The sequence below is a fragment of the Fibrobacterota bacterium genome (assembly GCA_019509785.1).
Classification (GTDB): domain Bacteria; phylum Fibrobacterota; class Fibrobacteria; order UBA11236; family UBA11236; genus Chersky-265.
The window spans coordinates 1-57,054 of the sequence record JAEKLQ010000030.1; the positions used below are offsets into that span (position 1 = coordinate 1).

At 62.7% G+C, this 57,054-nt stretch carries 55 protein-coding genes; 32 read left to right on the plus strand and 23 right to left on the minus strand.

The window, feature by feature from the left end:
* The 4 genes from JF616_07090 to JF616_07105 all read left to right on the plus strand — a co-directional run.
* The coding region (locus tag JF616_07090) for a polysaccharide biosynthesis C-terminal domain-containing protein (protein MBW8887508.1) at positions 1–522 on the plus strand (522 nt) is incomplete at its 5' end.
* Positions 523–667: 145 nt separating this feature from the next.
* Entirely contained in the window at positions 668–1,888 is a 1,221-nt protein-coding gene (locus JF616_07095) for a c-type cytochrome (protein ID MBW8887509.1), read from the plus strand.
* 71 nt (positions 1,889–1,959) lie between these two features.
* Positions 1,960–4,341, plus strand: a complete 2,382-nt coding sequence (locus tag JF616_07100; protein MBW8887510.1) for a PAS domain-containing protein — start codon at positions 1,960–1,962, stop codon at positions 4,339–4,341.
* Between the two features lie 25 nt (positions 4,342–4,366).
* Complete coding sequence (locus tag JF616_07105; protein MBW8887511.1) at positions 4,367–4,972, plus strand: peptide chain release factor-like protein; 606 nt, start codon at positions 4,367–4,369, stop codon at positions 4,970–4,972.
* Between the two features lie 10 nt (positions 4,973–4,982).
* On the opposite strand, the gene JF616_07110 is transcribed toward JF616_07105, so the two are convergent.
* The gene (locus tag JF616_07110; protein MBW8887512.1) at positions 4,983–6,188 is read right to left on the minus strand and encodes a glycosyltransferase family 4 protein; all 1,206 of its coding nucleotides are present in this window, start codon (positions 6,186–6,188) and stop codon (positions 4,983–4,985) included.
* A gap of 143 nt (positions 6,189–6,331) precedes the next feature.
* Between JF616_07110 and JF616_07115 the strand changes: the two genes are divergently transcribed.
* From JF616_07115 to ubiG, 3 genes are all read left to right on the plus strand, one after another.
* Complete coding sequence (locus JF616_07115) at positions 6,332–7,288, plus strand: hypothetical protein (GenBank protein MBW8887513.1); 957 nt, start codon at positions 6,332–6,334, stop codon at positions 7,286–7,288.
* Between the two features lie 276 nt (positions 7,289–7,564).
* Positions 7,565–8,851: a hypothetical protein gene (locus JF616_07120; protein ID MBW8887514.1), complete on the plus strand. Its 1,287-nt coding sequence runs from the start codon at positions 7,565–7,567 to the stop codon at positions 8,849–8,851.
* Positions 8,852–8,899: 48 nt separating this feature from the next.
* On the plus strand, positions 8,900–10,219 hold the full coding sequence (ubiG, locus tag JF616_07125) for a 3-demethylubiquinone-9 3-O-methyltransferase (protein ID MBW8887515.1): 1,320 nt from the start codon (positions 8,900–8,902) through the stop codon (positions 10,217–10,219).
* A 3-nt stretch (positions 10,220–10,222) separates the two neighbouring features.
* Here ubiG and JF616_07130 read toward each other — a convergent pair whose 3' ends face one another.
* From JF616_07130 to JF616_07150, 5 genes are all read right to left on the minus strand, one after another.
* Positions 10,223–11,521: a hypothetical protein gene (locus JF616_07130; protein MBW8887516.1), complete on the minus strand. Its 1,299-nt coding sequence runs from the start codon at positions 11,519–11,521 to the stop codon at positions 10,223–10,225.
* A 20-nt stretch (positions 11,522–11,541) separates the two neighbouring features.
* On the minus strand, positions 11,542–12,234 hold the full coding sequence (locus JF616_07135; protein ID MBW8887517.1) for a pseudouridine synthase: 693 nt from the start codon (positions 12,232–12,234) through the stop codon (positions 11,542–11,544).
* Complete coding sequence (locus tag JF616_07140; protein ID MBW8887518.1) at positions 12,231–13,415, minus strand: iron-containing alcohol dehydrogenase; 1,185 nt, start codon at positions 13,413–13,415, stop codon at positions 12,231–12,233. The genes JF616_07135 and JF616_07140 overlap by 4 nt, the downstream gene beginning before the upstream one ends.
* Positions 13,409–13,717, minus strand: coding sequence for an antibiotic biosynthesis monooxygenase (locus JF616_07145; GenBank protein MBW8887519.1), 309 nt, complete (start codon positions 13,715–13,717; stop codon positions 13,409–13,411). The genes JF616_07140 and JF616_07145 overlap by 7 nt, the downstream gene beginning before the upstream one ends.
* Before the next feature lie 197 nt (positions 13,718–13,914).
* Positions 13,915–14,574, minus strand: coding sequence for a response regulator transcription factor (locus JF616_07150; protein ID MBW8887520.1), 660 nt, complete (start codon positions 14,572–14,574; stop codon positions 13,915–13,917).
* 162 nt (positions 14,575–14,736) lie between these two features.
* Between JF616_07150 and JF616_07155 the strand changes: the two genes are divergently transcribed.
* Both JF616_07155 and JF616_07160 read left to right on the plus strand, forming a co-directional pair.
* Positions 14,737–16,041, plus strand: coding sequence for a HAMP domain-containing histidine kinase (locus JF616_07155; GenBank protein ID MBW8887521.1), 1,305 nt, complete (start codon positions 14,737–14,739; stop codon positions 16,039–16,041).
* Positions 16,038–17,765 (plus strand): HAMP domain-containing histidine kinase, encoded by a 1,728-nt coding sequence (locus JF616_07160; GenBank protein ID MBW8887522.1) that lies wholly within the window; start codon positions 16,038–16,040, stop codon positions 17,763–17,765. Before JF616_07155 ends, JF616_07160 begins: the two co-directional genes overlap by 4 nt.
* A 24-nt stretch (positions 17,766–17,789) precedes the next feature.
* Here JF616_07160 and JF616_07165 read toward each other — a convergent pair whose 3' ends face one another.
* Positions 17,790–18,518 (minus strand): CPBP family intramembrane metalloprotease, encoded by a 729-nt coding sequence (locus JF616_07165; GenBank protein ID MBW8887523.1) that lies wholly within the window; start codon positions 18,516–18,518, stop codon positions 17,790–17,792.
* 57 nt (positions 18,519–18,575) lie between these two features.
* On the opposite strand from JF616_07165, the gene JF616_07170 reads away from it, so the two are divergent.
* Positions 18,576–19,895, plus strand: a complete 1,320-nt coding sequence (locus JF616_07170) for a hypothetical protein (GenBank protein ID MBW8887524.1) — start codon at positions 18,576–18,578, stop codon at positions 19,893–19,895.
* 190 nt (positions 19,896–20,085) lie between these two features.
* Complete coding sequence (locus JF616_07175) at positions 20,086–21,870, plus strand: GHKL domain-containing protein (GenBank protein ID MBW8887525.1); 1,785 nt, start codon at positions 20,086–20,088, stop codon at positions 21,868–21,870.
* Between the two features lie 16 nt (positions 21,871–21,886).
* On the opposite strand, the gene JF616_07180 is transcribed toward JF616_07175, so the two are convergent.
* On the minus strand, positions 21,887–22,771 hold the full coding sequence (locus tag JF616_07180; GenBank protein ID MBW8887526.1) for a UbiA family prenyltransferase: 885 nt from the start codon (positions 22,769–22,771) through the stop codon (positions 21,887–21,889).
* 301 nt (positions 22,772–23,072) lie between these two features.
* Complete coding sequence (locus JF616_07185) at positions 23,073–23,657, minus strand: hypothetical protein (GenBank protein ID MBW8887527.1); 585 nt, start codon at positions 23,655–23,657, stop codon at positions 23,073–23,075.
* Between the two features lie 154 nt (positions 23,658–23,811).
* Between JF616_07185 and JF616_07190 the strand changes: the two genes are divergently transcribed.
* From JF616_07190 to JF616_07215, 6 genes are all read left to right on the plus strand, one after another.
* Positions 23,812–24,519 carry an MgtC/SapB family protein gene (locus JF616_07190; protein MBW8887528.1) on the plus strand — a complete coding sequence of 236 codons (708 nt, stop codon included), beginning with the start codon at positions 23,812–23,814 and terminating at the stop codon, positions 24,517–24,519.
* A gap of 40 nt (positions 24,520–24,559) precedes the next feature.
* Complete coding sequence (gene rnhA, locus JF616_07195; protein MBW8887529.1) at positions 24,560–25,024, plus strand: ribonuclease HI; 465 nt, start codon at positions 24,560–24,562, stop codon at positions 25,022–25,024.
* Between the two features lie 48 nt (positions 25,025–25,072).
* Positions 25,073–25,777 (plus strand): queuosine precursor transporter, encoded by a 705-nt coding sequence (locus JF616_07200; GenBank protein MBW8887530.1) that lies wholly within the window; start codon positions 25,073–25,075, stop codon positions 25,775–25,777.
* Positions 25,778–25,816: 39 nt separating this feature from the next.
* A complete protein-coding gene (locus JF616_07205; GenBank protein ID MBW8887531.1) occupies positions 25,817–26,764 on the plus strand; it encodes a flippase-like domain-containing protein in 948 nt (315 codons plus the stop codon).
* Positions 26,765–26,861: 97 nt separating this feature from the next.
* A complete protein-coding gene (locus JF616_07210) occupies positions 26,862–27,869 on the plus strand; it encodes a glycosyltransferase family 2 protein (GenBank protein ID MBW8887532.1) in 1,008 nt (335 codons plus the stop codon).
* Positions 27,870–27,995: 126 nt separating this feature from the next.
* Positions 27,996–28,763, plus strand: a complete 768-nt coding sequence (locus tag JF616_07215; protein ID MBW8887533.1) for a class I SAM-dependent methyltransferase — start codon at positions 27,996–27,998, stop codon at positions 28,761–28,763.
* A gap of 28 nt (positions 28,764–28,791) precedes the next feature.
* Here the strand turns inward: JF616_07215 and JF616_07220 are convergent, their stop codons facing one another.
* The 4 genes from JF616_07220 to rfbF form a co-directional block, all read right to left on the minus strand.
* Positions 28,792–29,718 (minus strand): NAD(P)-dependent oxidoreductase, encoded by a 927-nt coding sequence (locus tag JF616_07220; GenBank protein ID MBW8887534.1) that lies wholly within the window; start codon positions 29,716–29,718, stop codon positions 28,792–28,794.
* Between the two features lie 3 nt (positions 29,719–29,721).
* Positions 29,722–30,267, minus strand: a complete 546-nt coding sequence (rfbC, locus tag JF616_07225) for a dTDP-4-dehydrorhamnose 3,5-epimerase (protein MBW8887535.1) — start codon at positions 30,265–30,267, stop codon at positions 29,722–29,724.
* A 63-nt stretch (positions 30,268–30,330) separates the two neighbouring features.
* On the minus strand, positions 30,331–31,422 hold the full coding sequence (gene rfbG / locus JF616_07230; GenBank protein MBW8887536.1) for a CDP-glucose 4,6-dehydratase: 1,092 nt from the start codon (positions 31,420–31,422) through the stop codon (positions 30,331–30,333).
* A complete protein-coding gene (gene rfbF, locus JF616_07235; GenBank protein ID MBW8887537.1) occupies positions 31,407–32,174 on the minus strand; it encodes a glucose-1-phosphate cytidylyltransferase in 768 nt (255 codons plus the stop codon). The genes rfbG and rfbF overlap by 16 nt, the downstream gene beginning before the upstream one ends.
* Positions 32,175–32,264: 90 nt before the next feature.
* Between rfbF and rlmN the strand changes: the two genes are divergently transcribed.
* Both rlmN and JF616_07245 read left to right on the plus strand, forming a co-directional pair.
* Positions 32,265–33,353: a 23S rRNA (adenine(2503)-C(2))-methyltransferase RlmN gene (gene rlmN / locus JF616_07240; GenBank protein ID MBW8887538.1), complete on the plus strand. Its 1,089-nt coding sequence runs from the start codon at positions 32,265–32,267 to the stop codon at positions 33,351–33,353.
* Complete coding sequence (locus tag JF616_07245) at positions 33,350–33,904, plus strand: ferritin-like domain-containing protein (protein ID MBW8887539.1); 555 nt, start codon at positions 33,350–33,352, stop codon at positions 33,902–33,904. The genes rlmN and JF616_07245 overlap by 4 nt, the downstream gene beginning before the upstream one ends.
* A gap of 38 nt (positions 33,905–33,942) precedes the next feature.
* Here JF616_07245 and JF616_07250 read toward each other — a convergent pair whose 3' ends face one another.
* Entirely contained in the window at positions 33,943–34,824 is an 882-nt protein-coding gene (locus tag JF616_07250; GenBank protein ID MBW8887540.1) for a prolipoprotein diacylglyceryl transferase, read from the minus strand.
* Between the two features lie 84 nt (positions 34,825–34,908).
* On the opposite strand from JF616_07250, the gene hemF reads away from it, so the two are divergent.
* From hemF to JF616_07275, 5 genes are all read left to right on the plus strand, one after another.
* Complete coding sequence (hemF, locus tag JF616_07255; GenBank protein ID MBW8887541.1) at positions 34,909–35,796, plus strand: oxygen-dependent coproporphyrinogen oxidase; 888 nt, start codon at positions 34,909–34,911, stop codon at positions 35,794–35,796.
* Between the two features lie 129 nt (positions 35,797–35,925).
* Complete coding sequence (locus tag JF616_07260) at positions 35,926–36,420, plus strand: hypothetical protein (protein ID MBW8887542.1); 495 nt, start codon at positions 35,926–35,928, stop codon at positions 36,418–36,420.
* 10 nt (positions 36,421–36,430) lie between these two features.
* Positions 36,431–37,096 (plus strand): NUDIX hydrolase, encoded by a 666-nt coding sequence (locus JF616_07265; GenBank protein MBW8887543.1) that lies wholly within the window; start codon positions 36,431–36,433, stop codon positions 37,094–37,096.
* Positions 37,066–37,941, plus strand: a complete 876-nt coding sequence (locus JF616_07270; protein MBW8887544.1) for an FkbM family methyltransferase — start codon at positions 37,066–37,068, stop codon at positions 37,939–37,941. The genes JF616_07265 and JF616_07270 overlap by 31 nt, the downstream gene beginning before the upstream one ends.
* Positions 37,942–37,970: 29 nt before the next feature.
* On the plus strand, positions 37,971–39,182 hold the full coding sequence (locus tag JF616_07275) for an aminotransferase class I/II-fold pyridoxal phosphate-dependent enzyme (GenBank protein MBW8887545.1): 1,212 nt from the start codon (positions 37,971–37,973) through the stop codon (positions 39,180–39,182).
* A 36-nt stretch (positions 39,183–39,218) separates the two neighbouring features.
* Here JF616_07275 and JF616_07280 read toward each other — a convergent pair whose 3' ends face one another.
* On the minus strand, positions 39,219–40,682 hold the full coding sequence (locus JF616_07280; protein ID MBW8887546.1) for a methyltransferase domain-containing protein: 1,464 nt from the start codon (positions 40,680–40,682) through the stop codon (positions 39,219–39,221).
* A gap of 45 nt (positions 40,683–40,727) precedes the next feature.
* Between JF616_07280 and JF616_07285 the strand changes: the two genes are divergently transcribed.
* The gene (locus JF616_07285; GenBank protein ID MBW8887547.1) at positions 40,728–41,462 is read left to right on the plus strand and encodes a cob(I)yrinic acid a,c-diamide adenosyltransferase; all 735 of its coding nucleotides are present in this window, start codon (positions 40,728–40,730) and stop codon (positions 41,460–41,462) included.
* On the opposite strand, the gene JF616_07290 is transcribed toward JF616_07285, so the two are convergent.
* From JF616_07290 to JF616_07300, 3 genes are read right to left on the minus strand one after another with little or no spacing between them, the layout of a single operon-like run.
* A complete protein-coding gene (locus JF616_07290) occupies positions 41,440–41,838 on the minus strand; it encodes a response regulator (GenBank protein MBW8887548.1) in 399 nt (132 codons plus the stop codon). The two genes, JF616_07285 and JF616_07290, sit on opposite strands and share 23 nt — an antisense overlap.
* Before the next feature lie 24 nt (positions 41,839–41,862).
* Entirely contained in the window at positions 41,863–42,309 is a 447-nt protein-coding gene (locus JF616_07295) for an SRPBCC domain-containing protein (GenBank protein MBW8887549.1), read from the minus strand.
* 30 nt (positions 42,310–42,339) lie between these two features.
* Positions 42,340–43,248, minus strand: coding sequence for a carbon-nitrogen family hydrolase (locus tag JF616_07300; GenBank protein MBW8887550.1), 909 nt, complete (start codon positions 43,246–43,248; stop codon positions 42,340–42,342).
* 40 nt (positions 43,249–43,288) lie between these two features.
* Between JF616_07300 and JF616_07305 the strand changes: the two genes are divergently transcribed.
* Positions 43,289–45,781: an NAD(P)-binding domain-containing protein gene (locus tag JF616_07305; protein ID MBW8887551.1), complete on the plus strand. Its 2,493-nt coding sequence runs from the start codon at positions 43,289–43,291 to the stop codon at positions 45,779–45,781.
* A 99-nt stretch (positions 45,782–45,880) separates the two neighbouring features.
* On the plus strand, positions 45,881–46,582 hold the full coding sequence (locus tag JF616_07310; protein ID MBW8887552.1) for a TVP38/TMEM64 family protein: 702 nt from the start codon (positions 45,881–45,883) through the stop codon (positions 46,580–46,582).
* Positions 46,583–46,666: 84 nt separating this feature from the next.
* On the opposite strand, the gene JF616_07315 is transcribed toward JF616_07310, so the two are convergent.
* Complete coding sequence (locus JF616_07315) at positions 46,667–48,250, minus strand: DUF1501 domain-containing protein (protein ID MBW8887553.1); 1,584 nt, start codon at positions 48,248–48,250, stop codon at positions 46,667–46,669.
* Positions 48,244–49,941 carry a DUF1800 domain-containing protein gene (locus JF616_07320; GenBank protein ID MBW8887554.1) on the minus strand — a complete coding sequence of 566 codons (1,698 nt, stop codon included), beginning with the start codon at positions 49,939–49,941 and terminating at the stop codon, positions 48,244–48,246. Before JF616_07320 ends, JF616_07315 begins: the two co-directional genes overlap by 7 nt.
* 316 nt (positions 49,942–50,257) lie before the next feature.
* Here JF616_07320 and JF616_07325 point away from each other — a divergent pair, with 316 nt between their 5' ends.
* From JF616_07325 to JF616_07345, 5 genes are all read left to right on the plus strand, one after another.
* A complete protein-coding gene (locus tag JF616_07325) occupies positions 50,258–50,812 on the plus strand; it encodes an RNA polymerase sigma factor (GenBank protein MBW8887555.1) in 555 nt (184 codons plus the stop codon).
* Positions 50,796–51,176: a hypothetical protein gene (locus JF616_07330; GenBank protein ID MBW8887556.1), complete on the plus strand. Its 381-nt coding sequence runs from the start codon at positions 50,796–50,798 to the stop codon at positions 51,174–51,176. The genes JF616_07325 and JF616_07330 overlap by 17 nt, the downstream gene beginning before the upstream one ends.
* The gene (locus JF616_07335) at positions 51,173–51,742 is read left to right on the plus strand and encodes a hypothetical protein (protein ID MBW8887557.1); all 570 of its coding nucleotides are present in this window, start codon (positions 51,173–51,175) and stop codon (positions 51,740–51,742) included. The genes JF616_07330 and JF616_07335 overlap by 4 nt, the downstream gene beginning before the upstream one ends.
* Positions 51,743–51,829: 87 nt before the next feature.
* Positions 51,830–52,735, plus strand: a complete 906-nt coding sequence (locus JF616_07340; protein MBW8887558.1) for a hypothetical protein — start codon at positions 51,830–51,832, stop codon at positions 52,733–52,735.
* Positions 52,736–52,815: 80 nt separating this feature from the next.
* Complete coding sequence (locus JF616_07345; GenBank protein MBW8887559.1) at positions 52,816–53,190, plus strand: hypothetical protein; 375 nt, start codon at positions 52,816–52,818, stop codon at positions 53,188–53,190.
* A gap of 129 nt (positions 53,191–53,319) precedes the next feature.
* On the opposite strand, the gene JF616_07350 is transcribed toward JF616_07345, so the two are convergent.
* The 3 genes from JF616_07350 to JF616_07360 are packed head-to-tail and all read right to left on the minus strand — an operon-like array spanning position 53,320 to position 56,921.
* Complete coding sequence (locus JF616_07350; protein MBW8887560.1) at positions 53,320–54,864, minus strand: VCBS repeat-containing protein; 1,545 nt, start codon at positions 54,862–54,864, stop codon at positions 53,320–53,322.
* A gap of 12 nt (positions 54,865–54,876) precedes the next feature.
* Positions 54,877–55,812: a DUF1080 domain-containing protein gene (locus JF616_07355; protein ID MBW8887561.1), complete on the minus strand. Its 936-nt coding sequence runs from the start codon at positions 55,810–55,812 to the stop codon at positions 54,877–54,879.
* Between the two features lie 17 nt (positions 55,813–55,829).
* Positions 55,830–56,921, minus strand: coding sequence for an SMP-30/gluconolactonase/LRE family protein (locus tag JF616_07360; protein MBW8887562.1), 1,092 nt, complete (start codon positions 56,919–56,921; stop codon positions 55,830–55,832).
* Positions 56,922–57,054 lie beyond the last annotated feature (133 nt).

Genomic DNA, 57,054 nt, shown 5'->3' on the forward strand with positions numbered 1-57,054 from the left:
CCCGGCCTGCAAATCGTCCCGGGCGTGCTGCTTTCCTATGCCTTGCAGGCCTGGGTGGTCCACTTCACCCTGGGACTGTACCTGGCCAAGCAGACCAAGCAGTTGATGTGGATCAACGGCGCCGGGGCGGTGGTGACCCTGGTCGGCAACTGGTTCCTAATCCCCATCCTGGGCCTTTGGGGAGCCACCCTCTCGGCGGTGGCCTGCTATCTCGTGATCGCCGTGATGATTACCTTGAGAAGCCAGGCCCTCTTCCCGATCGCCATCCGCTGGCAGCGCATGTTGCCGTTGCTGGCCTGGTTGGCCGCCGGGTGGATCTTCGGGACCGTGGTGCAGGCCTCTCCGGGCTCCATCGGTTGGGGCCCGCGCCTGGGAACGCTCCTGGTCTTCTGGTCTTTGCCCTTCGCCTTAGGGCTGTTGCGTCCGGCGGAGTTCCGGGCCTTGCTGCCGGCCTTCCGGGGACGGCGCGCCGCGCCCGCGGCCCTGGGAAGCGATGGAGGTTCTCCGGGGCCCCGCCCATGACGGCCGCATCAACTCCGGCTTCATGGGGCTGAAGCAGCAAATCGGTGCCGGACCCGCCCCGGCGCATGTATAATTTCCGGCACATCCGGATGATCGGCATCCCTCGCGGGGGCGGCCGGCTTCCTTGAACAGTGGAGACATGCGCATGAAAATGTTCTTCAAGATCCTGGGCGGCCTCGTCTTGTTGTTGGTGGTCGGCGTGGGCGGATTCCTCGCATTCATCGCCATCGACGGCATCCCCCATTATAAAACCGAGCCGCCCGACTTGAAGGTGGAGGTGACGCCCGAGCGCGTGGCCCGCGGCAAGCTCATCTCCCACATCCTCTGCAGCGAATGCCATCTGGACACCAAGACCGGCCACCTGACCGGCCACCGACTTCCCGATCTACCGCCCCAGTTCGGCGTCGCCTATTCCAAGAACCTCACCCATGACAAGAACGTGGGCATCGGCGGCTGGACGGACGGGGAGATCGCTTTCTTACTGCGCACCGGCATCCGTCGGGACGGGAAATATACGCCGCCGTGGATGCCCAAGCTCAACCGCATCGCCGACGAGGACATCTACTCCATCATCGCCTTCCTGCGCTCGGACGATTCGCTGGTGCAGTCCGATCCTTCCCCGGACAAGGAGTCCGAACCCTCCTTCCTGGTCAAGTTCCTCACCCACGTCGCTTTCAAACCGTTCCGTTATCCGGATCACAAGATCGTCCCGCCCGACTCCAACGATAAGGTGGCTTTCGGCAAGTACCTGGCCCTGGACGCCTTCGATTGCTTCGCCTGCCACTCCGGCGATTTCAAGAAGCTGAACGATCGCGAGCCCGAGAAGTCCTTCCAATTCTTCGGGGGCGGGAATGAAATGCCGGATTTGGGCGGCAGGGTCATCGTCACCGCCAACCTCACGCCGGACGGCGAGAACGGGATCGGGGATTGGACCGAAGCGGAGTTCGTCAAAGCCGTGCGCGAAGGCATCCGGCCGGACGGCAGGATGCTGCGCTATCCGATGACCAAGGTGAGCGAATTGACCGAGAAAGAGGTGGGCGCGATTTACGCCTATCTGCGGACCGTGCCCCCCTTGAACCATCATATCGTGCGCAATTTCGACGATTACGGCGGCGCGCCGCTGACCGAGGGCAAGGCGATCTACAACAAGTACGGTTGTATAGCTTGTCACGGCGAGACGGGAGTGGGCGTGGGCGATCTCACCTTGGCCAAGCGAGACTTCCCGGCCGATTCATCTTTGCGGAGCTGGATCCGGAATCCGCCGTCCTTCAAGCCTTTGACGAAGATGCCGTCCTTTCAGGGCCTGATCAAGGATGAAGAATTCGCCCCGCTCATCGCTTACGTACGCGAACTCGGAAATCGCTAAGAAGCGCGACGTATTCGACGGAATAAAAACGTCTTGCGGAAAGGGGGTGGAAAAAACTTATTTCCTTCCCCATGAATCCAGAGCGAGACCTGCCGTCCCCCGATGCGCATTCCTCCGAAAGCCTGGAGGAGTTGCGCGCCAAGAGCCACATGCTCGATCTTCTGCTCGAGAACCTGCCCGTCATCGCATGCCGCATGGACCTCCATGGGCGCGTGGTGGAAGCCCGCGGGGCCGAGGCGCGCGAACGGCCGCGGGGGCAAACCTGCGATTGGCCGGACGGGAGCCTGTTCCTGGAGCGGGTCCGGCGCGGCGAAACGGTGCATATCGAATTCGAATCGGGAGCGGAAACGGGCAAACGCATCCGGGAGATATGGCTGACTCCCAATCCCGCCGACGGCGGCATCATCGCCCTGGGTGTGGACGTAACCGATCGCAAGCGCGCCGAGGAGGAGTTGTCGAAAAGCGAGGCCCTCAGCCGCCGCATCATCGAGAGCAGCCGCGACAGCATCATGGTGCTGGACGCGCAAGGGTTGCTGCAATCCATCAGCAATAGCGGCCGCCGCCTGCTGGAAATCGAAGAGCCGGAGTCGTATGTGGGGCGCTCTTGGCTGGAGTTCTGGCGCGGGGAAGATCGCGAAGCGGCGGAAGAGGCTTTCCGCGCGGCCGCGCATTCCGGGCACGGGAAGTTCCAGGGATATTGCCCCACCTTTTCGGGCCGGCCCAAATGGTGGGACGTGGTGCTTACCCCTATCCTGAACACAGCCTGGGAGCCCGAGCGCTTCGTCGCCATTTGCCGGGACATCACCGAGCAAAAACGTTTCGAGGAATCGTTACGGAGATCGAAAGATCAGATCGAGGCCGTTTTGCGCACCGTCACCGACGCGCTGGTGGTGGCCGACGCCTCGGGACGGGTGGTCTATGCCACCGACGCGGCCGCGCGGATCTTCGGCTTCGCTACCGCCGAGGACCTTCTGCATGCCGCCCTGGATGAATTGTCCCAATCCTTGCACGCGCAGGACGAATCCGGGCATGAGTCGCCGTGGCCGCGGCCCCTGCCGGGCCACCATGGCCAAGGCCATGTCCTATGCCTGCGTCCCAAGGGGGCTCGGCGTTCCAGCGCGCTCGGGACCCATGAGCAGGAGCGTTGGGTGGTGGCCAATACCGCCAAACTGACGGACGGCGAAGGCCGCATGCACCTGATGATCGCGTCGGCATACGATTTTACCGAGCGCAAGCGCGCCGAGATGGCCCTCAAGCAAAGCGAATTGCACCTGCGGCAGTCGCAGAAGATGGAAGCGGTGGGCCGGCTCGCGGGCGGCGTGGCCCACGACTTCAACAACCTGCTCACCGCCATCAACGGCTATTCCGAGTTATTGTCGAAGTCGTTGGACGAAACGGATCCCATGCAGGAAACGGTGTTCGAGATCCGGCGCGCCGGCGAGCGGGCCGCCTCGTTGACGCGGCAACTGCTCACCTTCAGCCGGCGGCAATTGCCCGCCAATCGCATGCTCGATCTGAACGAGGTGGTGGCGGAAATCCGCCAAATGCTGGGACGGCTCATCGGCGAAGACATCCTATTGCGCACGGGGCTGGAAGCCGTCGGGCGCATCCATGCGGACCCCGGGCAGATGGAGCAGTTGCTCCTGAACCTGGCCCTGAACGCCCGCGACGCCATGCCCACGGGCGGCATCATGACCATCTGCACCGCCACCGTTTTCCTGGAACAAGAGTCGGAGGGCGCGCTCTTTCCGGTCGTCCCCGGGCGCTACCTCAAGCTTTCCGTTTCGGACACCGGCATCGGGATGGACGAGGAGGTCAAGGCGCACCTGTTCGAGCCCTTCTTCACGACCAAGCCGGCGGGCCAAGGCACGGGCCTGGGGCTATCCACCGTTTACGGGATCGTGAAGGCCGCGGGGGGCAACCTTTCGGTGACCAGCAATCCCGGCCAGGGGTCTTCCTTCTCCATCTACCTGCCGGTGGCGGATCAGCCGCGCGCCCTCGCCGAGGAGGATGGCGTGGAGACGGCCGGCGGCCATTTCCATTCCGAGCCGGGACGGGAGACCATTTTGCTGGTGGAGGACGAAGACATGGTCCGGCGGCTGGTCGGCCAGGTGCTTACGTCGCAAGGCTACCACGTGGTCCAGGCGGCCTCCGGATCGGAGGCCTTGGATGCGGCCGCGCGCCATCAAGGCCGCATCGATTTGCTCCTCACCGACGTGGTGATGGGGGGCATGAGCGGGCGCGAGCTGGCGGAAAAGCTGATGGCCTTGCTGCCCGATCTCAAGGTGGTTTACATGTCCGGCTACACCGACGATGCCATCCTGCGCCACGGCGTGTCCCACAAGGGCGAGGCCTTCCTGGGCAAGCCCTTCAGCCCCGGCGCGCTGGTGCGTAAGTTGCGCGACGTATTGCGTCCCGCCGCCGGCCCGGCCTTGAGCGCGGCCGCCGTCTAGGCGCCGTTGCTATATTCCGCGTCGCATGGGGAAGACCGGGGAATCGTCCGGGACCGCGCCTGCCGTCGCCGTCGCGGCGGCCTGGGCCTGGCTCTCCTTGCCGTCCGAGTCCCTCCTCAAGCAATGCCTCCAGGCGAGATTCCAGGGCTCGGGCCCCGGCGGGCAAAAGCGGAACCGCGTCTATAGCGGCGTGCGCCTGACCCACCCGGCTTCGGGCCTATCGGCGGAAAGCGTGGATTCGCGCGCTTCGGCCCGCAACCTCGGCGAGGCCTTGTCCCGCCTGCGCCTGGCCATCGCCCTGGCCGCCGCGCCGGCCGACCCGGCGGAGGCGGGAAACGATCCGGAAAAGGATCCGGGTAACGCCGCGGTTACGAAAGCCCCCGGCCACCCGGCCGATCCGGCCCCGGCGACGCCCTTCCGGGCCGGAGCCAATCCGTCCCATCCCGACTACGCGCGCGGCGCCCTGCGCGCCCTATCCTTGCTGCGATTCCATGCGGGCCAACTGGCGCCGGCCGCCGCCGCCTTGGGCTGCACGCCGTCGGCCTTGACCCGTTACCTCAAGGAGGAAAAAGCGGTATGGGCGCGGGCGCGGGAAATCCGGATCGGAAAGGGCCTGCATCCTTTGAAATAGCGGGAGGGCCCTATCGCGCGGCGGTCTCGGCGTAGAAGGCGTCCCATTGCGCGAGCACGTGTTCCCAGGAGAATTCCCGTTCCACCAATTCCCGCCCCTGCCGACCCAGCTTTTCCGCGCGTTCCGGATCCTTCAGGAGTTCCAGGATCACGCGCGCCAAGGCTTCCGGATCCTTCTGGGGGCAAAGCAGCCCGGTTTGGCCATGCCGGATGATGTCGGGAATGCCGCCCACGTCGGAGGCGGCCACGGGGCGCGCATAGGTCAGGGCTTCCAGCAGCACCACTCCCAGCCCTTCCGTCTCTCCCTGCGAATCGACGATGGCGGGCAGGCAGAATACGTCGCAGTCGCGGTACCAACGGATCAATTCGTCTTCTGGAACCTTGCCGGCGAAAACGACCCGCTCCCCCAGGCGTAACTCCTCGGTTACCCTCCGCAGGTCCGCTTCCACCTTGGGATCCCCTTTGCCCACGATGGCGATCTTGGCGTCCACTTCGGCGGCGATGAGGGGAAGGGCGCGCAGCAGATAGACGATGCCTTTGCGTTCCACCACGCGGCCCACGGTGAGGATGAGCTTTACGGGGTGCCGCGGCGCAGGCAGGGGATCTCCCTTGAGCGGCGATCCGAAAGCGATCACGCGCTGAGGGAAGGGCAGGGGCATGAGCTTTTCGACCAGGCCCGCGGTGAAACTCGAATTGGAAACCACGCCTTGGGCCCGCCGGAGGCAAAAGCGGATCAGCGGGGCGATGGGCTTGAACTTGGCGGCCAGCAGCAGGCATGCCCCGTGGAAGTGAAGCACCAGGGCGGGACGATTGCGCGCGGCCCGGCAGGCGGCCCAGCCCATCAGGCCGTGCGGAAAGGGCCAATGGCAATGGATGAAATCGTACTCGCGTTTGCGCGCCAGGCGCATGGCCGCCAGGGCGCCGAAGAAGAGGTAAGGGAAGAAGAGCAGCTTGAAAAGCACGCTGCCGCGGATCTTGTTGGGGGCGCCCTGATCATGGGTCAAGGTCTCGCGGGAGGCGAAGAAGTAGCGGAAGCGGAAGACCGTGACCCCGCCGACGACATGGCTGCGCAGGCCCTTGTAAGAAGGGGCCAAGACCTCCACCTCGTAGCCTGCCGCCTGCAAGTGGCGGATGGTGTCGATCATCCAGGGATTCTGGTTATCGCGCTCGTCCCGGCTGTAAGTGGAAGAGATATACAGGACGCGGGGCTTTTTCACCGAGCCCCCCCTGCTCTAGGGGTCAAAGAGAGCAAAAACATGCAGAAAAGCTACTAATAGCGGGAAACAGGGTATGCGGGCCGGGGGAATTCAGATAAATTGTAGTGACCCGGGATGACTGCCATCCGGGCAAAGGGGTTTGCATGCGCTTTCGCGATTTCGGTCTCTCAATGGCGGCGTTGGTTATCGCACCGGCCATCGTCATGGCGGCGCTTTGCGATGACACTTACAACCTGCAATCGGTGGCGCAGACCTCCCTCGAAGGGACCGATGCCGGCGCGCTCGCGCGCACAGGGACGAAGAGCGTTTCGGCGAGCCTCTCGGACTTGAAGGTGTTGGACAACCTGATGGAGTACGGTATCATTACCCGCTTCGAAGGGTCCTGCGCCAAAGCGGCAAAGCCGGTTACGATGAAGGTGAAGCCGCGTAACGCTAGCGTCTTCGCCGATACCGTGGACATTGGATATTCTATCCAGATGTTCGATAGCAACAGCATAATTGGATCCAAGAAGTTCGACTATTGGTTCGGCTTCTTCAAACCGGCGGATACGCTGCGCATCTATCTCGGCCGCACCAACGCGGCAGGGAGCGCATTCGTGAATTGGTATGCCGGGGTTTTCTATACCGATTCCACCAGGGACACGAGCGGCCTTTGGACCGTCCGCAGCCACTTTTACGACTTGAGCGGGCCGGACGATTCGATCACCTTGGAACGGCAGTTTTTGGATCAAACCATCCGCAAGCAGCCGGCGAATGGGCCCACCTACAAAGCGCATTATAGCGTGCAATTCCTGAAAGTCAGTTATGAGAACAAGCCGGCCCCCAACCGCATCGCCGCGCCCATGCGCAGCCTCTTGCCCAGCGGATTCTTAGCCAGCCAAACGGGCAATCTCGTGCTGATCCAGCCCGGGGATAAATCAATCAATGGCCAGGCCCTGTCCTTGTATGGAATGCTTGGGAACCGGATTACCACCCTCTATCCCACCGGATTCCTGTACCAGTGGAACGGGAAGACCGCTGTCGGCGCCGATGCCCCTACCGGGGTCTATTTCGTCCAAGCGGGGAGCCGGGTCTTGGGCAAGTTCTTCTATTCCCGCTAGCGATCCGCCGCGGCGCGTGCACGGCAACCCGTAACTCGGCCGTTACCCTCTCTATCAGGGCGGATCTACGGCCCTTGGGAGCATATTCGTCACTTCGGGCCCAAAGCGTTTTTCTCCCGAATTCCGAAGCGGACGAACTCCCCCTTGTCTCGCTACCCTTAGTCGCCCGAAACGCGGATCATGTTGCAAGACTGGCGTACGCAAATGGCTGGTTCCCTTCCGGGCTAATATTTAACTTCCCCGATGTTGTCCGGCCCCGGCCGGAAGGGGGCCTCCATGACCGTCGAATGCCTTATCGGGGATTTCCGCATCCTGCGTCCTAAGCATCTCGGAGGGCATGCGGAAGCGGTCCGCTGGCTGGCCTCCGCGCATGCGCGCGCCGAAGCGTCGCGAACGACGGGCGAATTCGATGAGAGCGGATTCCGGACCCGCATGGAGCGCTTGGTCTCCCGTTACGGATGCAATCCCGAAAGCCTGGCCAACCGCGGCTTCGATATGGACGACTTCATCAGCTCGGATTGGCCCGGCATGCGCGTGTTCAACGTGGAGCGCGATCCCAATGGCGCGGGCATGGAGGTGCGGATGGAGGCCTACCAGGAGGTGGCGCAACGCGCCTTCGCCGCATTCTATCCCGAACCGGACGCCCGGCCCTCGGTACGCGCCCAGACCGCGGACGGGACACCGGCGGCCTGGGGCCCGCAAGAGCCGCCCGCGGAACTGATCCATGTCTCATGCACCGGATACGTCGCTCCCAGCGCACCACAATTACTGGTCGCAAGGCGGGGGTGGCGCGGCCGCACCGGCGTCATCCATGCCTACCATATGGGGTGCTATGCCTCTATGCCCGCGCTGCGCATGGCTTCCGCCTTCCTGGCTTCGCCGCGCGCGCGCGCGGACGGCGAAGGCAATGGGCCCGGATGGGCGCGACGCGATTCGGGACGCGGCGAAGCCGGGGCCTCGGCCTTGCGCGAAGGCGGCCGGGTCGATATCGTCCACACCGAATTCTGCTCCTTGCATCTGAATCCCAGCGAGCATATGCCCGAGCAATTGGTGGCCCAGAGCCTGTTCGCCGACGGGCATATCCGCTATAGCGTGCGTCCGGCGGATGGGGAAGCGGGTTTCCGGTTCCTGGGCGTGCATGAAGAGATCGTGCCGGATACGGAGGCTTCCATCGGCTGGCGCTTGGGCGATCACGGCATGCGCATCGGCCTGTCCCGGGACGTGCCCGATCTGATCGCCGGGGCCCTGGGGGATTTCCTCGATAGCCTGTTCGCCCGGTCCGGGACGGACCCGCGCGAGGCCATGGAGCGCGGCCTTTTCGCCGTGCATCCCGGCGGCCCGCGCATCATCGACAAGGTCGCAAGCCTGCTGGGGCTGCGCCCGGAGCAAGTAGGCCATAGCCGCGCGGTGCTGAAGGCCTGCGGCAACATGTCCTCCGCGACCTTGCCCCACGTCTGGGCCGGCATGCTGGCCGATGCCCAGGTGCCATCGGGCACGCTGGTAACCAGCCTCGCCTTCGGTCCCGGCTTGACCCTCTACGGCACCATGCTGCGCAAGGCCTGAGCGATGTGGCTCCTGGCCGCCCTTCCCTTCCTGCTCCAGGGAGGGCTCATGATCGTCGATGAGGGCTTCCATTTGCGCCGCGGCCTTCCCGCTTGGGAACGCTGGGGACATCCCCTGGATACCTTGGTGGTGGTGGCCTGTTTCGCGTTGGCTTTGCGCGCGCCGGCCGCGCCCGCCGGCGTGGTCCTCTATGTCTTAGCCGCGGTGCTCGCTTGCCTCGTCGTGACCAAGGACGAATGGGTGCATGCGCGCCATTGCGGGGGCACGGAAGCCTGGCTGCATGCCTGCCTTTTCCTGTTGCATCCCGTGATCTTGGGCATCGCGGGGGCCTGGGCGTTCGGCGGCCTTGTGGGCGGCGCTTCCGCCTGGGGGCACGGTTCCGGGCATGAGGAATTCGGCGTCTTCCTGGCCGTCCAAACCGCCCTCACGGCCCTGTTCGGCGTTTGGCAGGCGACCTATTGGAATGGTCCTTGGGGCCGGATGCGGCCGGTCCTGGCCCGCGTGGGCGGCACCTTCGGAATGACCCGGACGCAGCCGGCAAAGCCGAGGACAGACGTCGCGGGGGAAAGCCCGGAACGGGCGTCGGCGCGTGGCGATCGCGCCATCATCGATAACGGGTTTTACGATGGCTTGGGGGACGGATGGCATGACGCTTGGGATCATCCCGTGGCCCTGCTGCGCGCCGAAGGGGCGCTCAAGAATCCTTGGGTGGCGGAACGGATTCGCTCCTTGTCGCCCACGCGGCCGGCCCGGGTCCTCGACCTCGGATGCGGGGCCGGCTTCTTGATATCCGCCTTGGCCGCCGAAGGCCATCGCGCGATAGGATTAGATGCGTCCTTGGGCAGCCTGAAAGCGGCGCGGAAGAATAGGGGTTCCTCGGGCGGCCCGGCGGCCGACCCAAGGGCCGTCCCCGCGGCCTACCTCTGCGGCGACGCCTATCGCCTGCCTTTTCCCGACGCCGCCTTCGACGCGGTTTGCGCCATGGATTTCCTGGAGCATGTGAGCGCGCCCGCGCAGGTGATCGCCGAGATGGCGCGGGTGCTGCGGCCGGGCGGGCTATTCTTCTTCCATACCTTCAACCGCAACCTGCTCACCTGGCTCATCGTCATCAAGGGAGTGGAGTTGTTCGTTCGCGGTACGCCCCGCGGCATGCATGTACTGCCTCTCTTCATCAAGCCCGCGGAGCTCGCGTCCATGTGCGCCCGCGCCGGACTGAACGTGCAGGCGATGCAAGGGATGGGCCCGGCCCTGGGGGCGCCTTTCTGGAGGCTCTTGGCGACCCGGCGCGTTCCGCGCGACTTCCGTTTCCGCTTTACGCGGTCGCTGGCGCTCGGCTATATAGGGAGCGCGATCAAGTCCGCGACTTAAGGATTAAAAGCTGATCCGCCACATCACGTCCAGGGAATGGATGATGCGGTCCTGGGACGAATCCTTGGTGATCGGTTGCAGCAGCCCGTAATCGGCCAAGACGCTGATGGACGGCGTGAAGAAATAATTGCAGCCCGCGGTGTAACGGAACTTGCCGTCATTGGGTTTGCCGGAACCGGTCTTCCAGCCGAAATCGGGATCCAGTCCTTCCATCTTCAACACCAGCTCGCTGGCGCTCCCGCCGCGGTAGTCCTCGTGCCATGCGCCCGTGGCGTAGAAGGCGAAGAATTCGGATGAGCCCGAGATGATGAGCGAATCCTTGCCCTGGTGGTTGTCCCCCGTTGAGACCTCCCCCAACAGGCGCAAATGCCCCAGCGTTAGATCGGCGCCGATTTCATAAGCGGTGTTGACCGCGTAGATGAAGTTCCTTTTGTCGGATTTATCCTCGGCGGCCTTGGTGGATACGGCCGCTTCCAGCTTTAGAGCCCGGATCGGCGAGACCGTAAGCCGCGCGGCCAGGTCCTTGGCGAAAAAGCCCGCGTCGGTCTTCACGTCCTGCTGGACTGCGTATCCGTTCTCGCTTTGCTTGCCGTTGAACACGCCGACTTCGTAGCCCACCTTTACGCCATCATCCGCGAAGCCGCCGTAGGCCAAGAGACCCAGATCGTAATAGGCATACCCCGTGGTGTTGGCGAGGAAATTATGGTACAGCTCCCCGCGCTCCACCGTATATAGCGAGCTGGAGGATTGCAGGGCCTCTTGGGAGAAGGGGCGTTTCAGCTTTCCGCCCTTGACTCCGACGATATCGTTCGCGCGCCACCACAGGTAGGCGTCGTCGGTGCCGAAGGCTTGGTTGGCCCCGTCCATCAGGAATTCGCCCCGGAAGCCGACATGCTCGGTCACCGCGCCTTCGAGGCCCAATTTGAAGCGGCGCAATTGCAGGGACAAGCGCTTGTCGGAATCCTGGTCGGATGCGAAGTCGTGGTAGAACGCCTTCAGTTGCACGGTGCCGAAAAGGGCCAGCCTTTCCAGGATCGGATTGCGAAGCTCGACCACGCCGGCCGAAGGGGCGGCGGATGACTCGGTCGCGACCGCGGCGACGGAAGGGGCTGCGGCCGCGCTGGCCGTGTCCGGCTTCGCCGTCGGGGCATTCACGGCAGCCGGCACAGGAGCGGCAGGCGTACCCGACGAATCGGCGGCGATGGAGGGCGCAGGGACCGGCGCGGATGCGGGCGCAGGGGCGGGATCGGCGGCGCGGGAAAGCCCCGCGCATATTAACAACGTGGATAGGATGAACCGCATGGGAAAACCTCCTCGCAGGATCATGTTCGGGAACGGCCGGGAAAGGTAGGTAATTCCCCCGACGCTTCGTCGCCCGACGCTTCGTCGCCCGACGCTTCGTCGCCCGATACGCCCGCCATCGCCTGGTCCGGGGACATCTCCTTCCACCGCCCGGGTTCCAGCCCGTCGAGGGTGAAGGGGCCGATGGCGTAGCGGATCAGCCGCAAGGTGGGATGGCCCACCGCCGCCGTCATCTTCCGCACTTGGCGGTTACGGCCTTCGGTCAGGGTGATCCGCAACCACGAGGCGGGTATGCTTTTGCGTTCGCGGATGGGGACGCTGCGCGGCGGCAACGCCTCGCCTTGGGGAAAGCGCTCGGCGCCCGCGGGGCGGGTGCGTACGCCCTCGATGACTACGCCCTTGCGTAGCGACGCGAGGGCGGCCTCGGAAGGGATGCCCTCCACTTGCGCCCAATACACCTTCGGTAGTTTGGCGCGCGGCGCCGCGATGCGTTCGATGAAAGGGCCGTCGTCGGTGAGCAAGAGCAAGCCTTCGCTGTCCCAATCCAGGCGGCCCGCGGGATACACTCCGGGCACCTCTATGAAGTCCTTGAGGCAGGCCTTGCCGCCCTCGGAAGTGAACTGGGAGAGGACGCCGTAGGGCTTGTGGAAGAGCAGGTAGCGCGCGGGGCGCCCTTCGCTTTCCCGCTTCGATATGCCGGAAGGCTTTTTCACAGGCGCCGGGCGAGCAGGCCGCGGATGGCTTCGGGAGACAGCTTCACCGGGTTCTGCCGGTTGCCCGTCTTCGCCACGATGCGATCGAGATCGCCCTCGCCGATCCCGTAGGCCGAGAGGCGGGGCAGACGCAAGGCTTCCGTGAGCGCATGCAAGCGTTCGACCAGGAAGTCGCAATTCCAGGCTTCGCCCTTGCCGGCATCACCGCCGAACAATACCCCGACCTTGGCGTACTTGGATAAGCCCGCTCCCGGGTTCCCGCCTTGCCTGCGCAAGGCTGCGATGTTGGCCGCCGTGGTTTCCGCCACCAAGGTCCCGCAGACGACCCCGTGCGGGATCTCGAAAAATCCCCCGATGGGCGAAGCCAGACCATGCACCAGGCCGAGCCCGGCATTGGCCAGGGCCGCTCCGGAAAGCATCGAGGCGTAGGCCATGCCCGCCCGGACTTCCAGATCGCCGCCGCGGCCGGTGGCCGCCGCCACCATGTTCTCGCGCGCCTTTTCCAGGCCGCTCCAAGCCAAGGCGTCGCTGAGCGGCGATGCCAAGGGCGATAGGTAGGGTTCCAGCAATTGGGTGAAGGCGTCCATGCCGCAAGCGGCGGTGACATGCGGAGGGCAACTGAGCATCAATTCGGGATCCACGATCACCGCATCGGGGATCAGGTTGTCGTGGCGGAGGGATTTCTTGTAGCCTTCCGGCCCCACCATGCTGAGGACGGCGTTCTTGGTCATCTCCCCGCCGGTTCCCGATGTCGTGGGCACCGCCACGTAGGGCACCTTCACTCCGCTATGCGGAAGGTTCGCCCCCACGTCCTCCAAGTGATCGAGCACGGAATTACGGTGGGGCAGCATGGCCGAAAGCGCCTTGGCCCCGTCGATGACGCTCCCTCCGCCGATGCCGATCACCACGTCGATGGGCGCGCCGGCCGATCGCAGTTCGGCGCAGGTCCGATCAATGAATGCGGTCGAGGGTTCGGCGGCGATGATGACGCGCCTGACTCCGAGGCCGGCCGCTTTGAGGCCGTCCAATACCTGTTCCAAGCGGCCGCCGGATTCCAACGAGGCTTTGCCGGTGACGAGCAGGGCTTCGCTTCCGAAGGCGCGGGCCAGGCCCGGCAGGACGGAAAGCTTGCCCGGTCCGAAATGGACCGGAGGCATGCGGGCGAAGGTGAAGTTTACCATTCGAGAAGATCGAGCGGGTCGACCACCAGATGGGCGCGGCCCTCACGGGGCTTGGCCATCCAGTTTTCCGCCTGCGCTCGCCAAGCCAGGTAATGCGGGGTTCGGCGATGGTCTTCCAGGGCCTCCTGCGAAACGAATACCTCGTAGAAGAGGAAGCGGGATGGGTCGTCCGCGGCCCTAAGGATGTCGAAGCGGAGGTTGCCGGGTTCCGTACGGGAACCAGCCCGATTGGCGCGGGTCGCCGCGAGGAATTCCTGCAGATGTTCCGGCTTGACGTATACGGTTACGACGTTGGCGATCATGGAGATAGGTTAATCGAAAACCGGCGAAAATCCAATGGAAAGGGGGAGTCCGGCGCCCAGGCACCACTCCGCATGGTGTTTCCGGCCGCCCGAGCCACAGCTAATTTAAGGACTCGGAAGGGGAAAGGCGCTTGGACGGACCTTTCGGCCCCCCAAAGGACGGCCAACAAATCCCTCGTTGGGCCGCATTACCCGCGTTAGGCCCGCTCTGACCCGAGTACCTTTCCGAATCTCGTAAGCAAGGTTTTCACCGTGGGCTCGCCCGCCTTTTCCAGCATGTTCTGGATGTGCCGGCGCACCGTGAAGAAGGAAATGCCCAGCTTATCGGCGATGGCCTCGCGTTTCATGCTGGCGTTCAACAGGCGCAAAATCTCCTTTTCCCGATCTGAGAACCGATCCAGCTCCGCCGACTTCTTCCAAAGCTCGGCGGCGGCGGCGACTTGCTTAACGTAGAGCTCGCCCACCTCGGAAGGGATGATGAGATGTCCCTGAGCCACCTGCAGGAGAGTGTCGCAGAGGATCTCCAGATGGGTCTTGAGGACGTAACCGCGCGCGCCTGATTGGTACGCCTCCAGCACATCCCCTTGGTTGACCGTCATGATCACGGGCTTTACCACCGGATAATGCATGCGCAGCCAGACCAGCAATTCCAAACCCGCCCGCGGGGTATCCAGGTGGATGTCGATAAGGGCCAGCTCGGGCAAATGGGCCGCCGTCTTTTCGCGGAAACCCTGGCTGTCGTGGGCGATGCCGGCCAGTTTCAGGCGCGGTTCCGCCTGGAGGAAGTCCTCCACGGTTTGGGCCAAGTCGAGATTGTCCTCGACCATGACGAGGGAAATTGGATTACCGGTGCTCATAATGATTGGACCTTGCCGGATGATTTCATCGGCCTCGGCGTGCTACTCGGATGTCAGACGGCTCAACGTCCGGGAAAGGTAAAAAAATACTACTATCCAAGTCCCCCTCCGGGCCCCGAGCGAAGCCGGCCGGATGTCCGGAAAGGAGGGATCCGAAACATCATGCCCGCCTGGCTTGCACAGCTCGCCCTCGGTTCATCGCTAGCCTTGGGCGTCCATTTTTTGTTCGTCGGCGTTCGCGTCAAACCCTTGCGGGGCCAGGCCTGGCTGGGTCTGGTTCTGGCCGGCCTCGCCTTGGCCTTCCTGTTCACCGGGACCCGCTCCGTTACCCTTCCGGTTTGGCTCGGGCTGACCCTGGGAGGCGCAGCGGGCGTCATCTACCTCACCCATCGCTTCCTGGCCTTGTACATGGCCGACCGCAAAGCCATGCAGGCGCTTTCCCGGGCCTATGCCGATCTGCAGGCATCCGCCCATATGCGGGAGCTGGGGATGTCGGCCGCTTCCATCAGCCATGAGATCCGCAACTATGCCGCGTCCCTGAAAGGCAATGCCGTCCTTTTGAATCGCGAATTGGATCGCGAAACGGATCGCGAATCGGACCCGGCGGGCCAGAAGGGGGAATTGGAACGGATCCGGACGGCGGCGGATCGGATGGAAGCGATCTCCCGCGACATTTCCGTTTTCGCCGGCGCGGCGCGCTCTCCGCGCCTGGAACCCTTGGATTTGGAGCGGGTGATCGGCGATTGCCTGGAGAACCGTTTTCCCGGGAAGCGCGCGAGCGTCCGATGCCGCGGAGGCGCCAGGATGCAAGGCGATGCCGCGCGCCTGGAACAGGCTTTCATGAATTTGTTCCGCAATGCTTGGGAAGCGGGCGCCTCGGGAGTGGAGGTCCGTCTCACTGCCTGGCACGGTAAGCTGGTGGTGGCCGTCGAAGACGATGGCCGCGGATGTTCTCCCGGGGATTTGGAGCGCATCGCCATGCCGTTCTTTTCGCGTAAAGGCGACCGGGGCACGGGCCTCGGATGCTCCATCGCGGAATCCATCCTGCGCGCCCATGGCGCCACGCTCCGCGCCTACAGCAAGAACGTCCTGGGCAAGGGACGCAGCGGCTTGCTGCTGAACCTGGTGTTCCCCTCGGACCGGGCCCGAACCGGGGATCCCGGCGGGGAACTGACGGTGGCGGCGGGCCTTGGCCCGGCGCGGGAGAACCTCGTGCGTCCCATGCTGCATCTGGGCTTACGGCCGCGTTTCCTGGATCTCGGCACGGGTCCGCTCCATCCCTCGCGATCCGGCGGCGGTCCGCTTTTCCTGGATAGCGAAGCCGCGGATCGATTGGTCGGCCCGTCCGGGAACCTGGCCATAGTCGTAGGGTCGAACCGGGAAGCCGTACGGCGGCCGGGCGGGGGCGCCTTCCTGTTCTCGGAAGAGGAATTGATCGGCGTCTTGCGAACGGCCGAACGGCCATGATACTGGACCTGGAACACTTGGTCTGGTCGGGCTTGGCGGCCCTCGCCGTGCTTTTCGTTTCCATCGCCGTGAGACTAAGAGAGGATCGCGAATTCGCCTTGTTGGGAAGCGGGCTGGCGCTGCTGTGCCTGGTGGTCGCCACCGACGTGTGGATCTTCTGCGATCCGGCGCCCAAGGCGGCCTTGGGATCCGCTTGGCTAGCGGCATTGCAGAATGCCCAGCAAATCGCCGCCTGCGCTTACGTGTGGGTGGCGCTGCGTTTTACCAACTCCCTTACCGGCCGCCCGGGCCTACCGGCTTTGCGCGCGCATGCGGCGATCCTGACGGCGCTGTGCCTGGGATTCTACGTCGATATACTGAGCCCGGCGGACCTCTTCGTGGCCGAGTCCCCCGCGGGATTCTTCACGGTGACGTGGGCCTTCGATTTCATCTATTCGCCCTACCTGATCTCGTTGTTCGCCTGGAACGTCGTCCTTACCCTACGCGGGTGGCGCGCTGCCAACGGCGAGGCGCGCCGCACCTTGGGGGCCCTCGCCATCGCCTATACCTTGCTGCTCTTAGGGGGTTGCCTCGATTTCATGGGCGCTTGGCGGCCGTACCTCCGCGTTCTCCCCAGCTCGACCATGCTGGCCGCCCTTTCCATGGGCGGCATCGGAACCTACCTCTTCACCGCCCGGCTCATCCGCCTCTACCAGAACCAGCGCGAGGCCATCCTGAAGATAGCCGCCATCCATGGCGACCTCGAGACCCATCGATCGCTGGGGGACTTGGGGCAATCGGCCGCCCACATCAGCGAGTCCATCCGGGACTTCGTGTCCGAAATGAAAACCGATGCCGAATCGCTGCGCCGCGATCCGGCGACGGCGGCCCGGGCCGAACCCGCGCGTATCGAGAACGCCAGGAGCCGGCTGGAGTCCTTCACCGGCGCCATCTTGGAATTTTCCCGCAGCGCGCGGATAGGGGAGCGTAGGCTCCTCTCGCCTTCCGCTTGGGTGGCCGAGTGCCTGGCCGCCATGCCGCCGGAAGAGCGAGACCTGGTCCGCGTGCTCGGCACGGTTTCCCGTCCCATCTCCGGGGATCCCGCCATGCTCCGTAAGGCCATGCGGGAGTTGATCCGCAATGCCTTGCAAGCGGGCGCCAGCCACGTCGAAGTCCGTCTCGCCGAGGGACTGGGCCGCTTATCGGTGGCCGTCCAGGACGATGGCTCCGGTTTCCCCTTCGATCAACTCGGCCGCATCGCGAGCCCCTTCTTCACCACGCGCAAGGCGGAAGGCGCCTGCGGATTGGGCGCATCCATCGCCCAGGGGATTTTCCGATCCCACGGCGGAAGCCTCTCGTATTATCCGGCCCTCACGCCATCATTCCCGGGCCTGCTTGCCAATGCGACCCTCCCCCAACACTTCGGCTCCCAGGCCGGATGGCGCGGGGCATCCGGCTGGATCCTGATCTGCGACGTCGCCGCGCGCATCGACAGGTTCCTGGAGACCTGCGCCAACGTCGGGATCACGCCCACGGTGCGCGGGTCCGCCGAACCGGATACGGGGTCCGGGACCTCGTTTGCCATCGTGGACGCGGCCGCCGGAACGGTCGCTAGCCTGCCTTCGCGTTGGAAGCGGTTCCGGCTCGCGGGCGATATCGTGGACGGCGATCCCTATGGCGGAGGGAATTGGCTTCGCGAAGAAACCTTGATCGCCTGGGCGGCATCCGCGCCCCTGGCCGGCTAATCAGGAATTATTTTTCGGGGCGAATTATTTTTCGGCGCTCCGGCGGGCGAAGGCGGAGGCGGCGACCCATGCCAGATTCGTCGCGAGATGCATCGCCATGACCGGATAGAGGGATCGGGATATGCGGAAAGCCAAAGCCAATAGGATCCCCGAGAGGACGCTGGTCCCGGCGAAAGCGAGGCCGGCGGCCCGGCCGGTCCCGCCGGTTCTTCCGCCAAGGTAAAGCCAATGATGAATCCCGAACAGAACCGATGCCGCGCAAGCGGCCGGCCAGAATCCCCATCCGCCGGCGAGCGAGGGGAGCAGGTACCCCCAGAAAAACAAATCCTCGCCCAGAGGAGCCCAGAGCACGGCGTAGGCCGCGAACAATCCGGATACGGCGCGAACGGAAAGGCCCAACCGTCGGGAGGCGGTAAGCAAGGCGGCCTCCAGCGCCGCCGCCGGCGAAACCCGGGGGTCGCCCGCATATCCCCGCCGGCGCAGCCAAGACTCGTAGGCCAGCCCCGCCAAGCCGAGCTCCCAGATAGGCAAGGCGAATGCGCAGAGCATCCAAGCCATCGGAGCGGCGGTGAGGGCGGCCAACGGATTTCCCTTAGGCCAGCTTCCCGCGTATAGCGGCAAGGCGATCGCGAGGACGGCATGGAACAGGAAGAAGGGCGCCCAACGGGATCGACGGGTTTCCCACCCCAACCCCAAGGTAAGCGCGAGGGCGATGAGAAGGGCGGCAGCGGGGGAGCGCAAGACCTCGCTCATTCGCCATCCCCTTCCGATCCGGCTGGGCGCGATCCCGGCGCTGCCGCCGCGGAGGCATTGGTCGAGCGCTTCGCGCGGCAAGGCACCTTCGGGAATTGGACCTCCCTGGTTCCCGGGCGCGACTCCCGCTTCGCCTTCCCCGATTTCCTGAGGATGTTCATTTCGGTGCCGCGCCTCCGCAAGGATCTCGCTTTGGGCCTCATCTACAATTGGACCGCGGGCCGGGCGCGGCGTCCTGAGGGCTACAGCCAACGGCTCATCCCGGACCGCGCCGCGTCGGGCGGCAAATATACGTTTTTCCACTCCTCCTTCTGCGACCTGGTGGTTTGGGAAGCGCTGTTGGCGCATGCCCGGGCGCAGGGGGACATCCCCGCGCGCTACCGGCAAGGGGCCCTCGCGGCGGTCGACTTCGCCTTGGAAAACGGCCGCGCCATCCCTTTCGAAGAATCCTCCCTGACGGTGTTCTCCTACTATCCCAGCCGCGGCCATCTGGTGCCTCCTGAGCATCCTGCCTATAAGCATTTCCTTTCCTGGGATGCCGGCGTTCCCGACAATGATTCGACATGCATCGTATTGGGATCGCTACTGCGCCTCCTGATCGATTTGGGGGAACCGATGGAACGGCTGATGCGGCCGGCAGGCGTCATGCGGCAGCACTTGCGCTTGCTAAAAGCCCATGTCCATCGGGAGGGCCGATACGGCGATGGATTCCTCAGCTATGCCAGCGGGGTGGCGCCGGGCGACCGCGGGATTCTCACCTGGATATTCGATCGCCATAACGAATTGGATCCCACCAGCAATATCAACGTGCTGAACTTCCTGTCGCTTTTGCTCGCGGCCGGATTCCGCGATCTCGGCGCGGAGATAGCCGAGCTTGCGGGAGGCATCCTCGGGTTCCTGCGCCATCATGCCAGGGCGGGAAACCTATTCCATCCCCGGCTGCAGCAATACTATCCGCCGGCGTCCAGCCTGCTCTTCTGGTACCGCTTCCTGCGAAACCTCGATTTGCTGGACGCGGAGTCGAGAAAACTATTCGATCCCGGCGATGCCATCGGGGAAATCGATGCGGCCATCCGAAGCCATTCCGTTTTCCTGTTTTCCGGATCGGGGAATGTCCCTAATCCATCCGATGCCGCGCTGGCCTCGCCCTACCTGCAGCGCGCGGGGATCGGAATCGGCGATTTCTCCGCTCCCTGGAATGCGCCACAAACAACCCTGGAACACTTCGGGACAAATTTTTACGAAGTCTTTCATCTACTCTATCCGGTGCAAGTCATTTGCGTAACCGAAGCTCTGCCCATCGCCGCTTACTTGCTTTTCGAAACCGAAAGAAAACGACAATCCGATAAGAAACGTGCGGCTCAAATTCAGTGTTAGTGCAACTTTCCCGATTCTTGAGATTATTAGGGTTGGATTAATTGTGGATAGGTTGTTCGGCTACTGTGGATTCGTTGTTAAATTCTTGTTGGCTTTATGTTAACAGCTTGAATGGCTTGGTTTTTTGTTGATATACTCGGCCTTGTATTGTTGAAAACCTAAATGCAAAGACCATAGGCCCCATCGGAACATGATCATCCTCCTCCAGGTTATCTGCTCCTTCCTTTTCGCAACCGGCTGCTTGTTTTCCCTCATCGATATGCGGACGAAATGGGATCGTAGCTTCAAGTATTTCGGTATATCGCTCATCCTTCTCTCCTTGATGGCGGCCATCGATTTGTGGGTCCGTCCCAGCCACGCCAGCCTGGCCGACAAATTGTTTTGGGAACGAATGCTGCACGTGCTCGCGTGTTTCTTCTTCCCCTTCTCATTGGGCTACCACCTGATGATCACGCGCTGGCCGACGATCACCCCGCTGAAAATCCTGATAGGCATGGGCGCCCTCTGCCTGCCGCTGGTCTTCACCGATCCCATGATCAACTCCCGGAATGGCTCCGTCATGGGAGGGCCGCTTTACTACGCCTTGTTCTTCCCCTTCGCGCTTTTCTACATCGGCTGCGCCAATTACGTCGTCATCCGCCGTCTGAAGACGGCAGTCGGGCATGAACGGAAAATCCTCTGGTTCCACCTGGCCGGTTTCATCCTGCTCGCCGGGTTCGGCTTGATCGATATGACGGGGGTCGCCAATCCGGCCACGAGAATCATCCCCAGCTTCAAGATCATCGGCATACTCGTCTACGGCGTCATGGCGTCGCTCATCTTCGCGGAACGGTTCCTCATGATCTTGCGGGACAACCAGGCCACCTTCGCCAAGCTGGAAACCGCTTACCGGGATTTGGAACAGGTGAACGCGCTCAAGCAATTGGGGGAGTCGACCGCCATCATCAACCACGAGATCAAGAATTACATGTTCATGATCGGCGGCAACGCCCAGCTGCTCCGGGAAGCGGTCCCGCTTTCGGAGAAGGGCAGCCAGATCGTCGACAACATCATTACCTCGGTGGAGCGCCTGACCGAGTTCAGCGATGATATCCTGAAACTTTCCCGCACGGAAGTGGTGCGCGAGAAGCATCCCGTCAATCTCTCCCAGGTAATCCACGGCACCATCGAAAAGCATTTCCCCGGCCGCAAAGCCTGCTTCCAACTTTCCGGCCTCGAACGGGAACGCTTCATGTTCGGCGATTGGAGCAAGCTCGAACAGGTCTTCGTGAACATCTTCAACAACAGTTTCGAAGCCAGCGGCGGGCAGCCGGTGGAGATCAAGGTCAAGGCGAACGCCACGGACACCACCCTGGTCGTGAGCGTGGAAGACGACGGCGTGGGTTGCGATGAAATGCAAATCGACTGCCTCTTCAAGGCATTCTATACGACCAAAAAGCGGCAGGGCGGGACCGGGTTGGGCATGTCCATCACGCGTACCATCGTGGAAAGCCACGGGGGCCGCATCAGCGCCTATTCGAAAAACCTCGCGCGCAAAGGCGAGCACGGCCTCAAGCTGGTCATGACCTTCCCCTTCTACGCGAGCAAGCTGGCCGAGGAGGCGGGCCGCAAGCACCCGATCGCCTTGGTGAAAGAAGGCATGGACAACTTCGGCGATATCATCCGCGTTTTCGGGAACCTCAAGGTGAATCCCTACGTCGTCGCGGACGTGGGCGATCTGTCCGGACTGGATGTCCCTCCCGAGTCCCTAACCGTGATCGTGAGCGCCAAGGCCATGGCGGATAATTTCACCCGCCTCGCCGATTATCCGCAATTGTGCCTGGTTTCCCGCCATAAGCACAATCTCTACATCCTCGATCAGGGCCGTGGCAGCCGGCCCGAGATCTTCAGCGAGGAATACGTCGCTTCCAGCATGCTCCGCAGCCCGCGATCGCGCACCCGCTTCCGGGAACGGCAGCACCAGTTGGTGCCGTAAGCCCTCACCGCTGCCCTCACCGCTGCGCAAGCCAGCACATCCCGAGCGCGAAAAAAACCAGGTCCGCTTCCGCGAGCCACCCCGCCGCCCTTTTCCGGATTCCGCCCCCCAGATTCAGGCATAGGTAAAGGAAGGGGTAGAGGCCCAGGAACGCCAGGAAGGCCCCATGCATCCCATCCAATCGGCGCTGCGCAGTCAGTACGGCGATCAAGGCGATCCAGACGGCATCGAGGATCATCAATAGGAATTGGGATCGGCGGGCCCCCCAAGTAGTCGGCAAGGTCCTGATCCCCGCGGCCCGGTCCCCGGGTTCGTCCAGGATATCGTCGAAGAGGGTGTTGTTGAGGGTGCTGATGAAAAAGCCGGCCGCGAGCATCCAAACCGGAAATGCGCCCGCGAGTTCGCGTCCCGCCCCGAGAATGGGGACCACGAACACCGAAGCGCCCCATAGGAACGATACGCATAGGTTTTTCATGAAGATCATTTCCTTGATGCGGACCAGATGGAAACCTCTGCCCGGGGCGAACCAAGGGATGACGCGGTAGGAATAGCCGGACCCCATGGTCAGGAGCAGCATGTGCATCCAATTCAGTTTTCTTTCCGCGACCAGGGTCCCTACGCTGCCCATCAAGGCGAGGATCCCGAGATAGAAGAAGATGCGCTTACCTTGGAAGAAAAGGAAGCGGCCCAAATCGTTGGCGAAATCCTCGACCGAATCGGTAAAACGGTTCAAGGTGTAGACGCCGAAGATAATCCCCATGAAGCTCAGGGAACTGGCCGCGTCGAACGGAAAGCCAAGGTAGCGTTGAACGGAATAGACGCAGAGCAATCCCGCGGAGGAGAGGTACACCAGCGAGAAGGCGGGTTTCATTTCGGCGAATTTGATTTTTAACGCATGCATACAATACCTTTGAATTCATCCGCGGCGACGGCCATCGCCTCCGCGATTATGAACGCAAATATGTTTAATCATGCGGTCGCGACAAGGGCTAGCGTGATTTAAGTCATATCGTTACGAAGTTGAAAACGGAGAATTGATCGCCCATAGTTGGGGCAAAAAAAAGTAAACCCGGTACCGACGGGTTTTTTTACAGTGAGATAAAGGCGAAGGAGATCATTACACGGAAGTTAACAGGGAAGAAGCGGAAACAAAATACAGACTCCGCCCATCCCCCTTCTTGTCAGCAATTGGAAAGCACTAACTATGATGGATCGACCACGGTGATCCGGGCTTGATCCGGAATCGGCATTCCGGATTCGGTCGGAATGCCGGGCACGGGCGAAATACCGTCGTGGTCCGTCTCGGCGACGCCGTTCGCCGTCTTATGGACGGGGTCCATCGCCCCATGCGAAGCGGGCCCGCGACGGCGCTCATGCCTTTGCATCAAGCGGTACACGTAGGCGACCGAAACGTTCTGGCCCACCGCCTCCAGCACCTCGGGCAACAATTCCTTGGCCTTCTTGGCCTGGCCCCGGGAGACTTGCGATTGCAGGCGCTCCACCAAGGCGCGCTCCTGATCGAGGGAAAGGTACGCGCGACGGCGTCCGCCGCGTCCCTTGCGGTCGAGGCTGTCGGGCCCGCCTTGGTTGTATTGCTTGATCCAAAGCCACACCGCCTGCTTGGAAACTTGCAGGAGATCGGAGACCCGGTGGGCATGGAACGGCCCGCGTCGGGTCAGCCAGATCGCGAGGCGCTTCTTGTAGGCGTCCTGGCTGGGGGCTTCCCGCACCCATTTCGCCAGATCGTCATCGCTTAACCACGGATGGATTTGGGCTGGCATCTTCATGGGGGAATCTCCTCCGGCCCATTGTACCATAACCCTATTTTTGCTTCGCAAGCCCAAAGCCGGATTTTTTCGGAAATTTTTTATCGGCGCCCGGTCCGATTCGCTTGTTTTCGGATCCGGGGAGGCATAAAATCGAGGTTACCATGAGGGCAGAATGTCGATTTTGAATCCGGACCCGGCCTTGGACCTTAAAACGGTGCTCATCCGTATTGCTTTCGCCATGGCGGCAGGCCTGATCCTGGGGCTGGAACGGGAAAGCCATGGCCGCGCGGCGGGGCTCAAGACCACCACCCTGGCATGCGTGGCTTCGTGCCTGGCCATGATCCTTTCCGAGGACTTCTACCGGGAGTCAGTCCTGGGCGCGACCTCCGCCTTCCGGCCCGACCGCGCGCGCTTGGCGGCGGGCATCCTGACCGGCATCGGCTTCCTCGGGGCGGGGGCAATCATCCGGCAAGGGACGCTCGTGCGCGGGGTAACTACTGCGGCGGTGCTTTGGTTCATCACCATACTTGGGCTCGCTTTCGGCAGCGGCCATATCACCGTCGGCATGCTCGGCACGGGAATCGCCTTCTTCGCCCTTTATGCGTTGCCGCACATGGAGACGCGCATCAAGAAGGATTTCTATTGCAGCGTTTCCGTGGTGCTCGGCCTCGACGGGATGACGGATGACGAGATCCGCGATCGCCTGGAGGTAACGGGCGTGAAGGTGCAACGCGTTTCCTACGACTACGACCTGGCCGGGCAAAAGCGCACCCTCCAATGCGAAATCAAGCTGCGGCGGAACGACGTCACCGCGCTCTCGCGCAAGGTGGTGGCGGGCCTGACCGCCTGCCCCGGCGTCGTCCGCGTGACATGGGGTTGACGCTAGCGTGGCTTGGGGCTGACTTAGCTATGTTTGCGTCGTGGACGATAACGTCATCATTTACGCCGACGGCGCTTGCCTGGGCAATCCCGGCCCCGGGGGGTACGGAACCGTTCTCCTCTTCCAGGACAAGCGCAAGGAATTGAGCGGTGGCTACCGCCGCACCACCAACAATCGCATGGAATTGATGGCCGCCATCGTAGGCCTGGAGGCATTGAAAGCCCCCAGCAAGGTCGTGCTGTACTCGGACTCGAAGTACGTGGTAGACGCGGTGGAGAAGGGCTGGGCCCGCGGCTGGCGCCGCAACGGCTGGCGCAAGGCCGATAAGCAGCTGGCCATGAACCCGGACCTGTGGGAGCGGCTGCTTACCCTCTGCGCGCGCCACAGCGTGCGTTTCGAATGGGTGAAGGGCCATGCCGGCAACGTGGAGAACGAGCGTTGCGACGCCCTGGCCAATGCGGCGGCCTTGCTGGAGGAACTCCAGCCCGATCCGGGGTACGGTTGATCGCGAGCTCGCGTGCTGTTTGTGCCGTCCTCAACCGAGCAAGGAAACATGGAAAAGAAAACCTATAAGTACTACGACCTGGTGATGGCGGCCTTCGTGACCGTGCTCTTGTGTTCGAACTTCATCGGCGCAGCCAAACAGGCCGTGTTGACCTTGCCGATCCTGGGTAAGGTCACCTTCGGGGCGGGGGTGTTGTTCTTCCCCATCTCCTATATCTTCGGCGACGTGCTGACCGAGGTGTACGGTTACGCGCGGGACCGCCGGGTGGTCTGGGCCGGGTTCGGCGCGCTGGCCTTCGCCTCCTTGATGGCCTGGGTGGTGGTCCATTTGCCCGCGGCCGATAGCGAATGGATGAAGACCTATCAGGGCCAGTTGGAAGGCGTTTTCGGCAATGCCTGGCGCATCGCGGCGGGATCGATGATCGCCTTCTGGTCGGGCAGCTTCGCGAATAGCTTCGTCTTGGCTAAAATGAAAATCGTGACGGAAGGCAAATGGCTTTGGATGCGCACCATCGGTTCGACCTTGGTAGGGGAATTGGTGGACTCCTCCCTATTCTATTTCATCGCCTTCGGCGGGCTATGGGCCACGGGCGACGTGCTCAAGGTGGCGCTGACCCAGTACGTGTTGAAGACGGGTTGGGAAGTGGTGATGACGCCGGTGACCTACCGCGTGGTGGGGTTCTTGAAGCGGACGGAGCATGAGGATTATTACGATCGGCATACCCGCTTCACGCCGTTTACCTTGGATACTTAAGGGTGAGGCGGGTGCTGTCCGCGCGCGGCAGGGAATAAGATGAATCGTAAATTCTGGATCTCGTGCCTGAAGTGGGCGCTCACCTTATTCGCCGTATTCATGATCGCGAGGAAGATCGACTTCCATGCGATCGGGCCTCTCCTGAAGCAATGCCGATGGGGATATCTGGTCCTTTCCGCGATGGCCCTGGTGGCGGGAAGCCTGCTCGTGACTTACCGCTGGAAAATATTGTGGAATCGCCCGGAGTTGGCGTTCCGCAAGTATTTGTTTTTCGTCTACATGGGGTATTTTTTCAACTCCTTCCTGCCTTCGGCCGCGGTATCGGATGCGATCCGCGTGCTCGCTTTCGGCCAAAAATACGGAAGCCTGCAACAGAACATCGGCGTGAACCTATTCGCCCGGGGAATCGGGTTCGCGATCCAAATGGGCCTATCCGTGTTAAGCCTTATTTATTTCCGCCGGGATCTGGAGAAGTTGGATTTCTTCCGCAAAGTGAAAGTGAACTCCCTGGGCATCGTCTTGGCCGTGGCTTTCCTGATCGCCGCACTCGGGATCGTTTATTTTTTCCGCGCCCGGCTTTTCCGGCAAGCATGGGTCGTGGAAATCGTGAGGCTGCTGAAAAACCGCCGCTTGCTTTTCCTGACGACCGTCCTCAGCGCCTTGCTCCAGTTTTCCGGCATCCTCAGTACCTGGCTGGTTTTCCTGAGCGTTTACCCGGACACGAAGCTTTGGCAGATAACCTTCTTCCTCGCCATCATCCAGATTATCCTCATCCTTCCGATCAGCTTCGGGGGCTTGGGCGCCCGCGAGTACTTGTGCATCCTGTTCTTCTCCGACATCGGGGGCATGCCGAAAGACGCCACCTTCGCCGCCAGCATATTGGGCTACCTGCCGGTTTTGACCCTGGCGCTGGCGGGCGGACTATGGATGGCGTTCCGGAAGCAGAAGCTCGCCGGCGAGCTTCGCGCCGCCGGTAGGGCCGGGTAACCGCGGCCGAAAGGGCGCTTTCTTTACAGTCCCTGCATCATCTGCTATTATCCGTCGTATCAATCAACCCCGGACATCGTTCGGCTTAGGCGAAAAAATGCAGACCCTTACCTTGGCCATTCCCGCGTACAATCGGAATCGGGAAACGCGCGAGCTTTTGCAGTCCATCCTCGATGCCGGCTCCCTGCCAGATGAAGTCATCATCAGCGAAAACTGTTCGCCGGAGAGAAAGCAGCTCGCGGAAACGGCGGAGATCTACGGGAAGAAGTTCAACGAAGCCGGAGTGAAATTCTCCTACTTCGAAAACGAGAAAAACCTGGGGTACGACGGGAACGCCCGCAGCCTGTTCCGGCGCGCCACCTCGGATTGGGTCTTGCTCTTCGGGAACGATGATAAGATGCGGAAGCCCGGCGTAACGCCCGTGCGCGAATTCATAGCCGCGAACCCATCGGTACGCTTTTTCACCTGCGCCCTGGATCAATTCTACGCGGATACGGGTAAGACTTTCCACATCACCAAGCTCTTCAAGCAAGACTCCGTCGAGAAAACGGATTCCTCTTACGTATTCAGACTGGCGAGCTTCATCAGCGGCATTACCATCAACCGGAAATGGGCGCTGTCGATGGAAACGGACATCTTCGACGGCGGCCTCTTTTATCAGGTGTACCTGAGCGCCGTCGCCTTCATCGACGGGGGCTTAGGGTACGTGGCTACCCCGATCGTCGGAGGCAGAAGCGGCAATAGCCCCGACTTCGGGGCGGCGGAATCGGAAAAGAAATTCCATACGCCGGGCCGGTTCCCCGCGGCTTCGCGGGCCAGGATGTACGCATCGGTCTTGGAGATCACCCGTTACGTGGATTCGAAATACGGTTCCCAGGTGACGCCGGGCGTCATGGTGGAATTGGACTCCAGGCAGCTTTTCCACGTTTATGAAGAACTGCACCGTTTGCCCAGGGCGGAAATAAAGACGTTCTTTTCGGAAATGCGCAAACTGGGCATGGGGAAAACCCGGATCCACAAGGTGTTCTATTGCGCGGCGTATTATTTGCATCCCATCGCGCCCGTCCTCTTCCGCTTGGCGCGGGAAATGCGCAACCGCACGTAATCGCGGACGCACCGCGCCGGCATCGTAACGCGGCCGGTGGAATGGGAAAAGGAATTCGATTTACCTACTTTCCCGGGCCTGGTTGCCATTCTCACGGAACCTCAGTTTCAAAACCGGGATGGTTAAGTGTTCGACAGCCTCAGGAAAACGGTAAGGCCGCTGACCAATATCGCGCGGGCGCTCATAGACATGGTCTACGCTCCCGGTCTCTATCATCTGGCGGGCCTTAAGGCGAATGGGATAATCGGCGATCCGAAAGCGGCCTCCGGCCGCGCCCTCCCGCCAAACCCCCTCGAGACCTTTTTCGATTCCCATCGTTCGGGCCCGGGCGTCTGGAAATGGCGCCACTACTTCGAGGCTTACCACACCCACTTTTCCAAATTCCGCGGAGCGCGCCCCAAGATCCTGGAGATCGGCGTCTACAGCGGAGGAAGCCTGGAAATGTGGAAGGAATATTTCGGGGCCGACTGCGAACTGTTCGGCGTAGACATCAATCCCGACTGCCGCCGATTCGAAAAGAACAATGTCAAAATCAAGATCGCGAACCAGTCCAACCGATCTTTCTGGCGCAAGTTCCAGGAAGAGGTCGGCGGAGTGGACATCGTGATCGATGACGGCGGCCACCGGCCTCGCCAACAAAGGCCCACTTTCGAGGAGATCATCCGTTTCATCAAACCGGGCGGGATCTACCTATGCGAGGATATCCACGGGTTGCGGAATCCTTTCGCGGCTTATCTGCGGGGCATCGCCAATACCTTGAACGATAACAGTTTCAATTCCGTGCAAGCCCGGGTGAAATCCGTCACCTTTTATCCTTTCATCGCGGTGGTGGAAATCCTGGACGCGCCCCGCAAAGGATTGGTCTCGGAGAAATCCGGCGACCAGTGGATATAACGGCGGCGTCTTTTCGTCTTCGGTGAGGTCAGGGGCTCTTAGGGCTTTTACCCTGGCTCTTCCACCATTCGATGGTTTCGGCCAGGCCGGCGTCCACCGTCATCGGCGGTTTCCAACCGACTTCCCGGGTCAAGCGCCGCAGCGAGGGCAAGATTTTCGCGGGACCCGTATCCTGAAATGTCCCGAAGCGGACGTCGCCTTGGCGGCCGATGGCTTGGGCGATTTTTTCCGATAGCCCCCGGATCGAGACCGGTTCTCCGGAGCCGATGTTTATCGCGCCTTGGATCCCGCTGTCGCAAATATGCGCGAAGGCATCCGCGATGACGGCGGCCGGGAGGAAATCCCGTAGTTGGATGCCTTCGCCGCAATCCAGGCGTTCCCCCCACAGATGGGCCCGGATCAAGGCGGGAACGATGCGGACCGGCGCTTCATGGGGGCCGAACAGGTTGAATATCCGGCCCCAGGCGAATTCGATTCCCGCCGTTTTCGCGTAAGCGGCTCCGGTCAGGTAAGCGGATGACTTGGCCGCCCCGTACAAGGTGCCCGGCAGGAGGGGATCGGATTCCTCGAACGCATCCTTTCCGTTCCAATCATACTCCGCGCAACTCCCCGCGCCCACGAAGCGCTTTCCACCCGCCTCCGCGAACGCTTTCAACAGCGACAGCGTGGCGGTCAGGCAGTCCAAATTGATCGGGCTGTTCCAGAACCGGCCGGGCTCGGCGTACCAGGCGAAGTGCAGCAAATGCGTAGGACGGACGGATTCCACTACGGCTTGCGTTTGTCGGACTTCGAAGAGGTTCGCCTGATGCCAGCGGACCTGCCCCGACACGGCATCGGCCGCCGGCTTGCTGGAAAGGGCATGTACCTCGAAACCGAGGCGCTGCAACGGAACGAGGCTGTTCCTGCCCAGGAATCCGGATGCGCCCGTCACCAGTATGCGGTTGCCGGAAGACATGTTTTAACCGGGCGGGTCCGGAGAGAAAGCGGGGAAGGCCAGATCGCGATCCGAAACGACGGGATGGGAGATGGCGGGCCATTCGATTCCGAAAGCCGGATCATCGAAACGCGCGCCGCGGGCGGAGGCCGGATCATAAAAAGTGGTCATTTGGTAGGCCAATTCCGTGTTGTCGCGCAGGGTGACGAACCCGTGGGCGAACCCTTCCGGGATGTAAAGCATAACGCCGTTGTCTTCATCCAGCGTTTCCCCGTGCCATTTAAGGAAGGTGGGGGACTGCGGGCGCAAATCGATCATCACGTCCCATAACGAGCCGCGCGTGGCGCGAACCAACTTGGTTTCGGCATGCGGAGCGGCTTGCCAATGCAGCCCGCGCAAAGTGCCTCGCGCGCGATTGAAGGAAGTATTGCACTGCAGGCAGGAGGGATTAAGCCCTCTCTCGGAAAACTCCCGCGCGCAAAAGGTCCGGGCGAAATGGCCGCGCGCATCGGCTTTCTTTTCCAGCTTTATCCGGAACGCGCCGGGCAGAGGCAATTCCTCGAAGATCATTTTCCGGCGCCGCGGAAGTTCGGCAAGGGGAATCGGCGTACGGGCATGCGGCTCATGGGCTCCCTATTCCGGATTCCCGAGGGATGGGAGCGTTTGATAGCGCCCGATTTGATCCAAGGTAAGGGCCCGGAGATCGGCTCCGCGCTGCCAGCCCTGATACCAGTCGCAAGTCCATTGCAACATTTCCCCGAACCTGAGCCGGGGGCCCCAGGACAAGGCCTTTTTCGCCAGGCCGCTGTCAAGACGCAACACGCCGGCCTCGTGAGGCTGAAGGGCGTTTTCCAATTCCCAGGAAGCGCCGATCGACTTGCAAATGGCATCGGCGACGTCGCCCACCGGCCGCACATCGCTTTCCAGCGGGCCGAAATTGAAGGCCCGGGAAAAATCGGCGGCATTCCCGTGCAAACGTTCCGCCAATAGCAGGTAGCCCGACAGGGATTCCAGGACATGCTGCCAGGGCCGCACGGCCTGGGGATAACGAAGCTTGGCCTTCCTGTCGGAAATCCGCGCGCGCACCAAATCCGGAATCAGGCGATCCGCGGAAAAGTCCCCTCCGCCGATCACGTTTCCGGCGCGCGCGGTCGCTAGGCCGGTTTTGGATCCGGAGTCCGCGCTGAAAAAGCTGCGCCGCCACGAAGCGCACAAGATCTCGCAGGCCGCCTTGCTGCTCGAATAGGGATCGTAACCGCCCAACGGATCCCCTTCCGGGAAGGGCATTCCGCGCTCGGCATTTTCATAAACCTTGTCGGTGGTTACGACTACGATAGCCCGTACCGAATCGCAGGCCCGGCAGGCTTGGAGCAGTTCCAAGGTGCCCATGATATTGACGCGCCACGTCTCTTGCGGAATCCGATAGGACTCGCGCACCAATGGCTGGGCGGCCAAATGGAAAACGATTTCGGGACGCGAGCCCTCCATGGTCTGGCGGAGCCGTTCGGGATCCGCGATGTCGCCGCGCATGTCGCGGCAGTCCGCGGCGACCCCGGCGAGGGTGAAGAGGTTGGGATCGGTGGAGAGCCGGGGGGCCGAGTAGCCGGTGACCTCGGCGCCCAGGGAGCGGAGCCACAGGGTAAGCCATGAACCCTTGAAGCCGGTATGGCCCGTGAGCAAGACGCGACGTCCGCCCCAGAAGGCAGGGTTCACCAGGTCTTCCACGGAGCTTTGCCGCGGGCCCAGAGCTCTTCCAATAAATGCTTATCGCGCAAGGTATCCATCGGTTGCCAAAAGCCCCCGTGCCGGAAAGCCTGGAGCTGGCCTTCCAAGGCGAGTTTCTCCAAGGGCTGCTTTTCGAAAATGGTATCGTCACCCGGAATGACGTCGATCACGGAGGGCTCGAGGACGAAGAAGCCTCCGTTGATATACGCGCCTTCGCCGGTGGGCTTCTCGTGGAAACGGGTTACCGTGTCGGCCGCGAGATCGATGGCGCCGAAACGCCCCGGCGGCTGCACGGCCGTCAAGGTGGCCTTGCGCCCGTGGGCCTTGTGGAAGGCGACCAGCGCCTTCAGGTTCACGTCGCAAACGCCGTCCCCGTAAGTAAAGCAGAACGTCTCGTTATCCAGATGTTCGCGAACGCGCTTGAGGCGGCCGCCGGTCATGGTGCTCTCGCCCGTATCCACCACGGTCACCTTCCAGGATTCCGCGTTGCTCTGATGGACCTTCATGGAGCCCGTAGCGAGATCGAAAGTGACGTCGCAACGGTGCATGAAATAATTGGCGAAATATTCCTTGATGACGTAACCCTTGTAGCCGCAGCAAATGATGAAATCGGTATGCCCCGCTTCGGCGTAACCTTTCATGATGTGCCATAGGATGGGGCGGCCGCCCACCTCGACCATCGGTTTCGGCTTGAGATGCGTTTCCTCGCTGATACGGGTGCCGAAACCTCCGGCCAGGATTACAACCTTCATGGAAAGAGCATAGGTATTTTGAGGCGACTTTTCCATACCGCCGCGCCTGTCGATCCGGACGCCCGGGGGGAAATTAGGTAGATCCATTCCATGCCTCTCACCGGCCCGGACGATATCCTGCTTTACGACTACGACGGCCTGGTGGCCGATTTCGCGCGCCGGTTCGGCAAAGGCGAATACCATTCCGGCGCATTGTTCCGCGCCCTCTACCGCCGCGCCGAAGATGATCCGGCTGCGTTACCCGAATTCTCCGCCAATCCGTCCCTGGCCTCCGCCGTCTCCAAGGCGTTCGGCTACCGCCTCCCGGAAATCTCTGGTCGCAGCGGCGACGGGGATACCTACAAGTTCCTCCTCAAGCTGCGGGACGGCTACGAGAGCGAATCCGTCGTCATCCCCATGAAGCAATACAAGTCCTTGTGCGTTTCGTCGCAAGTGGGATGCAAAATGGGTTGCACCTTCTGCGAGACCGCGCAGATGGGCTACCTGCGCAGCCTGGACGCGGGCGAGATCGTGGCCCAGGTAATGGTCGCGCGCCACGTGCTCAAGGAGCCCATCGAGAACGTCGTCTTCATGGGCATGGGCGAACCCATGGATAACCTGGACAACGTGCTCCAGGCCGTGCGCATCCTTTCCGATCAGCGCGGGCTGAACATCGGGCAATCCTCCATCACCATTTCCACCGTCGGCCACGTGGACGGCATCCGCCGCCTGGCGGAGCTGGCCCGCAAGCCGCCCCCCGAGGGCTTTTCCCGCCTGCGCCTGGCGGTGAGCCTCAACGCACCCAACGACGCGGTGCGCTCGCGCATCATGCCCATCAACCGCCAATGGCCTCTGTCCGAATTGAAAGCCGCCCTGGCGGATTTCCCCTTGCATCGCCGCGGGGATTTCCTCTTCATGGAATACGTTCTCATCGCCGGGGTTAACGATACCCGGGAGCATGCCCGGGAGGTGGCGGAATACCTGCGAGGGCTCAAGGCCTGCGTGAATCTCATTCCCTACAATCCCCGGCGGGACTCGCCTTTCGCGCGGCCGGAGCGCGAAGCGACCGCGAACTTCTTCCATTGGCTGATGGAGGCGGGCCAGTACTGCCGGGTGCGCGGCACCAAGGGCAAGGACGCGATGGCGGCCTGCGGGCAGTTGGGGAACCGGGAGCTGAAGCGCTCCCGCAAGACCGCTTGACCTCCGCCATGGGCGCTTTCCATGATCTTGCGCGGTTGGCCTATTCCGCCGAACGCGCGGCCGCCTACGCCTACCAAGGCCACGCGGCCAGCGTACGCGACGCCTTCGAGAAAAGCGATCTCCTGCGCATCGAAAAGGAGGAGTGGCTGCACCGGGAACAGCTCGGCCGCATACTAGGCAAGCTCGGCGCGCGTCCGTCCCCGTGGTTGGAGATCAAGTACGCTTTTATCGGTAAGGCCATCGGTTTGTCCTGCCATATGATCGGAAGGTTCATGCCGATGTATTTCGCGGGCCGCCTGGAAAGCGGAAACGTGATGGAATACGTGGAGATGGAAATCCTGGCGCGCGAACACGGCATGGAGGATGAGCTGGAGTGCATCCGTGAAATGGCGCGGGTGGAGAAGACCCATGAGGTTTTCTTCCTGGAGAAGGCCCAGGAGCACTGGGCCATGGGCCTTTTCGAAAAGCTGTTCGGCTGGGGCCGCGACCGCAGCTATAACGTGCTCAGCTATGAACCGTTCGTAACCTCGAAGGAAAAGATCAGGACCTGAGGATCGGCTTGGTCCCTGGCTTATCGGCGGATAGGCGCCTAGCCCGCTTCGGGAACCGGCTTACGCGCTTTCAGCCATACGAACAGGCCGATGGCGAATACCATCATGGCCGCGCAAAGCTCCTGGCCGCGGGAGAACCGCCCCAAGAGGACGAAGCCGAGCTGGCGATCCGGTTCGCGGAAGAATTCGATGAAGAAGCGCACGAAGCCGTAGAGGAAGATGTATGCGGGGAACATTGATCCCTTAGGCGATTTCAGGCGGCGTAGGAAGAGCAAAACCAGGAAGATGAAGAAGCCCTCGAAGAAGGCCTCGTACAATTGGGACGGATGCCGCAGCAGATCGGGATCGGGGGAGAGCGGGAAGTACATGCCGATGGGCCGGTCGGTCACCCGGCCCCAGAGTTCGCCGTTGATGAAATTCCCTAAGCGACCGAAGACGTATCCGAGGGGGGCGATCGGGAAGAACAGATCGCAAAGGTTCCAGAAGTCGGCGGGCCGCCCGTCGGCCGTCTTATGCTTGCGGCAGAACAGGTATCCGCCCACGATGGCGCCGGTCACGCCGCCATGATAGGACATGCCGGAGATGCCCGTGAAATGAAACCCGCCATGGAAGCTGAAGGGGATGATGACTTCGAAGGGATGGGCCGCGTAATACTTGAGGTTATAGAAGAGGACATAGCCCAGCCGCCCGCCCGCCAGCACGCCGATGAAAGAATAGGTCAGCAGGTTCTTGAGGAACTCCACGTCGTAGCGATGGAAGCGTTCTTCGTTACGGCAGCGGGAACGGGCGAGGAAGTAGGTTACGGTGAAGGCCACCAGGTACATGAGGCCGTACCATTGGATGCGCAAAGGCCCGAGGTGGAGGAGAACGGGGTCCAGGTGGGAAGGGAGATGCTGCCACCAATAGAGGAATCCGCCCATGCTTGCCTTCCAAGCCCCTTATGCGATGGGGCTCCTTCGTTTTCGATCCGACCGAAAGTAGAAAAATTCCTAGCTTAGCCTCCCATGCCGGGCCCCCATAAGGACGCCATCACCGCCGCCGTCCGCGGCGTGCAGGAACGGATCTCCGCCTTCCTTTCCGGCGAAGACAAATCCTTCCGCGAGGACGCGTGGACCTACGCGTCGGGCCTTGGGGGCGGAGTCACGCGCACCTGGGAAGACGGGCCTTTGCTGGAGAAGGGAGGCGTGGGCTTCTCCGCCATCACCGGTTCCTCCTTGCCGCCCGCGGCGGCCACCCAATTCAGGATCGCGCCCGGCACGCCTTTCTACGCCACCGGCGTCAGCCTGGTCATGCACCCCCGTAACCCGCATGTTCCCACCATCCACATGAACGTCCGCTACTTCGAGGCGGGCGACGTGTGGTGGTTCGGCGGCGGGGTGGACGTGACCCCGTATTATCCGGTGGAGGCGCAGGTGATCGGTTTCCATCGCGCCCTCCGGGACCTGTGCCTGCGCCATGGCCGGGATTACCTGGCTTGGAAGGATGCCTGCGACGCGTACTTCTTCCTCAAGCATCGCGGCGAGCCGCGCGGCGTGGGCGGCCTGTTCTTCGATCATCTGCGCGAGGACAAGGAGAAGGATTTCGCCTGGGCCGAAGCGCTCGGGCTGGCCTTCCCTGATCTTTATCGGCCCTTTCTGACCGGAAGGGACATGGCCGTCAGCGAGCGGGAGCGGGACTTCCAATTGTACCGCCGCGGGCGTTACGTGGAATTCAACCTGCTCTGGGACCGCGGCACCCTGTTCGGATTGCAATCCGGCGGGCGCACCGAATCCATCCTCCTGTCCATGCCCCCCTTGGCCAAATGGACCTACGGCTGGACGCCCGAGCCCGGCAGCCCGGAAGCGCGCCTGACCGAGCATTTCCTGAAGCCCCAGCCTTGGGCGGACCTGTAGCGGGTGGTCTTGCGGGCCGCGGCGGTTCGCGGTAAGCGCCGATTTCCCGGACCGGATCCCGGTTGCCCATCCGGCCCCAAGTCGATATATTCAGGGCCTCAGTGCCCCGGACCCTAAGAGGAGAAAAGCATGACCTGTTCCCGTGGTATGGCCTTCGCCGCCCTTTTGTGCCTCGCCCCCGTCCTCGCGTCCGCCGCTCCCAAATGGGACGTAGGGCTACGGGCGGACATCTTCGATGACAACTACAAGCTCGGCGTGGGCGGGGAGTTGGGGGTTATCGGCTCCGCCAACGACGATTGGGACTTCGGCTTGCACCTGAACTACAACCATTTCGCCCCCCAAACCGACGGCTGGAAAGCCGCCGAGGAGTTCGGGGGCTACGTAGCCGCCTACTGGAAGCCGAAAATAGACCAGGCTTTCTGGTTACGCCTGGGGCCGCACGCGGGTTACTCCCACGTCGTGAACCATTACGTGGATCTGGGCGGGGATGCCATGGCCGTTTTCAAGGCGACCCCAACCCTCGATTTCTACGCCGTGGTGGTGCCTTCGTTCTTCATAGGCAAGAACGCCCAAGCCATGACGCGCATCGGGCTGGGGCTCGAATTCCACGCCGTGGGGCCTTAATCATCCGATCATGCAGGAACCGGAGAGACTGCTCGCGGCCCCGAAATACCGGGCTTGGAAGCGCACCGTGGAAGCCAACGGTTGCGTCTTCCGTAAAGTGGAGCTGCTGGCCGATTGTTGCAAGCAGGATGGCTCCCTGCTCTTCGCGCTCCTGAAGACCCGCATCGAAGATCCCGCCGGCCGGCCCTTGCCGGCCTATGCGCTCTTGCGCGGGCATGCGGTGGTGGTCGTCACGGAGGTCGCCGACTTGGAGACGGGCGAGAGGAAATTCCTCATGCTGCGCCAACGGCGCGTGGGGAGCGGAGCCGAAACCCTGGAGTTCCCGGCCGGCATGGTGGACGAGAACGTGGACGACCCCGCCGCGGTGGCCATCCGGGAGTTGCACGAGGAGACGGGACTGGAAGTAAGGCGCGATCAATTGATCCGGCTGAATGAGCGGCCCTTGTATACCTCTTCGGGCCTGGATGACGAGGCCATCCACTTCTTCGGCTGCTCGCTGGACCTCCCCTCTAAGGAGTACCAGGCCCTGCAAGGCGGCGCCCGCGGCAAGGCGGAGGAAGGCGAGTTCATCCGCCTGGAACTGTGGGATCACGATCAGGCCTTGCCGCATATCGATTCGGTGCAGGTGAGGCTGGGCTTCTGCCTTTGGCGCGGGCGGCCGCGAGGGGCCTTCTGAAGAAAATCCTTCTCCGCCTCTATCATACCCTGGTCCGATGCGCGCGGCTGAGGCCCGTCCAGGTACGCAAAGCGTTCCAAGTCTTCGCCGAGCCCATCTCCGCCTTGTTGTACTACGTGGCGCTGAAAGGGATCCGTTCCCCGATCCGCATCGGCCTTAAGGGCGGCGGTTCCTACCGGTTGGAGTTCGGGGACGATTTCCTGGTCCTATGGAGCGCCTGGGTGGATGAGGAATACCCGCTCGCGGGCGGGGAGGCGGTCATCTTCGATGCCGGCGCCAACCTCGGCGCGTTCGCGCTCTACGCCGCCCATACCTGCCCCCGGGCCCAGGTGTATGCCTTGGAGCCGGTGGCGACCACCTTCCGGAAGCTGGAGGGGAATCTGGCGTCCGCGCCCGACGCATCCAAGGGCCGCCGCATTACGGCGCTCCAGGCGGGCGTCGCGGGAACCAGCGGGGTCCGGGAAATCTACGCCGCCGAACGGAGTCCTTATAGCAGCTTCTACGCGGGTGGGGCCGGCGCTGCTGGCGCGGCGGGCGTCGCTAGTGCGGCGGGTGTCGAACAGGTAAAGGTACTGAGCTTGGCGGACTGGATCGAGGCGGCCGGGGTTTCCGGTCAGGTCGATTTCCTCAAGATGGATTGCGAAGGGGCCGAGATGGAAACCCTTCTGGGAGCGGGCCCGGAAACGCTGCGGCGCTTCAACCGCATCATCTTCGAATTCCACGAGATCTCGGGCATCCCGTATGCGCGCGTGGCGGATCATTTGTCCGCCGCGGGGTTCGTTTGCCGGAGCAGCCGCCGCGATCCGCGCTCCCGCACCGGCATCGCGCGTTTCGACCGCGCCTGAATCGCGGTTTTTCTGGCTAGATTTCGCGCATGCCGAAGTCACGAACCATAGCCGCTCCCGCCCTGCGCCTCCGCGATTTCACCGAGTCGGTCATCCGCGAGCAGACGCGCATGGCGCATCTGCATGGGGCGGTTAACCTGGCCCAGGGTTTTCCGGATTTCCCCTGCGACCCGGCTCTCAAGGAATTCGCCCGCGCCTCCGTCGACGGCGATTTCAACCAGTATTCCATCACCTGGGGCATGGCCTCCCTGCGCCAGGCCATCGCCAAGAAGGTCGGGGCCTATAACGGGATCCAGGCCGATCCGGACCGTAACGTTACGGTTACCTGCGGGGCGACCGAGGCCATGATCTGCGCCTTCCTCTCCACCTTGGATCCGGGCAAGGAGGTCATCCTCTTCCAGCCCTTCTACGAGAACTACCATCCGGACGCCTACCTCTGCGGGGCCAAGCCGGTGTACGTGACCTTACGGGAACCGGACTGGTCCATCGATGAGAGGGAACTGGCGCGCGCCTTCAACAACCGCACCGCGGCCATCGTCATCAATACGCCGCACAACCCCACCGGCAAGGTCTTCACCCGGAAAGAGCTGACCCTCATCGCCAAGCATTGCCAACGCTGGGGAGTGAAAGTGTTCTCGGACGAAATCTATGAGCATATCCTGTACGATGGGTCCGTGCACGTGAGCCCGGCTTCGCTGCCGGGCCTGGAAGATCTCACGGTTACCATCGGCAGCGCTTCCAAGACCTACGGCATCACGGGTTGGCGGGTAGGCTGGGCCGTGGCGGATGCGCGCCTCACCGACGGCTTGCGGCAGGTGCACGACTTCATGACCGTCTGCGCGGCGACGCCTTTGCAGGAAGCGGTGCGCGGGGCCTTAGGGCTAGGTCCCGGCTTCTACCAGGAGTTGGCCGAGCATTACCGGGCGCGGCGGGATTTCCTGGTCGCCGGCCTGGAGGCAGCCGGTTTCCATTGCCATGTTCCCAAGGGCGCCTATTACGTCATGGCGGACGTCGCCGATTTGATCAAAGGACGCTTCCGGAACGATGCCGAGTTGGCCCGCCACCTGGTGGAGAAAACCAAGGTGGCCGCCGTTCCCGGCAGCTCATTCTATAAATCCAAGGCGCTCTCGGGCCGCGCCGCCGCGACGGTCGCCCACAAGCTGCGCTTCTGCTTCTGCAAAAAGGAAGAGACCTTGGCGCTGGCGGTGGAACGGCTGGGGGAATTCCGCCGCTCCCTGTGATTTTTCCCGCTAACGGCCGCGTTTTGGGAGAGGGTCTTACGGCCTCTGCGCGGCATCCAGGCGCGACATCACTTGTTCCATCCGTCGTTCCGCCTGCGTTGCTCCCGGTTCCATGCGGCCTTCCGTCCCGGTTGGCCTTCCTTCCTCCCGCCCCTTCGGGACGGCCCTGCCGCGCAATAAACCTTCGACCCTATCGCGCAGGCCCCGGTTTCCCCGTATCTCCAATGCGGCCGGGAATTCCGGCGGCTCCATGGAGGCTTCCAGCGGGCTCCGCAGCAAGGCCTTGAGTTCCGCGCTCGCGCATTCATCCGGCCAAATCGCGCCCAGGCGGCCCAGTCGCTGCAAGGCGCGCGGGGGCATGCGGGCGGCCCAGGCATCGGCCCGGGAGGGGCGGCCGCGCAGGTTGGCCAGGAAATGCATCCAGATCGAACGGCGCCGGTACCAGGGTAACTTGCGCGTTTCCCGGTAGCCCCACCAGGATGCGGGCGGGTTCCGCAACGCCAGCGCCGAAGGAAGATGGACGGGGAAAGGGCGACGGGAATTTTCCGCGCCGCCGCCCGGACCTGCGTTTCCGATGGCTTCGCCCGCCGGGCCTATCTTGGCCAAGTACAACTCCAGATTATTCTCGAAACGGCGATCGGCAATGCGCGCCCCCAAGGCCGCCGCCGTGGGGACTTCCAGCAAGGGATTGGGCAAATCGTCCAACTCCCCGTAGCGATCATAAAGCCCGATAGGAGCAAGGCCCGCGTCCGCGAGGGCCCGCAACCAATAGGCCGCCCCTAGGCGCGCCTCGCGCGCATGGAAAAAGGTATCGACCAAGCGCGCCGGATGGGAGAGGACGTCATGCATGGGGGCGAGGCGGGCGCGTAGGGCGGGGGAGACTTCGGCCAGGGCCTGAAGCAGGGACCGGGCCGGCTCGCGATCGCCGGGTTCCGTCCCTTCCAGGCCGAGAAGTGCGAAGGCCCTTTGCAGGTGGCGGATCCAGGTTCGCGCTTCGCTATTGTAAACCATGATGCGAGCCGTTCCACCGGGAGCGAGCAGGCGGGCGATGCGCCCCAAGGCCGCCGCGGGCCGGGCCATATGATGCAGCACGCCATAGCAATCGACATGCGCCAATCCTTCCGGAAGCGGGATATCTTCGTCCCCGAGATCGGCCCGCAGCCATTCCATCGCGCGCATGCGCGGGAGACAGCGAAGCCGCGCGCGCCTAAGGCTGCGCGCCGACAGATCCATCGCTATAAGACCGTGGCGGCGCGGCTCCCAGAAGGTGGATAGATAAGGGAAGACGTCTCCGCACCCGGCCAAGAGCACGGCGGGCGCCGGGGCGCGCCGCAGGGACGGTTCCAAGCCGCGCTGCTCCAGCACGCGCGCCGCGAAGAGGGAATTGGAAGCGTAGGCTTCTTGGCCGCGCAAGGGAAGGAACAATCCGTACGCGGGATAAGGAAACGCTTCGTACTGAGCGCGCACGTGCGCGGCCACATCCGATCCCTTGGCATTCATACGCTTCCATTGTAACGCTTTTGGATTACATTCTCCCCCATGGCTATTCGCATTTCCCGCGTTTATACTCGCGGCGGAGACAAAGGCAAGACATCCTTGGTAGGCGGCGTCCGCGTGGACAAGGATTGCCGGAAATTGGAAAGCTACGGCACCGTGGACGAGCTGCTTTGCCTGGTGGGCACGGCGCGCACCGTCCTTTCGACCATCCCAGGCCGCGTCTCCGGCGCCAAGAAGGCGTCCTCCGCCAAGTCCCCGGTGGGACAAAAGGCTCCCGCCTCTCCCGCCTCTCCGGCCGATCTCGAAGCCCAATTGCGCCGCGTCCAGAATCGCCTGTTCGATGTCGGCAGCCTGCTCGCCACCCCGGCCGGCCAAACTTATCCCGGCATGCCCACGCTCTCCGAAACCGATGTCTCGACGCTGGAAAAGGAAATGGACTTGTTGCAGACCGTGCTACCGGTCTTGGATTCCTTCGTCCTGCCCGGCGGGTCCCCGGCCAATGCGGCTTTGCATCAATGCCGCGCGGTGTGCCGGCGGGCCGAACGCGAGGCCCTGCGGCTGGCGCGCGAAGAAGCCGTCGATCCGCTCCTGCTGAAATTCCTGAATCGCCTGTCGGACTGGTTCTTCGTGCTGTCGCGCTATGCGGCTTGGCTGGAGGGCGCTCCGGAATACCTGTGGGAATACGGCGCGAAGAAAGGGAAAGCGAACCGTGCGACCATGACCGAAGCGGCCGCAGCCGAAGGGTCAAGGGGCCGGGCCGTCAGGAAACCGCGTTCTCCCTGACGGTGCTCAGCATCGCCCGTACGGCATCGGTGAACGAGCGCGGCGTGAAGGGCTTGAGCAGGAAACGTTCGTTGGCGTCGGCGCGGTCCGCGAGCCGGTCCGCCTCTTCCTTCCCCGACATGTAAAGCACCTTGAGCGTCGGCAGACGGGACCGTAGGGCCTGGGCCGCCTCGAAACCGTCCATCCCCGTCCCCAGGTTCACGTCCGTGATCAGAAGCTGGATCGATCCGCCCCTGGCCTCCATGAGATCCAGGGCTTCCTCGCCGTCCTGGCAGGAGAGCACTTCGTAACCTGCCAACCGCAACAGGGTGCGCAGCAGGCTTCTCACCGCATCCTCGTCCTCGATTACCAGGATGGTCCGTACCTTATCTTGCATGCCTACCCCATGATGCCGGTGACGCTAGCCGCCGGATTCGCCTTCGCCGAGCCGGTGTTTCAGATCATCGTTGAGCTTGTCCAGGGACAGGCGCACGTAATGCTCCACGTCGCGGCGGCGGAATCGCAATCCCAGGCCGGTGTGGTACACTTCCTGGAAAAAAATCACGCGACCATCGTCCTTTTCCTTCAGGCGAAGGACGTGCTCGGAGGCCAGGAACCAGGCGCCGAGCTTATGGGCGTAGGTCCAGCTCAAATACTTGGGAGCCATGAAACCGGTGATGGTGCCCGCCACGGTCTGCACGGGCTTTCCCCAGTACTGCAGATCCACTTCCAGCGGCGCATCGGCCGCGGCCTGGCCGCGCACCGCTTTCATCAGGCGATTCCACTCGGGATAGGCGGCGAAATCGGTGAGGATGCTCCAGACCCGCTCCGACGGGCCTTGCAAGGCGATCTCGGTGGCGATCTTCATGCTTCGTGAAAGGTAGTATTTCGCCGGCGATTATATCGCAAAGAAGTCCCAGGGCTGCCGATCGCGCAAGGCGGGGAAGTGCTTGCGCCATTGCTTGCAAGCGTCCAGATCCAACTTGGCCCGAAGCAAACCTTCTTCCGCGCCCGCCTGCGCGACCGGCTCGCCCTTAGGCGAGTACACGGCCGATCCGCCCGCATAGCGGAGGGCGTCCTGTTCCCCGCAGCAATTGACCCCGGCCACGAAAGCCTGGTTCTCGATGGCCCGCGCCTGGAGCAAGGCGCGCCAATGGCTTTGCCGGGCCTCGGGCCAATTGGCTTGCACCAGGATCAAGTGCGTGCCGCGGCCGGAGCCCGCGCGGTAAAGTTCCGGGAAGCGCAGGTCGTAGCAAATCGTAGGCTGCACCACCCACCCCTCCACGTCGACGGTGACGATTTCGCGTCCGGCCTCGAAGAGCTTATCCTCGCCGCCGTAGCTGAAGGGATGGATTTTACGGTAGGAGGTCCGCTCCGAGCCATCGGGGCCGAAGAGCAGGCTGAGATTGCGGTAAAGTCCCGCAGCCGTAAGCGGGCTCTGGGCTTCGTCCCCTTGGCCGGCGGTCCCGCCATGAAGTTCCCGGGCCCCCGGCTGGGATGCTTCCACCGTGGTCCCGGCCACCCAGCAGCGGGTCCTGCGGGCCAGGTCGGCGAGGAAGGCGCGGTCCGCCGCGGCCACGCCGGCCAGGGCTTCCGGGCCGAGGCTTCCCGCGGGAGTACGTCCGGAAGCGGGATTCGCTCCTCCCGATAACGTCGCGGCATCCAGGTAACCCGTGCTGAATAGTTCCGGAAGCACGATCATCGCCGGAACCGAGGGCTTGATGGGCGCGGTCAATGCCTGCACCTTGGCCCGATTCAATTCGGGCTTCCCTCGCGCGATAGCCATTTGCACCAGGTGCAGTTCCATTTCCATAGCCTTCTAATGTTAATTTAACCCCGAGGCACGTTTGCGCATCCCCATTGTCGGCCCTTATTTTCGCTGGCTGCAAAAAGGCAACCCCACCGGGACGGTGGAGCGCTATCCCGAAATCGATTCCGATTACCGTTCCTCGATCCCCGGTTTATACATCGTCGGCGATTTGACCGGGGTGCCCCTGCTCAAGCTCGCTTCGGAAAGCGGCGCCCGCGCGGCCCGGCACATCCTGGCGGACCCGGACTTCGTCGCGCGACAGGGCCGGGGAGAGGACGCCCATAGCGATGGCGGGGAAGGCGGCAACAAGGCCGGCGAAACGACCGGCGAAACGACCGGTGAAGGCCGACACGACGTGTTGATCATCGGCGCGGGACCCGCCGGGCTGGCCTGCGCCTTGGCCTTCGCGCGCGCCGGAGCGGACTACCTGGTTTTGGAATCGTCCCGGCCTTTCAGCACCATCGAGAATTTTCCGGCTGGAAAACCGATCCTGGCCAAGCCGGACGGCTATGCGGCCGTTTCGCCGCTGGCCATCCGGGATGGATCCAAGGAAAGCCTGCTTGCCGACCTGCATGGGCAAATCGATGGCCAAGGATTGAAACTACGCGCCGGCGTCCGCGTGGATCGGATACGACGGGACGGGAACCGGCTGCGGGTCGAAACTTCCCGAGGCGGGTTTTCCGCCCTGCGCGTGGTCCTCGCCATCGGCAAAACGGGGGATGCGCGGCGGCTGGGAATTCCGGGCGAAGATCTTCCCCACGTCTCCAACCGCCTGATCGATCCCGGGGATTTCCACGGGAAAAGCATCCTGGTGGCGGGCGGGGGAGATACGGCGGTGGAAGCCGCCTGCGCCTTGGCCGAAGCCGGCAATCAAGTGACCCTCGCCTATCGGGGTGGCGCGCTTTCGCGCCCCAAACCGGAAAACCGGGAAAGGCTGGAGTTCCTAAGGGAAGGCGGACGCATCGAAACCGCTTTCGGGAGCGTCCCCAAGGCCATCCGCCCGGGAGAGGCCGTCCTTTCGGAGACGCGGGGTGAGGGGCCGCCAGGCGAACGAACCCTCGCGGCGGACCAGGTGTTCGTCCTGATCGGGCGCGAATTGCCGATCGCCTTCCTGAAACGGTCGGGCATCCGGTTGGCGGGCGGAAAGGACGCGGCGGGGTTCGTCTTCCTGGCGGCCATGCTGGCCTTCTTCTGCATGGTCTATTTCGGCAAGGCGGGCGCCGCCCACGACGTTTTCCGAGGCGTCCACGGGTTAACCGGGACCGCCTGGGCGTATCTCACCGTCCCCTTCCGGCCCGACCTCGCCCGCGACCTGCCCTGGTCATTACACCATTATTCCTGGTATCCATCCCTTTGCTTTCTGCTGGGCTGGGCGGGCTCGCTCGCCTTCTTGATCGCCGGCCCCGTGGCCCTGATCGCCGCCCTGCGGCGCCGGCGGCGGTATTTCGGAACGCCCTGGGCCCGCTTCAAGTCCGCCTACTTCATCGCCGTCGCCGTTTTCTTCGCCGGGATCTATTTCCGATTCCTGCTGGGCCAAACCGCAGGCTGGTCCGAAGCCCCGACCTATTGGTACAGCCTTTTGTACAGCCTCACCGTCATCGTCTTCGGTCTTCGCCGCATGGCCGTCAAGAAGACGCGCTACATCCGCCGTCAAATGCTCGTGCTGATGGCGGTGCAGGTTTTCTTCCTGTTCCTGCTGCCCTTCCATTTGTTCGATCCGCTCATCAAGTCCCATTTCGCCGCCGATTCCTGGCTCATGCGGGAAGTCTTCCCGGCGGGCAAATATTCCTGCTTCGGCCTGGTGCTCTTCTGGCCCTTGGACATGAACGATTTCGGCCGCAGCGCCTTCTGGACCTGGTTCCCTTTCGTCCAGACTTTCGGGATCCTCTTCTTCATCGTTTGGCGCTGGGGGAAAGGCGCGTATTGCGGCTGGATCTGCAGCTGCGGCGGCATGGCCGAGGCATTGGGCGATGAATCCCGCGAGCAGGCTCCCCACGGTAAAGGGCCTAAGCGCATGGATAACATCGGCCAAGTCGTATTGGCCGCCGCCCTGGCGCTCACCGCCGCCGGCTACGCGTCCCGGCATCTTGGCGCCGGGCCTTTGTGGCTGGATACCTTCCGCGGGGTTTACAAATTGGGCATCGACGTGTTTTTCGCGGGCGTGCTCGGCCTGGGCCTGTATTTCTTCCTGTCCGGCCGCGTCTGGTGCCGGTTCGGCTGCCCCCTGGCCGCCCTGATGCACGTCTACGCGCGGTTCTCGCGCTTCCGTATCTTCGCTGAAAAGAAGAAATGCATCTCTTGTAACATCTGCACCAAAAGCTGCCACATGGGCATCGACGTCATGAATTACGCCAACCAAGGCATCCCCATGAACGACGTCCAATGCGTTCGCTGTTCGGCTTGCGTGCAGGCCTGTCCTACGGAAACCTTGGCGTTCGGCTCCATCCGGGCGCAGGCGGACCCGGAAAATCGCGGGCGCCAAGAGGCCCCCGATTTCCCGAAACAGGATTGGAAAGCGGGAATCCGGTAGGGCGGATCCGCTAGGGGCTTTTGGGGGGTGGAATCCGTCTTTATTAGATTGGACAATCCCCGGAGGCCTTCCGTAGGGGTCTGGACCTAATACGCAGTCATGAAATCCAAGATTTTGCTCATCGTTCTGTTGATCGCCGGCGTGGTCATCTTCAATTTCTTTTATCCCCTCAAAGATCATCTCAGCGATGCCTTGGATTGGTTCCGGGATCTGGGTCCCTTGGCGGTCATTCCTTATATCGCCGTATTCGTGCTGGCTTCGGTTTTCTTCATTCCCATCTCCGGCCTCATCATCATGGCGGGGACGCTCTACGGGCCCTGGCTGGGGTTCCTTTTGGCGGCGTTCTCGGCAACGCTATCGGTGGCGGTGTGCTACGCGGTAGGCAAAAAGCTTTGGCGGCAGCGGGTCGAACAATTGCGGCACGATCATCCGCGCCTGCAAACCGTTTTGGAGGCGGTTTCCAAGCACGGGAACATCCTGGTGTTCCTCATCCGCCTCAACCCGTTCCTGCCCTTTACGGTGCTGAACTACCTCTTCACCATCCCCAAGCTGGATCCGAAGCTGTATCTCTTCAGTTCCTTCCTGGCCCTAACCCCCGACATCTTCTTCTACCTGTACGTGGGCCACATAGGCAACGTATTGTTGGAAGACCCGTCCGAGTTGAAGCCGCTGACCTGGGTCATCTTAGGCATGGCCCTGGCGACTACGGTGGCGGCGGGTTTTATCCTGAACCACATGATCCGCAAGGCGGTTCCGCACAAGCCGGTGGATTTGGCCGATCGCACGGCGCGGGTAGGCTAGCCCCGGTAGGGCGTTTTCGGGCCGGCTCTGTCCGGCGAGATATCGCCCGGGCCTGTCATGTCGGGCCGGTTACCTCCGATTGAGCTACCGTTCCACGTCCAAAGCGCGTTGGAAACTGCGCTCTCCCACTTCCAGTCGGCACAGGTAAGCGCCCGGGGCCATGCCCGTCGCCTCGAAAGTGCGCGCATAGCTTCCGGAAGCCTGGAATTCGTCCACGACCGTCCTTACCAGTTGCCCGCGCATGTCGAACACGCGCAAGCGCACGCGCTCGGACGACGCCACCCGCCAGCGCAAAGTGGTCGCGCCCCGGAATGGATTCGGGAAATTGGGCTGAAGGCCGTCGCCGCGCTCGACGGGACCGCGCGGGAGGATGGGGGAGGACACGATGGGCAAGGCGGGGAAATCCTTCAGCATCACCTTGGAGAGATCGGCCGCGCCCACTCCCAGCCAATCCTTCAGGATGCTGGCGTAGATGGAGCGGTAGTCGTATTGCATGGGGATGTTATCCTTCACCGTCACGGTGGCGGGGATGACGGGATTGGTTCCCAACAAGCCCCCTTGCACTCCCGCGCCCCAGACGAAGAGCGGCGCCGAAGTCCCGTGATCGGTTCCGAGCGACGCATTGGATAGGATCCGCCGTCCGAACTCGGAGATGGTCATGCCCATCACGCGATTCTCAAGGCCCAGCAATTTCAGATCGTCCTGGAAGGCCACCAGCGCGTCGTTCACCTTGGCCAAAAGGTTGGCGTGGTTTCCCGTGGTCAAATCGGCGGCGGCCACCTGGTTGGCGTGGGTATCGAAGCCGCGCAAGGTCACCACGAAAATCCTGGTCTTGATGCCTCCCGCGATCAGGCGGGCTACGCCTTTCAGGGCGTCGGAAAGCGTATTGCCCGAAGCCGGATACAAGGTTGATTTATTGGTCGCCGCCGCCACCGCCTTCTTCAGGGAGTCCCCGTATTTCTGGGTTTCCGTCACCATCTGGCGGATGAAGGAAAGTTCGTGGCCGGCCGGGGTCGCGGGCGCGGTATCGACGCCGGCAGGGGTCAGGGTATAGATGGAAGTGGCGCTGGCTACGGCCATGCCCATTGGTACGGTGGGCCCCTGCAAGAGGGTGTACAGCGAGGATCCGATCTGCACCGCCGGCGGATCGGGGAAATCGGCGCTGGGGTAGCCGTCCGGATAACCAGGAAAAATGGTGTCTAGGTAGCGGCCCAGCCATCCGGTCGAAAGCACCTGGTTGTAGTCCGATCCGGAGAACCAGATGTCCGTGGAGCGGAAATGGCTCTGGTTATGGTTGGGGTAACCCACCGCCTGCACGATGCGCAGCTTCCCGTCCTTGTAGAGATTGCCCAAGCCGGCCAGCGCGGGATGCAGCCCGGTCTTGTCGTCCAGTTTTACGGCCTTATCGGCGGGAATGAGGATGTTGGCCCGCGCCTTGGCGAGATTATCGTACTGGTCCAGGGGCAGCACGGTGTTGAGGCCGTCGTTGCCACCGTCGAACCGTAGCACCACCAGCACCCGGTCCGAGGGGACCTGGGCCGCCAGGGCGGCCAAAGGCGAGGCGAAGGCGCGCGCCGCCGGACCGGCCCCCCCCGCCAAGGGGATCGCCGTCGCCGCCGCGCTCAGTTTCAGGAATTCCCTGCGTTCCATGCCGGCTCCCTTCAGCATAATTGGTACTCCGCCATTTCCATCATGGCCGTCAATAAGGCCCGTAGTCGCGTATCCACCGGCTTGATCAAGGTCGCGTCCGAAGGCGACGCCACGTAGGCGTCCCATTCCACGCCCCACTCGTAATCGGGCAGGCCGTTCAGCAAGGTGTCCTTCAGGTACTTCAGTTGGTTATCGGTGAGGTCGATGGGGAAGAGCAGGGCAGCCCATTCCGCCGCGATGACATCGGCCTTGCTGGGATCGGAGGTGGCCTTCGCCATGCTAAGGACGTCGGCTGAGAGGAAGGACTTGTCGGTGTAATACCCGTATCCCTTGGCCGCGGCCAGCTTGTCGGTATACTGCTCGCGGCGCGGCAGGGTATCCGAATTGATCCAGGCCTCGTAGAACACCGGGATCTGGTAGAATTCCGGCCAGCCCGCCACGTTGGGCGGATTCCCGATTTCCAGGCCCATGCGCGCGGCTTCGCCCACCAGCGCCTGCATCAGCGCGTATTGCTTGACCGGATCGGTGCCGTCGGGCAAGGGGATTTCCAACTGGCGCAGGCTCCCCGCCACGATGTCGACGGGGGTTTTGATGAAGCAACCCTGGTTGGCGGCGTCGTGGAAATGCGCGCTCTTGAGCAGGGTCGCCAGCACGGGCTTCACCTCGAAATCGCCCTTGATGAATTGATCCGCCAAGGGCGTGATGACATTGGCCTCCACGTCCGTCCCGATATCGTAGTACACGAACCAGCGGTACAGCTTGCGGCAGAAATACCTGGCCGTCTCGGTCTGGGCGAAAATCATGTCGACCAGATCCTTCAACTCCTGGGTCCCCGCATCGGCCCCGCTGCGGCCGGTAATGACCGTGCTGCCATAGGCGGCGGAAAAAGCCTTGTCCTTCGTGTCATGCTTTGTGGCCACGAATTCGGAGGCGTCCGCCCCGCGCACGTCCCGCCACCCGGTCAGCGCGCGGGCCGCGGCCTTCACGTCATCCTCGGTATAATTGGTGTAATTGCCCGCTGAAATCTCCGGCCCCTTGCCGATGGTGAACAGCTCTTGCACTTCGCGCCCGAAGTTCTCGTTGGGATTGGTGTTGGTATTGCTGTCCCCATTCAGGTATTTCAGCATGGCCGGGTCTATGGTGATCTGCTTGATCAGATCGCGGAAATTCCCCAGGGCGCTTTTACGCAACAGGGTATGATGCATCCACGCATAACGCGGATCGCCCACGGCATCCAGTTCGGTGGCCAGATGGTTATGCCAGAACAAGGTCATCTTCTCGCGCAGCGAGAATCCTTGCCCCAAAAGGATCGCCATCCACCAATTCTGCAAAGAACGTTGCCGGGTCGAATTGTAATTGCCGTCGTAATCGGAAACAGTCCAGGAGGTGCCCACCGGCGTGGGATCATTGGAGTCGGTGGAAAGCGGCAGGCCGGGCTCGGCATCCGTCGCATTCAGAAGCGCATCGACGCAGGTCGAGGCGGTAAGCCCCAGCGCATTGGCCAGATCGGCGCGAGTGTAGCCGAACAAGGTCCGGCGCAAAAGGTGGGTGGCATGGCGTTGATCCCATTTGCCCGCGTAAGGCTCCAGGCCCGTCGTCAGCGCAGCGCGTTTAGGCAACGCGGCGTTGGCGTATTTGGCGAAGGCGGCGTCGCCCGCCAAGGCGGTGGCGGCCTGCTTGCGAGCCGCCGCTAAGGTCCGTTCCTTCATGGGGTTCCTCCCGGGATGGTTTCCATCCGGGTATTTTAATCGCTCCGAGGGCCCTACACCAGAAAAAGATCCGATCCGATAACGGCCGGCCCTTTCCCGGTCGCTTCGGGAAGGCGGTGATTTCAGGTGGGAATCCGCTAATCCGATAACGGTGGCCCGTCCGAGCCTCGCTTGGAACCCGCCGCCAACTCCGCGGGTCCAATTGGGGTACCAGGGCAAGGGAAGGGGCCGTAGGCGCCCCCCCCTGGATTCGGAGAGTGTAGTTTAGGCCAGGAATGCCGCGAAAAGCACAACGCGCCGGCCCGGTCGGAGGCCCATGAAGCCCTGGATCGGCGCCGAAATGAAAAGCCTGGAAGAGCTCCGCGCAGGACGCTTGGAGGGATTGCATTGGATTTACGAGACTTTCGCCGGGCGGTTGCTGAACCAATGCTATCGCATCCTGCTCTCCCGGGAACAAGCCGAGGACGTGGTGCAGGATCTCTTCGTGCGGCTGCCCGATATCATCGGGGAGTTCCGCGGGGAAAGCGCGCTCGGCACCTGGTTGTATCGGGTGGCCCACAATATGTGCCTCAACCGGCTTCAGCAGGCGAAGAACCGCGCCAAGCTGGAATGGGAGAACGCGGAAGAGCTGGCGCCGCGCGCCCGGGGCGGTTCGGTGGAGCTGACCGATTTGCTGGCCAAGGCCCTGGCGGGCCTGGATGCGGAGACGCGGTCCTTGCTGTGGTTGAAGGAGGGCGAGGGCGTTCCCCTGAAGGAATTGTCCGTCATCCTCAAGCTGCCCGAGGGCACGCTCAAGTCGCGGCTCTCGCGGGCGCGCGACAAGGTGAAGGAATATCTCGAACAGGAGGCGAAGGTTGAAAAACGATCTTGACGGTCTCTTCCGCGAGGCCGAACGGTTGCGTCCGCGCCCGGAACTCTGGCGTCGCATCGCGGAGCGCTCCGCGCTGAGCCCGCGCGCCGGGCGGCGCCCCGACGCCGGGGGACGTTGGGAGTGGGCGGGCGTCCGCTACTTGCGCGCGGCGGCCGTCGTCCTCGCCGCGGGACTATTGGCTCTGGGCGCTTTCGGGCTATTTCGGGGGCCGGCGAACGAACCCGTTCGCGAAGCATCCGCCGCGGCGCCGTTATCGGCGCAGGCCGGGGCCGATACCGAATTAATCGATCCGGAGCTGCTGGGCTGGCAGGCGGATCTAGGGAACATCGATTTGGTGGCCGATGAGGCCGAGGAGGCATTATGAGGAATGGTATGACGGGAAAGGCGTTTTGGCGGCGCGCGGGCGCCGGGATGGGATTGGCGTTGGCCCTGGCCTTGTCGGCGGCGGCCCAGCCGGGGCCGGGCGGTATGGGCCATGGACCGATGGGGCACGACCACGAAGACGGAGGCATGGGGATGTTCCTGTCCCCCCGCATGTTCCACGAACTCGGGCTTTCCCCGGATCAGGAGAAGAAGCTGCGGGAGATCCATCTCGCGGCCGAGAAGAAGAAGATCCAGCTGCACGCCCAGAAGGCCACGCTCGAGCTCGATCTCAAGAATTCGCTTTCCATCTATCCCGTCAACAAATCCGAGGCCATGGCCTTGGCCGAAAAGATCGCGGACCTGGATAAGCAGATCACGCTTTTCCGGGTGGAGACCTTGACCCAAGTGCTCGGCAACCTCACCGCTGATCAGCACGCCAAGCTCCAGACCTTGCAGGAAGAGTGGATGGAAAAGCGGCGCGCCTGGCGCGACGAATGGGAGAAGGACCATCCCGGTCGCCGCGGCGGCAAAGATCAACGCCAAGGCCCGCCGGATCAGGGTCAATAAGATGCCTCGGCCGGGGAAGCCCTTCCGTATGAAAGGGCTCCCTCCCGGTCCGGGATCCTCCGCCACCAGGAAGTTATCTTTGGGGGCATGCGCGCCACGAAGTTGATCCCGTATCTGGCCCTTCTCGCGGCCACCGTTTCCCTTCCCGCCTTCGCAGCCGCCGCTGCGCAATCCTCCCTGCCCGCTGACCCTCCGGCAACGGCCTCCAAGGCGGCCGTCCCGGCCGCCCGAATCCAAGCGCCTCCGGCCTTGCACTTGCGTCTCGGGCTCGACAGCGTCGCCTGCGGCATCAGCCTACCGGCGGGCGGCCCCCCCAAGCGCGGGAAGGCGGGCCTCATCATCTGGCTGCACGGCGGCATGCGCAGCCAGAACCGCGAGAAGGGCTTTGAGGCCCATCGCGGTTGGTTGGACTACATCCCTCCGCGCCGCTATTACGTTTGCAGCCCTTCGGCCTATGCCGGGGCGGAATGGCCCACGCCCCAGGGCCTGGCGCACATCGAATTCCTCATCGGCTACATGCTGAAGAATTACCCGATCGATCCCGGCGACGTGAACATGGTCGGGGTCTCGGACGGCTGCCTGGGCGTGGTCAGCTATAGCCTGCAAGGCTCCCGACCGTTGCGCCATCGCGTCCTCATCTCGAGCGCGCCCCAACTCGTTCTTCCCATGGAAAGCCTTCCCGGGCAAGCCCGCTTCTCCCAGGGAACCTGGGACTTCGTCCAAGGCGGCAAGGATCGCTTGTTCCCTGCCGACCAGGTTTTCCCTTACTTGAGCCAATTCCGGGCGCTCTATCCCAACGCGCAGGTACATGCTTTTCCGGAAGGCGAGCACGACTTTTCCTGGTACGCCGAACATGCGCCCGACCTTTTGCGCACCTTCTTCGAGGAATCCCGGTCCCCGGGAAAAGGTCCCGCGACGGAAAAAAACGCAGCCGCGGCTAAGCCGGCACCTCCCCCGGGCCTGGATCAAAAACCCGCCCAAACCCGGAAATAACCCGCTCAAAATCCTAAATCCACCTACCCTGAATCGAATGGCCGCTAGCACGTCCGCGGGGAAATAGGCATAATTAGGGCATGGCGAACGCAAATCCCTTTACTCGATGGGCCGCTTTGCCGCTTCTTGCGGCGGCATTGGCCTGCGCCGACACGGGCTCGCCCGCTCCGGCCAAACCTTCTCCGGCAGCCGCGCCAGGTAACACCCAGGTTACCTCGGAAGCCAAGTCCCCCTTGACGGATGCCTTCATCGCGCAGGGCTCGCTGCACGTTTTCCTGGAGCGCCCGGCTTCGGTCACGGTCTACAACGCCCGCGGCCAGCAGATCTTCCGTCGCGATTCCCACGCCGCGCTCGAAATCGTACCCTTGCAGGGCGCGACCACCGGCTTCGTCTACCTCACGGTGCGTGCCGAAAAGGCGGAAGCGACGCGCAAGCTGGTTTATACCGGCAAGTAAACGTTCAATCGATTCATAACGGAAAAGGCGGATGGAAACATCCGCCTTTTTTCTTGGGTTTATTTTCCGGGAAGTCCCGGTCCTGCCATTGGCCCGCGGCGATAAACCGGTGGCCGATAACCCGCCCGCTTAGCGGCTGATAGGTAAGGTTCCCAGGTTCTGGGTTTCGCCGTCACGCGTCGCACGCATCAGATAGGACCCCGCTGGCATCGGGCCCAGGTGCAGGGGGAGGGTTTCCCCGGCCTTGCGGTTGCCCAGGGGGAAGGAGTGTTCTTTGCCCGCAGCGTCGAAAAGCGACAGGGTATTGTCGAAGCCGGGCTGCAAGAAGCGCAGCAGTAGGACCTGCCCGGAAGCGGAGCCTTCGCTGCGCAGGATGGACAGGCCCTTATGGGCTTGCGGCGACGATGGGCCGGGCAGGAGAGCGGTGGCGGGATATTTATTCAGGAAGACGTAGGTTCCGCGCCGACCGCCCACGACGATATCCGGTTTCCCGTCCCCGTTCACGTCGCCCACCTTGATCTGGCAGCCCGCCCCGATGTTCCCTTCGACTTTGTGCGGGGTAAAGGTGGCGCCCCCCGCTCCGCGTTTCAATTCCCACCAGTAGATCATGCTGGGGTTGCCGGGCACGACGGGGCCATGCGTACCCCAGCGGTTGCCTGCGACGAGATCGAGAAGCCCGTCGCCATTGATGTCGGCGAGGTTGAGATTATGGACCTGGCCGAAGGCCACGCCCCCGTACAGGCTTGCGCTGTCGGGGGTGCTCATGATCATGTGCTCCTTCCACTCGCCTCCTTTGCCATCGACGTTCTCTAGCCAATGCAGGCCCCAGGCATGCGCTTGGATGCCCGACACCACGTCGTTATCGCCGTCCCCGTCGATGTCGTAGGCGTACATATGGGCGCCGCCCTGGTTCTCCCCGGCAAAACGCTGCGAGCTGAAGGGCGCCGCGTGAAAGGTCCACTGGGCCGTACCCAAAGTCGCCGGCTGCTCGTACCATCCATGCATGGAAAACACATCGATGTGCCCATCCATGTTCACGTCGCCGGCCCCGATGCCATGGGAATTGATGCCGTAGGCGGTGGCCCCGTTTCCCGAACGCACTTCGCTGACGGCGCGAAAGGTCCATGGTCCCGTGAGGTTCGCCGCATTCTGCTCCCCTACGCCCACTTGGTTGTTTTGCATGACGATATATTCGGGCTTGCCGTCGCCGGTCACGTTCCCCAAATGGGGGCTTTCGGCGCCCAAGTTGGTGAGCATGGTGTGGGAGGTCCAATTGGCGGTGGCCGTGCGGGCGGTCGCGCCGGGATTCTGGTACCACTCCACCGAGCCGCAGCAGGGACCCATATTGGTCAGGATATCAGGGAAGCCGTCGTTGTTGAAGTCGTAAGTCTCGCATTGCCAGGGAGCGTCCGATCCGCCGCCGTACACGCCCGAATCGCCCTTAAGGGCTTTGCCGGCGCGGAAACGGTGCGAGACCTTCCAATCCGGGCCCTCGTACCAGAACGGGGGCGAGACGATATCCATATGCCCGTCCTTGTCGATGTCGGCGAAGTCGGCGCCTTCGTTGAAGAACTCAGTGCTCACGTCTACCCGGGTCCAATTCGCGGTATCGCCGCTCTGGGTCCGTCCCAGACAGATCAGTCCCAGTACGAGGTACGAGATTTTACGTAACATGGATGTTCCCCCCTAACGGATCACGGCTTGCAGGCGCCGGGCGCCCGCCTCTTTCACAACGAACAGTCCGCAACCGGATGCGGCTCCCCCGGCGGGAATCGCGGTCCTGCGCCCGTCCAGGGAATAGGTTTCGGCCGGCGAAGCCGGTCCCATCGGCCCTAGCCCCCGATCCGATGGCCGTAGCGGCTGGCGGACGGCGACGGTGGCCAAGTCCGCGATTTTGATGTCCTTGAAATAGATCGTCACCTTCTGATCGCTATGCGCCTGCAAAGCGATATAACCCGTGCTTCCGACGGTCTTGGATTTATGCAGCGCGTCGTTCAGAACGCCTTCGCCGTTCCAGTTCGCGTACGGGATCCCGTTGACGATTGTGCTGACGGTCATTCCCTTGACCCGGATCTCGAGGTCGTTCCAATCCGGGAAGTAATTGAATTTCCATCCCGCGGGAGTCGTGACATTGGACTTGGCGATGGTCCAGTCGGGCAGGTTCGGCCAAAACCAGCGTTCATCCCCCTTGGTCATATCCAGGACCAGGCCCGTGCGCCAGTTGTTGTTCGTATAGATGTCCACTTGCGGACCGTTGAGATAGCCTCCAGCGTCGTTGGGATCCCAGAAGCTTCGGAAATTGACGCCGCTATTGCCCTGTTCGCCCGTCGGGGCCGAGAATTTCAGCTTCAGGTCGAAGTCGGTATACTGCTTGTCGGAATACAGCCATTGCCACCCGGCCCCGCCGGCCGATTCAAGATCGATATAGCCGGCCTTGATGGTGGCGAATTCCTTGATGGTAGTCCCGGCGGTCTTGACCGACCAACCGGTCAGGTCGGTGCCGTTGAAAAGGGAAACGAAGGGCGTATCGGTTTGGGAAAAACCGAGCGAGGGCGATAGGCAGGGCAACAGGCAAACCAATCCGGGAAAGGAAAGGGCGCTCAGGATTCTCCGGAAGTCCATCGATTTTCCCCTGTCCCTTATCGCTTTTCCGGGACGGCCGACAAGACCGCCCGCCGTCCATCCGCGCCCACCGCGATGCCTTTTCCGGCTTCGAGCAGGAACCGCGCCGGGTCTGCCAGGCGGTCGCCCGTACGCAAGCCGGCCGCGCGAACGGTGGGAATCAAGATGCGGCTCGAAGACGTGGGCCAACCCGGGCGGTTCCTGCCCGCAACCAGAAGATCGATCTTATACAATCCGCCATCTCCCGTGATGAAGAGCGTTTTGTTGTCGGGCCCGCCGAAATGGCAGTTGTCGGTATTGCCCATGGCGCCGCTGGTGGACCGTTTGGGGGCCGCCACCGGAGCCGCGTCGATGCTGATGCTCCCCAGCTCCTTGCCCGTCGAATCGCTTACGAAGACTTTTCCCTGGCCCCAGTTGGCGTGCCATACGTTCCCCAGCACGTCCACGGTCAGGCCGTCGGTGTCCCCGTTGGGGCTCGCGACGAAGACGGCGCAATTCGAAAGCACGCCGGTGGCATTGTCCACCTTGCACTTCTGGAGCCCGCCGGAAGCCACATACACGATGGACTTCTCTTCGATCCATTCCACGCCGTTGACGCCTTGGAAGGTGCGCGTGGTGATCGTCCCGGCGGTATTCCGGAAGAACAGGGTATTGCCGTTCAGGTTGGTGAAGAAAACGGCGCCCGCGGAATTGATGGAAAGATCGTTGACGCGGCCGATGGACGCGCTCGGCGTGGAGGCGTGCAGCACCGTAACCTTGCCGTCCTTTTCCACCCGCAGCAAACTGTCGTGCATGCAGATGTGCAATCGGCCTTCATTGTCGAATTCCAGCCCGTTCGATCCGCGGCTGGGATCCTTGTATACCGATTTCACTCCCTGGGGGGTGATCTTCCAGATGCGGCCGTTGTCCACGTCCGGATCCTCGGAGAAGAAAACGTTCCCGTCGGGATCCACGTTCACGCCTTCGGAATAGGAAAGGCCGACATGGACATCGACGACCTGGGCGCCCGGCGCCGCCAGGGAGGCGGGAAGATTGACCTGATGGGCTGAATGTACGCTCGGGGCGGCCCATAACAATCCCGCCCACAACATCGGTTTCCGAATCCCCATTCCCATCCGCATGTACCTCTTTGCTGGAGTCCCCGGCCGGGAAGATTCCGGCCCCCGTTCGGATTCTTAAAATACCGTGAGTGCCGGTTTCGTGCGTTCGACTTCCGGACATTCCGGCACTGTTCCTATTCCC

Excerpts from the sequence above, each read along its gene's own strand:
- JF616_07295 (MBW8887549.1), bottom strand. The coding sequence starts at position 42,309 with ATGAAGATCGCCACCGAGATCGCCTTGCAAGGCCCGTCGGAGCGGGTC.
- JF616_07220 (MBW8887534.1), bottom strand. The coding sequence starts at position 29,718 with ATGTCTTCCGGCAACCGCATACTGGTGACGGGCGCATCCGGATTCCTG.
- JF616_07275 (MBW8887545.1), top strand. The coding sequence starts at position 37,971 with ATGCCGAAGTCACGAACCATAGCCGCTCCCGCCCTGCGCCTCCGCGAT.
- rfbF (MBW8887537.1), bottom strand. The coding sequence starts at position 32,174 with ATGAAGGTTGTAATCCTGGCCGGAGGTTTCGGCACCCGTATCAGCGAG.
- JF616_07300 (MBW8887550.1), bottom strand. The coding sequence starts at position 43,248 with ATGGAACTGCACCTGGTGCAAATGGCTATCGCGCGAGGGAAGCCCGAA.
- hemF (MBW8887541.1), top strand. The coding sequence starts at position 34,909 with ATGCCGGGCCCCCATAAGGACGCCATCACCGCCGCCGTCCGCGGCGTG.
- JF616_07185 (MBW8887527.1), bottom strand. The coding sequence starts at position 23,657 with ATGAAGATGCCAGCCCAAATCCATCCGTGGTTAAGCGATGACGATCTG.
- JF616_07155 (MBW8887521.1), top strand. The coding sequence starts at position 14,737 with ATGCCCGCCTGGCTTGCACAGCTCGCCCTCGGTTCATCGCTAGCCTTG.
- ubiG (MBW8887515.1), top strand. The coding sequence starts at position 8,900 with ATGATCGTCGATGAGGGCTTCCATTTGCGCCGCGGCCTTCCCGCTTGG.
- JF616_07310 (MBW8887552.1), top strand. The coding sequence starts at position 45,881 with ATGAAATCCAAGATTTTGCTCATCGTTCTGTTGATCGCCGGCGTGGTC.
- JF616_07115 (MBW8887513.1), top strand. The coding sequence starts at position 6,332 with ATGCGCTTTCGCGATTTCGGTCTCTCAATGGCGGCGTTGGTTATCGCA.
- JF616_07160 (MBW8887522.1), top strand. The coding sequence starts at position 16,038 with ATGATACTGGACCTGGAACACTTGGTCTGGTCGGGCTTGGCGGCCCTC.
- rfbC (MBW8887535.1), bottom strand. The coding sequence starts at position 30,267 with ATGATCTTCGAGGAATTGCCTCTGCCCGGCGCGTTCCGGATAAAGCTG.
- JF616_07140 (MBW8887518.1), bottom strand. The coding sequence starts at position 13,415 with ATGGTAAACTTCACCTTCGCCCGCATGCCTCCGGTCCATTTCGGACCG.
- JF616_07200 (MBW8887530.1), top strand. The coding sequence starts at position 25,073 with ATGGAAAAGAAAACCTATAAGTACTACGACCTGGTGATGGCGGCCTTC.
- JF616_07095 (MBW8887509.1), top strand. The coding sequence starts at position 668 with ATGAAAATGTTCTTCAAGATCCTGGGCGGCCTCGTCTTGTTGTTGGTG.
- JF616_07205 (MBW8887531.1), top strand. The coding sequence starts at position 25,817 with ATGAATCGTAAATTCTGGATCTCGTGCCTGAAGTGGGCGCTCACCTTA.
- JF616_07290 (MBW8887548.1), bottom strand. The coding sequence starts at position 41,838 with ATGCAAGATAAGGTACGGACCATCCTGGTAATCGAGGACGAGGATGCG.
- JF616_07250 (MBW8887540.1), bottom strand. The coding sequence starts at position 34,824 with ATGGGCGGATTCCTCTATTGGTGGCAGCATCTCCCTTCCCACCTGGAC.
- JF616_07315 (MBW8887553.1), bottom strand. The coding sequence starts at position 48,250 with ATGCTGAAGGGAGCCGGCATGGAACGCAGGGAATTCCTGAAACTGAGC.
- JF616_07180 (MBW8887526.1), bottom strand. The coding sequence starts at position 22,771 with ATGCATGCGTTAAAAATCAAATTCGCCGAAATGAAACCCGCCTTCTCG.
- JF616_07165 (MBW8887523.1), bottom strand. The coding sequence starts at position 18,518 with ATGAGCGAGGTCTTGCGCTCCCCCGCTGCCGCCCTTCTCATCGCCCTC.
- JF616_07210 (MBW8887532.1), top strand. The coding sequence starts at position 26,862 with ATGCAGACCCTTACCTTGGCCATTCCCGCGTACAATCGGAATCGGGAA.
- JF616_07340 (MBW8887558.1), top strand. The coding sequence starts at position 51,830 with ATGCGCGCCACGAAGTTGATCCCGTATCTGGCCCTTCTCGCGGCCACC.
- JF616_07145 (MBW8887519.1), bottom strand. The coding sequence starts at position 13,717 with ATGATCGCCAACGTCGTAACCGTATACGTCAAGCCGGAACATCTGCAG.
- JF616_07350 (MBW8887560.1), bottom strand. The coding sequence starts at position 54,864 with ATGTTACGTAAAATCTCGTACCTCGTACTGGGACTGATCTGTCTGGGA.
- JF616_07175 (MBW8887525.1), top strand. The coding sequence starts at position 20,086 with ATGATCATCCTCCTCCAGGTTATCTGCTCCTTCCTTTTCGCAACCGGC.
- JF616_07360 (MBW8887562.1), bottom strand. The coding sequence starts at position 56,921 with ATGGGGATTCGGAAACCGATGTTGTGGGCGGGATTGTTATGGGCCGCC.
- JF616_07100 (MBW8887510.1), top strand. The coding sequence starts at position 1,960 with ATGAATCCAGAGCGAGACCTGCCGTCCCCCGATGCGCATTCCTCCGAA.
- JF616_07335 (MBW8887557.1), top strand. The coding sequence starts at position 51,173 with ATGAGGAATGGTATGACGGGAAAGGCGTTTTGGCGGCGCGCGGGCGCC.
- JF616_07265 (MBW8887543.1), top strand. The coding sequence starts at position 36,431 with ATGCAGGAACCGGAGAGACTGCTCGCGGCCCCGAAATACCGGGCTTGG.
- JF616_07325 (MBW8887555.1), top strand. The coding sequence starts at position 50,258 with ATGAAGCCCTGGATCGGCGCCGAAATGAAAAGCCTGGAAGAGCTCCGC.
- JF616_07120 (MBW8887514.1), top strand. The coding sequence starts at position 7,565 with ATGACCGTCGAATGCCTTATCGGGGATTTCCGCATCCTGCGTCCTAAG.
- rlmN (MBW8887538.1), top strand. The coding sequence starts at position 32,265 with ATGCCTCTCACCGGCCCGGACGATATCCTGCTTTACGACTACGACGGC.
- JF616_07280 (MBW8887546.1), bottom strand. The coding sequence starts at position 40,682 with ATGAATGCCAAGGGATCGGATGTGGCCGCGCACGTGCGCGCTCAGTAC.
- JF616_07150 (MBW8887520.1), bottom strand. The coding sequence starts at position 14,574 with ATGAGCACCGGTAATCCAATTTCCCTCGTCATGGTCGAGGACAATCTC.
- JF616_07320 (MBW8887554.1), bottom strand. The coding sequence starts at position 49,941 with ATGAAGGAACGGACCTTAGCGGCGGCTCGCAAGCAGGCCGCCACCGCC.
- JF616_07355 (MBW8887561.1), bottom strand. The coding sequence starts at position 55,812 with ATGGACTTCCGGAGAATCCTGAGCGCCCTTTCCTTTCCCGGATTGGTT.
- JF616_07345 (MBW8887559.1), top strand. The coding sequence starts at position 52,816 with ATGGCGAACGCAAATCCCTTTACTCGATGGGCCGCTTTGCCGCTTCTT.
- JF616_07260 (MBW8887542.1), top strand. The coding sequence starts at position 35,926 with ATGACCTGTTCCCGTGGTATGGCCTTCGCCGCCCTTTTGTGCCTCGCC.
- JF616_07130 (MBW8887516.1), bottom strand. The coding sequence starts at position 11,521 with ATGCGGTTCATCCTATCCACGTTGTTAATATGCGCGGGGCTTTCCCGC.
- JF616_07105 (MBW8887511.1), top strand. The coding sequence starts at position 4,367 with ATGGGGAAGACCGGGGAATCGTCCGGGACCGCGCCTGCCGTCGCCGTC.
- JF616_07190 (MBW8887528.1), top strand. The coding sequence starts at position 23,812 with ATGTCGATTTTGAATCCGGACCCGGCCTTGGACCTTAAAACGGTGCTC.